Annotated in this window: 43 protein-coding genes (1 of these 43 running past the window's edge); 18 read left to right on the top strand and 25 right to left on the bottom strand. The window is 33.9% G+C overall.

Features of this window, described 5'->3' with window-relative positions:
• The 4 genes from E0I61_RS15000 to holA all read right to left on the bottom strand — a co-directional run.
• On the bottom strand, nt 1–1,189 hold the 5' portion of the coding sequence (locus E0I61_RS15000; protein WP_132072430.1) for a cytochrome-c peroxidase. The gene continues 629 nt to the left of window position 1, outside the view; the window shows 1,189 of its 1,818 coding nt (coding positions 1–1,189); the start codon lies at nt 1,187–1,189; its stop codon lies beyond the left edge, outside the window.
• A 69-nt stretch (nt 1,190–1,258) separates the two neighbouring features.
• On the bottom strand, nt 1,259–2,734 hold the full coding sequence (locus tag E0I61_RS14995; protein ID WP_131997402.1) for an alkaline phosphatase PhoX: 1,476 nt from the start codon (nt 2,732–2,734) through the stop codon (nt 1,259–1,261).
• A gap of 278 nt (nt 2,735–3,012) precedes the next feature.
• A complete protein-coding gene (locus E0I61_RS14990) occupies nt 3,013–3,195 on the bottom strand; it encodes a CAL67264 family membrane protein (protein WP_131917268.1) in 183 nt (60 codons plus the stop codon).
• Nucleotides 3,196–3,270: 75 nt separating this feature from the next.
• On the bottom strand, nt 3,271–4,275 hold the full coding sequence (gene holA, locus E0I61_RS14985) for a DNA polymerase III subunit delta (protein ID WP_131997405.1): 1,005 nt from the start codon (nt 4,273–4,275) through the stop codon (nt 3,271–3,273).
• Between the two features lie 102 nt (nt 4,276–4,377).
• On the opposite strand from holA, the gene E0I61_RS14980 reads away from it, so the two are divergent.
• The 3 genes from E0I61_RS14980 (at nt 4,378) to E0I61_RS14970 (ending at nt 6,775) form a co-directional block, all read left to right on the top strand.
• Nucleotides 4,378–4,824, top strand: a complete 447-nt coding sequence (locus tag E0I61_RS14980; protein WP_132072428.1) for a type I restriction enzyme HsdR N-terminal domain-containing protein — start codon at nt 4,378–4,380, stop codon at nt 4,822–4,824.
• A gap of 65 nt (nt 4,825–4,889) precedes the next feature.
• On the top strand, nt 4,890–5,897 hold the full coding sequence (locus E0I61_RS14975) for a glycosyltransferase family 2 protein (RefSeq protein ID WP_132072426.1): 1,008 nt from the start codon (nt 4,890–4,892) through the stop codon (nt 5,895–5,897).
• A gap of 44 nt (nt 5,898–5,941) precedes the next feature.
• Nucleotides 5,942–6,775, top strand: coding sequence for an OmpA/MotB family protein (locus E0I61_RS14970; protein WP_131997411.1), 834 nt, complete (start codon nt 5,942–5,944; stop codon nt 6,773–6,775).
• Nucleotides 6,776–6,883: 108 nt separating this feature from the next.
• Here E0I61_RS14970 and E0I61_RS14965 read toward each other — a convergent pair whose 3' ends face one another.
• The 3 genes from E0I61_RS14965 to E0I61_RS14955 all read right to left on the bottom strand — a co-directional run bounded on the left by E0I61_RS14965 (nt 6,884) and on the right by E0I61_RS14955 (nt 10,891).
• Nucleotides 6,884–7,504 (bottom strand): L-threonylcarbamoyladenylate synthase, encoded by a 621-nt coding sequence (locus E0I61_RS14965; RefSeq protein ID WP_131997414.1) that lies wholly within the window; start codon nt 7,502–7,504, stop codon nt 6,884–6,886.
• A gap of 114 nt (nt 7,505–7,618) precedes the next feature.
• Nucleotides 7,619–9,958 carry an ATP-dependent helicase gene (locus E0I61_RS14960; protein WP_132072424.1) on the bottom strand — a complete coding sequence of 780 codons (2,340 nt, stop codon included), beginning with the start codon at nt 9,956–9,958 and terminating at the stop codon, nt 7,619–7,621.
• 165 nt (nt 9,959–10,123) lie between these two features.
• Entirely contained in the window at nt 10,124–10,891 is a 768-nt protein-coding gene (locus tag E0I61_RS14955; protein ID WP_132072422.1) for a sulfite exporter TauE/SafE family protein, read from the bottom strand.
• A 130-nt stretch (nt 10,892–11,021) separates the two neighbouring features.
• Between E0I61_RS14955 and E0I61_RS14950 the strand changes: the two genes are divergently transcribed.
• Complete coding sequence (locus E0I61_RS14950; RefSeq protein WP_132072420.1) at nt 11,022–11,543, top strand: DUF7935 family protein; 522 nt, start codon at nt 11,022–11,024, stop codon at nt 11,541–11,543.
• An 87-nt stretch (nt 11,544–11,630) separates the two neighbouring features.
• Here the strand turns inward: E0I61_RS14950 and E0I61_RS14945 are convergent, their stop codons facing one another.
• On the bottom strand, nt 11,631–13,694 hold the full coding sequence (locus tag E0I61_RS14945; protein ID WP_132072418.1) for a M1 family metallopeptidase: 2,064 nt from the start codon (nt 13,692–13,694) through the stop codon (nt 11,631–11,633).
• Between the two features lie 103 nt (nt 13,695–13,797).
• Between E0I61_RS14945 and E0I61_RS14940 the strand changes: the two genes are divergently transcribed.
• Complete coding sequence (locus E0I61_RS14940; protein WP_132072416.1) at nt 13,798–14,535, top strand: Dph6-related ATP pyrophosphatase; 738 nt, start codon at nt 13,798–13,800, stop codon at nt 14,533–14,535.
• Nucleotides 14,536–14,602: 67 nt separating this feature from the next.
• Here E0I61_RS14940 and E0I61_RS14935 read toward each other — a convergent pair whose 3' ends face one another.
• The 4 genes from E0I61_RS14935 to E0I61_RS14920 all read right to left on the bottom strand — a co-directional run bounded on the left by E0I61_RS14935 (nt 14,603) and on the right by E0I61_RS14920 (nt 19,128).
• Complete coding sequence (locus E0I61_RS14935; protein ID WP_132072414.1) at nt 14,603–16,087, bottom strand: aminopeptidase P N-terminal domain-containing protein; 1,485 nt, start codon at nt 16,085–16,087, stop codon at nt 14,603–14,605.
• Nucleotides 16,088–16,338: 251 nt separating this feature from the next.
• Nucleotides 16,339–16,692 (bottom strand): hypothetical protein, encoded by a 354-nt coding sequence (locus E0I61_RS14930; RefSeq protein WP_235832137.1) that lies wholly within the window; start codon nt 16,690–16,692, stop codon nt 16,339–16,341.
• A 291-nt stretch (nt 16,693–16,983) separates the two neighbouring features.
• Nucleotides 16,984–17,529 (bottom strand): DUF1697 domain-containing protein, encoded by a 546-nt coding sequence (locus tag E0I61_RS14925; protein WP_132072410.1) that lies wholly within the window; start codon nt 17,527–17,529, stop codon nt 16,984–16,986.
• A gap of 54 nt (nt 17,530–17,583) precedes the next feature.
• On the bottom strand, nt 17,584–19,128 hold the full coding sequence (locus E0I61_RS14920; protein ID WP_132072408.1) for an HNH endonuclease family protein: 1,545 nt from the start codon (nt 19,126–19,128) through the stop codon (nt 17,584–17,586).
• A 349-nt stretch (nt 19,129–19,477) separates the two neighbouring features.
• Between E0I61_RS14920 and recG the strand changes: the two genes are divergently transcribed.
• From recG to pheT, 6 genes are all read left to right on the top strand, one after another.
• The gene (recG, locus tag E0I61_RS14915) at nt 19,478–21,583 is read left to right on the top strand and encodes an ATP-dependent DNA helicase RecG (protein ID WP_132072406.1); all 2,106 of its coding nucleotides are present in this window, start codon (nt 19,478–19,480) and stop codon (nt 21,581–21,583) included.
• A gap of 465 nt (nt 21,584–22,048) precedes the next feature.
• The gene (locus E0I61_RS14910) at nt 22,049–23,107 is read left to right on the top strand and encodes an efflux RND transporter periplasmic adaptor subunit (protein WP_132072404.1); all 1,059 of its coding nucleotides are present in this window, start codon (nt 22,049–22,051) and stop codon (nt 23,105–23,107) included.
• A 68-nt stretch (nt 23,108–23,175) separates the two neighbouring features.
• Complete coding sequence (locus E0I61_RS14905; RefSeq protein ID WP_132072402.1) at nt 23,176–26,271, top strand: efflux RND transporter permease subunit; 3,096 nt, start codon at nt 23,176–23,178, stop codon at nt 26,269–26,271.
• An 87-nt stretch (nt 26,272–26,358) separates the two neighbouring features.
• A complete protein-coding gene (locus E0I61_RS14900) occupies nt 26,359–27,672 on the top strand; it encodes a TolC family protein (protein ID WP_132072400.1) in 1,314 nt (437 codons plus the stop codon).
• Between the two features lie 28 nt (nt 27,673–27,700).
• Nucleotides 27,701–28,564 (top strand): bestrophin family protein, encoded by an 864-nt coding sequence (locus E0I61_RS14895; RefSeq protein WP_132072398.1) that lies wholly within the window; start codon nt 27,701–27,703, stop codon nt 28,562–28,564.
• A gap of 102 nt (nt 28,565–28,666) precedes the next feature.
• Nucleotides 28,667–31,087, top strand: a complete 2,421-nt coding sequence (gene pheT / locus E0I61_RS14890) for a phenylalanine--tRNA ligase subunit beta (RefSeq protein WP_132072396.1) — start codon at nt 28,667–28,669, stop codon at nt 31,085–31,087.
• 122 nt (nt 31,088–31,209) lie between these two features.
• Here the strand turns inward: pheT and E0I61_RS14885 are convergent, their stop codons facing one another.
• From E0I61_RS14885 to lon, 6 genes are all read right to left on the bottom strand, one after another.
• A complete protein-coding gene (locus E0I61_RS14885; RefSeq protein WP_132072394.1) occupies nt 31,210–31,764 on the bottom strand; it encodes a fasciclin domain-containing protein in 555 nt (184 codons plus the stop codon).
• 322 nt (nt 31,765–32,086) lie between these two features.
• A complete protein-coding gene (gene rpsA, locus E0I61_RS14880) occupies nt 32,087–33,868 on the bottom strand; it encodes a 30S ribosomal protein S1 (protein ID WP_132072392.1) in 1,782 nt (593 codons plus the stop codon).
• A gap of 406 nt (nt 33,869–34,274) precedes the next feature.
• Nucleotides 34,275–35,531, bottom strand: a complete 1,257-nt coding sequence (locus E0I61_RS14875; protein WP_132072390.1) for a nucleoside permease — start codon at nt 35,529–35,531, stop codon at nt 34,275–34,277.
• A 75-nt stretch (nt 35,532–35,606) separates the two neighbouring features.
• On the bottom strand, nt 35,607–36,299 hold the full coding sequence (gene cmk / locus E0I61_RS14870; RefSeq protein ID WP_131997473.1) for a (d)CMP kinase: 693 nt from the start codon (nt 36,297–36,299) through the stop codon (nt 35,607–35,609).
• Between the two features lie 63 nt (nt 36,300–36,362).
• Complete coding sequence (gene porQ, locus E0I61_RS14865) at nt 36,363–37,385, bottom strand: type IX secretion system protein PorQ (protein WP_132072388.1); 1,023 nt, start codon at nt 37,383–37,385, stop codon at nt 36,363–36,365.
• A 176-nt stretch (nt 37,386–37,561) separates the two neighbouring features.
• Nucleotides 37,562–40,015 carry an endopeptidase La gene (lon, locus tag E0I61_RS14860; protein ID WP_132072386.1) on the bottom strand — a complete coding sequence of 818 codons (2,454 nt, stop codon included), beginning with the start codon at nt 40,013–40,015 and terminating at the stop codon, nt 37,562–37,564.
• Between the two features lie 308 nt (nt 40,016–40,323).
• Here lon and E0I61_RS14855 point away from each other — a divergent pair, with 308 nt between their 5' ends.
• The 4 genes from E0I61_RS14855 to E0I61_RS14840 are packed head-to-tail and all read left to right on the top strand — an operon-like array spanning nt 40,324 to nt 43,210.
• Nucleotides 40,324–40,878 carry an RNA polymerase sigma factor gene (locus tag E0I61_RS14855; RefSeq protein WP_132072385.1) on the top strand — a complete coding sequence of 185 codons (555 nt, stop codon included), beginning with the start codon at nt 40,324–40,326 and terminating at the stop codon, nt 40,876–40,878.
• Complete coding sequence (locus tag E0I61_RS14850) at nt 40,875–41,411, top strand: anti-sigma factor (protein WP_131997485.1); 537 nt, start codon at nt 40,875–40,877, stop codon at nt 41,409–41,411. Before E0I61_RS14855 ends, E0I61_RS14850 begins: the two co-directional genes overlap by 4 nt.
• Nucleotides 41,395–42,459, top strand: coding sequence for a hypothetical protein (locus E0I61_RS14845; RefSeq protein WP_132072383.1), 1,065 nt, complete (start codon nt 41,395–41,397; stop codon nt 42,457–42,459). Before E0I61_RS14850 ends, E0I61_RS14845 begins: the two co-directional genes overlap by 17 nt.
• A 16-nt stretch (nt 42,460–42,475) precedes the next feature.
• Nucleotides 42,476–43,210: a head GIN domain-containing protein gene (locus E0I61_RS14840; protein WP_132072381.1), complete on the top strand. Its 735-nt coding sequence runs from the start codon at nt 42,476–42,478 to the stop codon at nt 43,208–43,210.
• Between the two features lie 35 nt (nt 43,211–43,245).
• On the opposite strand, the gene E0I61_RS14835 is transcribed toward E0I61_RS14840, so the two are convergent.
• The 6 genes from E0I61_RS14835 to E0I61_RS14810 all read right to left on the bottom strand — a co-directional run bounded on the left by E0I61_RS14835 (nt 43,246) and on the right by E0I61_RS14810 (nt 52,930).
• Complete coding sequence (locus E0I61_RS14835) at nt 43,246–44,571, bottom strand: MFS transporter (protein ID WP_132072378.1); 1,326 nt, start codon at nt 44,569–44,571, stop codon at nt 43,246–43,248.
• A gap of 186 nt (nt 44,572–44,757) precedes the next feature.
• Nucleotides 44,758–45,573, bottom strand: a complete 816-nt coding sequence (locus E0I61_RS14830) for a M48 family metallopeptidase (protein ID WP_132072376.1) — start codon at nt 45,571–45,573, stop codon at nt 44,758–44,760.
• 86 nt (nt 45,574–45,659) lie between these two features.
• Nucleotides 45,660–48,059 carry a glycoside hydrolase family 31 protein gene (locus E0I61_RS14825; RefSeq protein WP_132072374.1) on the bottom strand — a complete coding sequence of 800 codons (2,400 nt, stop codon included), beginning with the start codon at nt 48,057–48,059 and terminating at the stop codon, nt 45,660–45,662.
• A 194-nt stretch (nt 48,060–48,253) separates the two neighbouring features.
• Nucleotides 48,254–50,161 (bottom strand): 1,4-alpha-glucan branching protein GlgB, encoded by a 1,908-nt coding sequence (gene glgB / locus E0I61_RS14820; protein ID WP_132072372.1) that lies wholly within the window; start codon nt 50,159–50,161, stop codon nt 48,254–48,256.
• A gap of 70 nt (nt 50,162–50,231) precedes the next feature.
• Nucleotides 50,232–51,512 (bottom strand): glucose-1-phosphate adenylyltransferase, encoded by a 1,281-nt coding sequence (locus E0I61_RS14815; protein WP_132072370.1) that lies wholly within the window; start codon nt 51,510–51,512, stop codon nt 50,232–50,234.
• The gene (locus tag E0I61_RS14810; RefSeq protein ID WP_132072368.1) at nt 51,509–52,930 is read right to left on the bottom strand and encodes a glycogen synthase; all 1,422 of its coding nucleotides are present in this window, start codon (nt 52,928–52,930) and stop codon (nt 51,509–51,511) included. The genes E0I61_RS14815 and E0I61_RS14810 overlap by 4 nt, the downstream gene beginning before the upstream one ends.
• A gap of 160 nt (nt 52,931–53,090) precedes the next feature.
• Here E0I61_RS14810 and E0I61_RS14805 point away from each other — a divergent pair, with 160 nt between their 5' ends.
• The 3 genes from E0I61_RS14805 to E0I61_RS14795 all read left to right on the top strand — a co-directional run bounded on the left by E0I61_RS14805 (nt 53,091) and on the right by E0I61_RS14795 (nt 55,095).
• Complete coding sequence (locus E0I61_RS14805; protein ID WP_132072366.1) at nt 53,091–53,957, top strand: alpha/beta hydrolase; 867 nt, start codon at nt 53,091–53,093, stop codon at nt 53,955–53,957.
• A 99-nt stretch (nt 53,958–54,056) separates the two neighbouring features.
• A complete protein-coding gene (msrB, locus tag E0I61_RS14800) occupies nt 54,057–54,446 on the top strand; it encodes a peptide-methionine (R)-S-oxide reductase MsrB (RefSeq protein ID WP_131997513.1) in 390 nt (129 codons plus the stop codon).
• 4 nt (nt 54,447–54,450) lie between these two features.
• Nucleotides 54,451–55,095 (top strand): endonuclease III domain-containing protein, encoded by a 645-nt coding sequence (locus tag E0I61_RS14795; protein ID WP_132072364.1) that lies wholly within the window; start codon nt 54,451–54,453, stop codon nt 55,093–55,095.
• A 45-nt stretch (nt 55,096–55,140) separates the two neighbouring features.
• Here the strand turns inward: E0I61_RS14795 and E0I61_RS14790 are convergent, their stop codons facing one another.
• Complete coding sequence (locus E0I61_RS14790) at nt 55,141–56,763, bottom strand: amidase (protein WP_132072362.1); 1,623 nt, start codon at nt 56,761–56,763, stop codon at nt 55,141–55,143.
• Nucleotides 56,764–57,671: the final 908 nt, after the last annotated feature.

Below are 57,671 nucleotides of genomic sequence, written 5' to 3'. Positions count from 1 at the left end.
CATTCCCGTGCATTTCATCTTTATTTTGAATAACATCTAAACTTTGTTTTTCTAAATCCAATTGTCGCATGTCCCAAAATTGGGCGTTCTGCAATGAGGCGTAAGTTAAAGTTGGCGTATTTCTACTTAAATGACCGCCATTTAAAGATTGATTTGTTTTTAAACTATCGGTAAATGCTTTTTCAGGATTATGACAAGAAGAACAACTTCGGGTTTTACTATCAGAAAAAGAATTTTCGTAAAATAATTGCTGCCCCAATGCAGCTTTTTCTTCAGTATATCTATATTCTTCAGAAGGAATAAACGCATTTACATTAAACGCCTCTTTTTCAAAAATAGTGGCTGTGTTTGGATTAATCACGCTATTTCTATTCGTGTTTTTTATGGCGTTAATTTTTTGAAAAGCAACTAATTTTTTACTAATTGTATTTAGAAAATTTTTAATAAAATAAGTTCTGTCAAAAGTATTAAAATCAGTATTCGATTGACAATAGTTTTCAGCCTGATTAATTATAGTTGCTATTTCCTTTTCGCAATTTTTAGATTCAGGAGAATTGAAGTTCATTTTTGGAAGCAATTTTTTTAAAGAACCTAAACTACTTTTTGTTTCTGGTATGGATTGCAAAGCTATTGGCGAATCAAATCCCGTTATTCCAAGGGCGAGAATTCGGTTTATTTCCATTTTAGAGGCATCTAAAACATGAGAATTTGAAATCGTGATAGCGCTTAAATGTTGTTTAATTTGTTTTAAATTTCCATTTAATATTTTAATTTCCCGAATCAAATCGGTTTTATTTTCAATGCTATAATGAGGAAAAATGAGTTCTTCCATCACTTGAAAACCATTAGGAGAAAAGAATGTATTTTCGGCAACTTCTAATTCATCCAAAGCAGGACCATTGATGAATCGTGCAGGATCTGGAGTGAAATATTCAACAGCCCATTCAATTTTTTTATAAGATAATCGTGTTGAATTAAAGGCCTGCTGTATCTTTTTTTCATCATTAGTATTGGCTACTATTTTTTGAAAATCAGTTACTTTTTGATTTAATTTTTCAATATCTGAAAGTAGTTCTTGTTGAATCGTTAGCTCACTGTATTTTTTTTCGCATCCAAAAAACACAAGTACAAGCGCTAAATTCAAAGCAAGGATTAATATTTTAGTGCAATTACTTTTAAACAATTTCATTTTTTTAGGTAAATAAAAACAAAAAACAACCCTATAAAAGGGTTGTTCTTTATTTATTAATATCAAAAATTATTTTTGAACATTTCTTATTATAACGGTTTGTCCGCCTTCATTGTTGGTATTTACACCGCTTCCATCCGCATTTTTGAAAGCGTCTTTTTGCCAAGTATGAGGGTGAACATTCACAATAAATGTATTTGGAACCCCAATAACATCTGAAATATCTTCCATAGCACCATACTCCCAACTTCCAAATTTCATTACGCCACTTTGGTTATAAGTTGCATTCCAAGCTGCGTCATCACGTTTGTGATTCATTGTCAACCATGGTTTATTACTTTTTGTAGCGATGTTGTATTGCCAAATATAGGAATCATGTTTTGCAGCGGTATAATAAGAATCACCATCTTCTTGTATGTAAACATAATTTTCGGTCACACAAAGGTTGTCTGGATTTATAATACCAGTTCCCGGAGTAGAATCGCCTTCAACTACTAACTCTAATTTACCCAGTAATGGGTTGCTATCGTTTAAAACTAATTTATAAACTCTTCCCCACATAGTATATCCATCAACTGGAGCGTTATTACTTGCTTGACCCGTTGCTGTAAAATAAATTTCACGATTATTTTTAGCAGAACCTTTTCTGTAGTCTATATCTTCTACTCTTGAAAAACGAATAGCTCCTAGTTTATTTACAGTTGTATTAATTTCTGCACCTGTTATGTTTTTAGCATTCGGAATTTCTACAAAAGACACGTCAAAAGAACTTCCAACATTCATAGATGTTTCAACTTGCACGCCATCATTTCTTTTTAAAGCATATAGTTTACCATTCGTAAGATCTCCAACAGTATTGCTTACATACATAATCACCTGACCAGCACTGATGTGAGAAGTTGCATACGATTGATCTTCACCAATAATAATAACCGTTTTACCAGAATAAGCCTCTTTTGTAAGTGGAACTGCATTTTCCATACTTGCTTTTCCTAATGCTGGTAAAACTCTGTCTGTTCTGCTTTTTTGACTAGATAAACTAAAAGGATCTATTCCGTGAACCATACTTTCTTCACCGCTTTCTCCGGCGGTTAAAAACATTGGACCAAATCCATGAATACTTGCAGTCGCTAATGTAGCAGAGCATAATCTGGTCATACCTCCAATTCCATCAACAATATATTCTCCTTTTACAGCTTTTAGTGTTTTATCAAAATAGACTCTGGAAACTGATTTCAATATTTCATGATTAGTTATCATCATATAACCATCACTGTTTGGGTCTTTCATAAACCCGGCACCATCCGGTTGAGCTCCATAAACAAAACCAGGGGATTGTGACAATACATCCGGACTACTAATTAATGAAGTAATCATCAAATTTTCGAAACCTTCTTTAGCCACAACCAAAGCTGGAACTGAAGAAGTTTTTGTGAAATCAATTTCAGAATTTATTTTTGTCTCATTTTCATCATTTTGACAGCTTAAAACTGCTAAGCTCAATAAAGACAGGAATCCTACTTGTTTTAGGGAATTAAATTTCATGATTTTTTTTTAAGATTATTATTCACAAAACTATGCTGTAAAACTTTCGGAGAGGTTAATTGATTTTATTGAAATGATGACTATTAGGTTAAGACAGCTTAATCAAAAGATTAACAAGTTAATTTTGAGTAAAGTTTAATGAAACAGTTTTGAAATTGAAATTTTAAATAGTATTCTATGAACAATCTTGTTAAAATTGCATAAAAAAAGCCATTGCAAAATACAATGACTTTTATATAAATTAGCTAATTACAACTAAAGTTTTTTATTTAAAACAATTATAACCTTCCTTTAAGTGAGCTAAAAACCCATGCGTTAGCCAAAAAACCAACACCTACAGCTCCAAACCCCCAGCCCGCTACATCATCATATCTAAAAGCGCCTAATGCAATAAGCAATAACCCCATTACAATCATTATCAAGGTAGCCCAACCTAAAATAGTATTTTTATTCATTCCCATAATTGTGGTATTTAATTTTAATATCCCGATTCCGAAGCCTCGGAATGGAAGTACAAATATCGGAATTTTTGTCCTTTAATTAAATATTTTATAAAGCATTTCTCGTAACAAATCGGATTGTGACATCGCATTAGCTCCAACACCCTTGCTCTTTACATCAATATCTCTTAAAGCACCAACAATTTGACTCACTTTTTTCATGGGATAATTTTTCAAAGCCACATCATATTCTTTCAAAAAGAATGGGTTTACGCCTAATATTGCCGACACATTTTTTGGATTTCGGTCTTTTAAACCGTGGTATTTCAGCAATTGAATAAAAAATCCAAAAACCAAACTTGTAGTTACCACCATTGGATTGTCTTTTGGATTTTGGGCAAAGTTTTCAGCAATTGTGTAAGCCTTTAACTGGTTGCGTTCGCCAAGTGCTTTTCGTAATTCAAACACATTAAAATCTTTGCTGAAACCTATATTTTCCTCAATATGCTTAGGAGTTATAGTGCTTCCAACAGGAAGAATAATTTGCAGTTTTTCCAGTTCATTGTTTATTTTACTCAAATCTGTCCCAAGAAATTCTACCAACATGGCATTTGCTTTAGGCTCAATCGAATATTTTTTACCTGACAAAACACGTTTAATCCACTCTCCTACCTGGTTTTCATATAGTTTTTTACTTTCGTAAACGATACCGTTTTTCGCTAATAACTTAGTTACTTTTTTACGTTTATCCAACGTTTTGTATTTATAACAAAAAACCAAAACCGTTGTTGCCATTGGATTTTCAGCATAACTTTCCAGTTTATCTATAGTTCTGATTAAATCTTGGGCTTCTTTTACGATAACCACTTGACGCTCTGCCATCATTGGATAGCGTTTTGCAGTCGAAATAATGTCTTCTATAGAAACATCTCTTCCATATAAAACGGTTTGATTGAATCCTTTTTCCTCTTCGGATAAGACTTTTTCCTCAATATAATCCGATAGTTTGTCAATATAATACGGTTCTTCACCCATCAAAAAATAGATGGGTTTGATGTTGCCGCTTTTTATATCATTTACAATTTTTATAACCTCGTCCATTTTTCTAGTGTTCAGTGTTCAGTTCCAATGTTCAGTCTCGATGTTCTAAATAACTCGAAATTTTAAACCTCAAACTTTAAACTTATTTTATATTTTTGCTTTATGCAAAAGCTCAATTTTCAACTTTATAATTTTCGTTTCAAAAATAGCGAAAATAAAGTCTCCATTTTTGATGAAATTAGGAAAAAATTTATCATTCTCACTCCCGAAGAATGGGTTCGTCAGCATGTAGTCCAGTTTTTATTGGAAGAAAAAAAATACCCGAAATCGTTGATAAATGTAGAGAAAGTTTTAAAAGTCAATGGCTTGCGAAAAAGATACGATGTTGTGGTTTTCAATTCTGATGGTTCCATTTTCATTTTAATCGAATGCAAAGCGCCTGAAGTAAAAATTGCACAAGCGACTTTTGACCAAATTGCAAGATACAATATGACAATGAAGTCCGAGTTTTTGATGGTAACCAATGGATTGAATCATTACTTTTGCCAAATGGATTTTGAAAATGAAAAATATGTTTTTCTAGAGAATCTGCCAAATTATAATAGTTAGATTATTAGACTTCTTAGATTGTTAGAATCTAAAATGTCGAAAAATCTAAAAACCTAAAAATCTAAATGAAAATAGCTGTTGTCATCCTGAATTGGAATGGAATTTTATTGTTAGAAAAATTTTTGCCTTCGGTGCTGAAATGTTCTCCGGAAGCCACAGTGTATGTTGCTGATAATGCTTCTACAGATGATTCCATTTCCTACGTGAAATCTTTTTTTCCTTCGGTTAAGATTGTAAAAAACGACACAAATTTAGGATTTGCAGATGGATATAATGAAGCTTTGAAGCATATTGACGCAGAACTGTATGCCTTAATCAACTCCGATATTGAAGTGACAGAAAATTGGTTGCAACCCATTCTTAAAACTTTCGAAAATGAACCAAGTACTGCCATAATTCAGCCTAAAATACTCGACTTTAAAAACAAAGAATACTTTGAATATGCTGGTGCCGCCGGTGGTTTTATAGATCAATATGGATATCCGTATTGTCGCGGTCGTATTTTTGATACTTTAGAAAAAGACAACGGACAGTACGATGATAACTGCGAAATATTCTGGGCAACCGGAGCTTGTTTTTTTATTAGAAGTGCCGTTTATAGAGAATTAAATGGTTTTGATGATGTTTTTTTTGCGCATCAAGAAGAAATTGATTTATGCTGGCGTGCCTTTAATAAAGGATATAAAATAAAATACATTTCAGAATCAGTTGTGTATCACGTTGGTGGAGCAACTTTACAACAAGGAAACCCGAAGAAAACATTTTTGAATTTCAGAAATTCATTATTGATGCTCACTAAAAACCTTCCTAAAGATAAGCTGTATAAAATTCTTTTAGGAAGAATGGTTTTGGATGGAATCGCTGGAATACAATTTCTTATGAAAGGAAAATTCAATCATTTTGTAGCAATATTGAAAGCACATTTTTCTTTTTACAGACTTTTTATAGATCATTATAAAAAAAGGACTAAATTTCAAGAACAAAAATACTACAATACAAAAAGTATCGTTTACATCTATTTTATTAAGAAAATCGTTGTTTTTAACGATTTATTTAGAACAAAACAAATATAAAAAAGTAAATTTGCCTTTAACATTTAATTAAATTAATACCATTTATGAAAAAAATAGTTATTGCCTTATCTGTATTAGCACTATTGACTTCATGTGTTTCAAAAAAGAAATACACTGATTTAGAAGCTAGAAATAAAGAAACTCAAGACTTATTAAATACTGCAACAGTAAAATTAAATTCTTGTTTAGAAGAAAAAGCAGCACTTTCTGCTACTGCGTCTCTATTAAAAGAGCAAAATCAAGGATTAATAAGTACTTCTAAAGACATGACTATCTTGTCTACAAAAGGAGCTGAGAATATTGAAAAAGCTTTAGAATCTATCAAAGAAAAAGATTTAAAAATCAGCAGAATGCAAGATGCTTTAACTAAGAAAGACAGTGTAACACTTGCTGTAGTTACTAGTTTGAAAAGCGCTGTAGGAATCTCTGATCCAGATATCGAAATAAATGTTGAAAAAGGAGTTGTATTTATATCTATTGCTGACAAATTATTGTTTAAAACAGGAAGTTACGATGTAACTGATAAAGCAAAAGGTGTTTTAGCTAAAGTGGCTAAAGTAGTAAATGACAAACCGGATTTTGAATGTATGGTTGAAGGTCATACTGATAATGTTCCTTATAACGGTTCAGGTATTTTATTGGACAACTGGGATTTAAGTGTAAAACGTTCTACTTCTATCATTCGTGTCTTAACAACTCAATTAGGTGTTAAACCAGAACAATTGATTGCAGCAGGAAGAAGTTCATATATTCCTTTAGTAGGAAATGATTCTGCTGAAAACAGAGCACGTAACAGAAGAACACGTATTGTTGTTTTACCTAAAATCGATCAGTTTTACGACATGATTGAAAAAGAGATGAAAAAACAAAGACCATAATTCAAATATAATTTGAACTAAAAAACGTCTTGAGAAATCAAGACGTTTTTTTTATGGTTTTTACTGAACACTAATCCCGAATCGTTGGTACTGAACATTGAATACTAATTAAAGAATATCCAAACTTCCCTTCCCTTCCCTAACAACTATTGGCTCGTCGCCGGATAAATCAATAATTGTTGATCCAATATTATCACCATAACCGCCATCAATAACCATATCGACAAGGTTTTGCCATTTCTCAAAAATGAGTTCCGGATCAGTCGTATATTCAATCACATCATCATCATCGTGAATGGAAGTAGAAACAATTGGATTCCCTAGCAACTTTACAATTTCTAATGCTATCGAATTATCAGGAACCCTGATTCCGACAGTAGTTTTCTTTTTGAATTCCTTAGGTAAATTATTATTTCCGGGTAAAATAAAAGTATAAGGTCCAGGCAAAGCTCTTTTTAATAGCTTAAAAGTCGCCGTATCAATTTGCCTCACATAATCGGATAAATTACTCAAATCGTGACAAATAAAAGAAAAATTAGCTTTTTCCAGCTTTATCCCTTTAATCTTCGCAATACGTTCCAAAGCTTTGGTATTGGTAATATCACAACCCAAACCATAAACGGTATCTGTCGGATAAATAACCAACCCGCCGTCTTTTAAAACCTTAACAACTTTAGCAATTGCCGCTTCATTAGGTTTGTCTTCGTATATTTTTATAAATTGAGCCATCGGATTTAAGATTTTTGATTAACGATTTTTGATTTCCTGATTTAAAACTTCAGTCATCTGATTGTAGATTTACTCAAACTGTCACTGAACACTGAAAAACTGACCACTTAGGTACTATCCAATAATATCCAGTTTCGCAAAGCGCAACAATAATTTCTTTATTCCACCAACCTCAAATTTTATTTCGGCTTTTTTATCAGCGCCAACACCTTCAAGGTTTAATACTTCGCCTTTACCAAAACGTTCGTGCATTACAATATTTCCGGCAACTAATTTATTATCAAACAAATTCGCACTACCGCTTGTAGCAGCATTACTGCTAACAGGCTTCAATTTACGAATATTTATATCCGATTTGGGTTCATTATCATTATTATATTTGGTCGGTGGAGTTCCGTTGGCTGGTTTTGCCAAACGCAATTTGGATTTATCCACATCTCCAAAAATATCACTATCAATCATTGGTTTATACCTATAATTTGATTCAGCCGGAGTTAGATATTCTAAATACTGTGCGTCAATTTCCTCAATAAATCGAGAAGGTTCGCTATCAGTCAATTTTCCCCAACGATAACGAGATTGTGCATACGTCAAATATGCTTGATGCTCCGCACGAGTCAAGGCCACATAGAACAAACGGCGCTCTTCTTCGAGCTCACTTCTCGTACTCATACTCATTGCACTCGGAAACAAATCTTCTTCCATTCCTACTACGAAAACATGAGGGAATTCCAATCCTTTTGCCAAGTGAATCGTCATCAATGCCACACGATCTTCATCGCTGGTATCTTTGTCTAAATCTGTTGCCAAAGCCACATCTTCCATAAACTCAGATAAGGCGCCACGAGCCCCATCAATTTCTTTTTGTCCTTCGGTAAAATCCTTGATACCGTTTAATAATTCCTCAATATTTTGGATTTTAGCCATTCCTTCCGGAGTAGCATCTTTCTTTAATTCTTGTACTAATCCTGTTTTTTTAGCAACGTGATCGGTGATGTAAAATGCATCTTGGTTTTGATCAATAACTTGAAAACTCTGAATCATCGTTACAAAATCTTGTAATTTTTGTTTGGTTCCCGAATTCAATTTCAAGTCAATTTTATCAATATTCTGCATCACTTCCCAGATGGAACGTTTGTAGTGATTGGCGGCAATCGTAAGTTTTTCGACTGTTGTATCTCCAATTCCTCGAGCCGGATAATTGATTACACGAACCAAAGCTTCTTCATCTTTTGGATTGATAACCAATCGCAAGTAACACAATACATCCTTGATTTCTTTCCTTTGATAAAAAGATAAACCACCATAAATTCGATACGGAATATCTCTTTTTCTAAGCGCATCTTCCATCGCACGGGATTGCGCATTGGTGCGGTACAAAATTGCAAAAGAGCCGTTGCTAAGCTGGTTTTGCATTTTTTGTTCGAAAATAGTACTGGCCACAAACCGCCCTTCTTCAGCATCAGTCATGCTGCGGTGCACTTTTATTTTTGGACCAAAATCATTGGCAGTCCAAACTATTTTATCCAGCTTTACTTTATTCTTATCGATAATAGTATTTGCGGCTTCCACTATATTTTTTGTCGAACGGTAATTTTGTTCCAGTCTAAAGGTTTTCACTCCTTCATAATCTTTCTGGAAATTCAAAATGTTATTAATATTCGCACCACGAAATGCGTAGATACTTTGCGCATCATCTCCCACCACACAGATATTCTGGAATTTATCCGATAATGCACGAACAATCAAATATTGTGAATGGTTTGTATCTTGGTACTCATCTACCAATATATAACGAAAACGATTTTGATATTTGGCTAAAACTTCCGGAAAACGAGTCAATAATTCATTGGTTTTCAATAATAAATCATCAAAATCCATTGCTCCAGATTTGAAACATTTATCAACATAATTTTGATAAATTTCTCCTAATCTTGGCTTTTTAGCCATTGCATCTGCTTCTTGCAATTCAGGATTGTTGAAATAGGCTTTTACCGTAATCAAGCTATTTTTATAACTGGAAATTCTGCTTAAAACCTGTTTTGGTTTATACACATCTCTGTCCAATTGCATTTCTTTGATAATCCCGGAAATACAACGCAATGAATCTTGGGAATCATAAATCGTAAAATTCGAAGGATAACCCAAATGATCCGCTTCGGAACGTAAAATTCTGGCAAAAACCGAGTGAAATGTTCCCATCCAAAGATTTTTGGCCTCACTTGCACCTACAATTTGAGAGATTCGGGTTTTCATTTCCCGTGCCGCTTTATTGGTAAACGTAAGCGATAAAATATTGAAAGCATCAACACCCTGATTCATCAAATAAGCAATTCTAATAGTCAACACACGTGTTTTCCCTGAGCCCGCACCAGCAATGATTATCATTGGCCCGTCTTTTTGAAGAACAGGTTCACGTTGGGCTTCGTTGAGTTGATCGATATATTTATGCATGGAGATTTTTCTGTTTATGCAAAAATAAGAATTTCTTAGTAGTATTCAGTGGTCAGTGATCAGTATTCAGTATTAAGATTCCAGAAAAATTTGAAAATACAATTAATATTCTCCAAAAGGTTTAAATCTCAACATTAAACTTTAAACCTGAAACTTTAAACTTTTTTATTTAAAAAAGACATCGTACGCAAAACGGATTAAAGTACCGACAACCACAACCAAAAAGAAAATCCGAATAAAACTGTTTCCTTTATTGATGGCTAATTTAGCACCAATCCAACCCCCAAGCGCATTACTGGCAGCCATAGGCAATGCAACTGCCCAAATTATTTTACCTTTTAAAATAAAAAGACAAATAGAACCAAAATTAGTCGCCAGATTCACCATTTTGGCATTTGCGGAAGCATGCAAAAAATCGAATCCCATAATGGCAATAAAAGCGACTACCAAAAAACTTCCGGTTCCCGGGCCAATAAATCCATCGTACAACCCAACGACAAAACTGATTCCAATCGCATTCCAAATTTGGGTTCTCGAAGAATGATTTTTCTCGATATGTTGCCCAAAATTTTTCTTGGCATACGTGTAAATCACTAAAAAAGAAAGAACAACCAGCAATAACGGTTTCATGAAATCATTGCTCACATACGTCAACAAAGTAGAACCTAAAAATGCCGAAGGAAATGCCAAAAGCATCATAATAGCCAGCAATTTCCAGTTCATATCCACTTTTTTAAGATACTGATAGGCCGCAAAGGATGTCCCACTGAAAGCAGGAACTTTTAAGGTACCAATTACGGTTGAAACAGGAAGATTAGGCAATAAAATTAACCCCATGGGAGTTTGTATCAGTCCTCCACCGCCAACAATAGCGTCTATAAATCCTGCGGCAAAAGCAGCCAAACAAAGTAAAACTAATATATAGGTTTCCATTTAAACTCTTATTTTTAATATTCCCGTAGTGATTGGCAAAAATACTATTCATATTGATGTATTGCTATTAAAATGGAATTGATTTATAGTCAAAAAAGTATATTTTTGCTTTTATAAATTTTATCAAAGCATGGATACTACAAAAATTATAGAATTACTAAGTTATACGTTACCGGCAATTGTCACGGGTCTTGTTGCCTATTATTTTTTTGATTTACATACCAAAAACGAAGAAGGAAGACGTCGCTATTTGCTAAACAAAGAAGCACAAAAAAATGCTTTGCCTTTGCGTTTACAAGCGTATGAGCGTATGTCATTGTACATGGAACGCATCAATCCAACTAAATTATTAATTCGGATTGCTCCAATTTCTAATGATAAAAACGATTACGAGAATCTGATAATTACACAAATCGAACAAGAATTTGAACACAATTTAACCCAGCAAATCTATATGTCAGACGAATGTTGGACGATTATTGTCACCGCAAAAAATGCTACAATCCAAATGATTCGAAAAGCGAATATGAGTGATCGTGTGGACAATGCCGATAAATTACGTGAAGTAGTTTTAAGTGATTTGATGGAAAAGCAATCCCCTAGCAATGCTGCTTTGGCTTATATCAAAAACGAAGTGGGGCAATTGTGGTAGATAATTAATTCTAAATTACGAATTACGAAATGCTTCGTCAGTTGCTTTGCTCGGATCAAAATCGTAATTCAGAATTCGTAATTAAATTTATTCTTTCAACAATCGATTCAATTGAAACTGTTCGGCTTCATTTAAATCAAGCAAAATCCTTCCGAAAGAAACTCTCATTTCTGGATTTTTTAATAATTTTCGAATGTTATCTCTACCAAATTTCGAGAACTGCCACATGTGATGGGTAGTTGCATTTACCAAGTTCCCCAAAACATCATCATTTATTATTTTGAAAGCAAGCAATTTCTCCAAAGCATTTTGTCTTGTATTCGCTTCGTAATTAATCGATGAATACTGTATTAATTCGTTTGCCAATACTACTTTATCTACCGTATAATTGGGCGTCGATAAGGCGAGTGTCAACCACAATGTCCTCAAATTATAATCATTGAAACCCATCCAAGTTTTTGATTTATCTAAATATTGAATGCGTTGCTCCGGAAAATTATTCCATAAATTATACAACGTAATTTCTTGTGTTTGATACGATTTATCTCCCAATAAAGTTTCATATTGTATTCTGAAACTTTCTAAAATTTCATTTAATGCAGCCGCAACTGTTTGACGTAATTGTATATTTTTAGTTTCTAAAGCTAAAATATAAAGGCTCGCTACATCTTCCAATTTTTCATTTTTAAATTGATTTACTATTGCTTCTTTTACCGTAAAATGCACCTCAGAGTGCAGTGTTTTTTCAAAAAAATCTTTTTTCTCTGATAACGGCTTACTCTTTAATTTATCGACTTCAAACAAAACCTGAATTGATTTATTTTTAAGTAATAAACTATTGGCTTGTTGCGTATTAAAATCAGTTTTTTCAAGCCATACTTTACTAAAATTACTTAAATCATAGTCCGAAAATTTTCTGATTTCAGCAAAGAAATCTTGTGTATTCACACTCTGAAACGCATGTTTTTTCAAATAGTTTTTTACCGCTTTTTTAAACGCTTTATCACCTATTTCTTCGTGTAAAACAAAAAGTGCCCAAGCGCCTTTTTGATAGAAAGTTAACGAACTGGCTTTGGTATTCAAAACGGGAATGGTATCCGTTCGGGAAGCAAATTTCAGTTGTTGCGCCGATTCATATAATTTCGAATAAAAATAATCTTCTCCAAAGATTTCTTTTTCAGCTAACAACGCATAATAAGTCGCAAAACCTTCCTGCAACCAATGGTGTTTTCCGCTTTCGGCAGTGACTAAATTTCCAAACCACTGATGGGCTAATTCATGGGCATTGACATTTGTGTAACTCCTGTCCTCAAAACCTGTAGAATCGACCACAAAACGCGTATTGAAAAGCGTTGCCGATGTATTCTCCATTCCGGCATAAAAGAAATCCCGAACAGGAACTTGTTTGTAAATCCCCCAAGGAAACTTCACTCCTATTTCCTTTTCTAAAAAATCAAACATTCTTTTTGAATTGCGATACGTTGGTTCAAATTTGGAAACTTCTTTTGGTTCCAAATACATTTCTAAAGGAATTCCGGACTTTGATTTTTGGATGTTTTTTTCAAATTTACCGATGGCAAGCATCAATAAATATGAACTCATCGGTTTTTGCATTTGGTATTGCCAAACCGAAAGTCCATCAAGCCCTGACTTAAATTTCAATGCTCCATTTGAAATTACCTGATAGTCTTTATTACATACAATATTCAAACTGAAAATCACCTTTTCATTCACATCATCAAAACTCGGAAACCAATGACTGGTATACTTTCCTTGTCCCTGCGTCCAAATTTGTATATTATTATTTGCTTCTGAGCCAATGAAATACATAGTTTGCTTTGGCTTAGCCGAATACTGAAAAGTCAGGTTATTTTTCCCTTTTTTAAACGGAAAAATGATTTGCAATTGTTTCTGTGTATTGTGAAATTTAATGGATTTTCCGTTGAGTTTTAAATCCGAAAATTCCATATTTTGAGCATCAATTTTAATGGTATCAATGGATTTCAATACGTCAAAATCATAATCGACATCTCCAGAAACTGTTTTTTCAATTGAATTCACGGCAATTTTTCCCTGAACCGATTTAAAATCAATAAATTGGGTTTGTTGGGCAAATGTGAACGTGGAAACAAAAAAGAATAGGTATTTCATTATTTGGGTATTTAATGCTGCGATTTCCAAAGTTACAAAGGTTTCACAAACTAATCCGACTAATTTTGTAAGTTTACCTCCAGAAAATCACAAGAAAATTACATTGAAAAAGAAAGCCTTATTTAATTGGAGCAGTGGAAAAGATTCTGCGCTGGCCTTATATAAAACCCTACAAAATCCAGAAATTGAAATTGCCTGTTTACTCACCAGTATAAACCAACAGTATCAACGTGTCTCGATGCATGGTATACGAGTGGAATTATTGGAACAACAAGCCGAAAGTATTGGACTACCGCTTGAAATTATGCAAATTCCTGAAATGCCCACCATGGAAGTCTACGAAAATGTGATGCGTGAAACATTGGCTAAACTAAAAAACCAAGGCGTAACCCATTCTATTTTTGGCGATATCTTTCTGGAAGATTTGCGTAAATACCGTGAAGATAAATTAGCCGAAATAGATTTCGAAGGCGTTTTCCCACTTTGGAAAATCCCAACTCAAGACTTGATTCAAGAATTTATGGATTTAGGCTTTAAAACGATTGTTGTTTGTGTAAACGAACGATTCTTGGATAAAAGCTTTGTTGGTCGCGTTATCGACCAAGATTTCATCAATGATTTACCTGAAAATGTAGACGTTTGTGGCGAAAACGGTGAATTCCACACCTTCACATTTGACGGTCCAATTTTTTCTAAACCCATAGATTTTAAAATTGGAGAAATCGTGTACCGAAAATACGAAAAACCAGAAAAAGAAGATTCCTCAGATACCGCTTGCGATACGAGTGCTCCTGATGCATTTGATTTTGGATTTTGGTATTGTGATCTGGTTCAAAAATAATTTAAATAAAAAACTCCGAAGTCATAAGACAACGGAGTTTCATTTTTATAGAATCTGAACGAAATTACTAATCTAAACTTGGCACAGAAAAAGTATCCAAAACACTTTTTTCATTCATAAGTGCTTCAATTTCATTTGATTTTCTTGGTGCTTCCCCAGATAAATTTACCGGCCCATTTGTGGTAATCAAAATATCATCTTCAATTCGTACCGCAATTCCCCACCATTTTTTATCACAATCACTACCGTTAGGAATGTAAATTCCGGGTTCAACTGTAATAACCATATCGGCTTCAAAAGCATTATACAAACCTGGATCGTGAACATCTAACCCAATGTGATGCGAAGTTCCGTGCGGAAAATATTTTCTGGATTCTTGCTCCGTTTTAACAATTCCTAGTTTCACTAAACCGGCACTGATTATTTTACGAGCCGCAGCATCAGGCGCATTAAAATTATTTCCCACTTTTGCAGCAGCAATTCCCGCTTCTTGAGCTTCATACACTAAATCATAAATTAGCTTTTGCTCTGTAGAGAATTTTCCGTTAGCAGGAATGGTTCGGGTCACATCAGCAGTATAGCCATGATATTCTGCACCTAAATCCATCAAAACCAAATCATTTTCGACTTTCATTTTGCTGTTTTCAATATAATGCAACACACAACCGTTGTTCCCTGCGCCCACGATTGACGGATAACCTTCAAACTCGCTGCCGTACTTTTTATAGACAAATTCGTGAATTCCCTGTATTTCCGTTTCAGACATTCCGGGATGCATCGCTTTCATGATTTCACGTTGTCCCATTGCCGAAATCCGAACGGCTTTTGTCAACAAAACCAACTCTTCTTTGGATTTTTTCTCACGCAAACTCGCCATATACGTCAAAATCGATTTGGTATTAACTGTGGCCTTTTTTGAAGTGAAGCTTTTTTTAGCATTAATTTCGTTTTGCACATTTGAATCCGGTTGTGGACTTACTTTCTCGTTATAACCAATTTGGGATTTAAAGGCTCCAATTAATTTGTATAAATCGGCTTTTTCATTTTTCGAATTTCGGGTATCTTCTTCAAATTCCTTAAAGAAAACAGTATCAAAATTTACATAATCAATCCCCGAATTTAAAAACGCTGCTCCATTCAAAGCATTTTCAAAACCTAACTCTTTTTTAGCGCCTTCCGTTCCTAAACGCACACCTGTCCACTGTTCCGCTCTTGGATTTTTTTCCTGAACATACAGCAATTCATGGAATGATTTTCCGTCTTTATTGGTTTGATTATTCGAAAAAATAACCAAAACACAATTGGGTTCTTTGTATCCTGTTAAATAATAAAAATCCGGATCTTGATGATAGATAAAATCCACATCATTGGCTCGGTTCCGAATGGGATTTCCAAAAAACACCGCCACACTATTCTCAGGCATTTTAGCACGTAAGGCTTCTCTGCGTTCTTTATGAAATTGAGCCGACAAATAATCGTTTGGATTTCCGTTTTGTGCCATTGAAACACAAACAAAAAACACAGTAAAAACAAAAGAAAGTTTTAAATTCATAGAACTTGATATTAGAGATTTACATCCTCAACGTGAGGTTACAGTTGTATTAATCAGTAAGTAAATATAATTTTTTTTGTGCTTATCCTCCAACTTTTTATTAGTGGAACATTTATTTTCAGTCTATAAATAGAAAAAGAGCACCAAAAGTTTTTCAACTTCTGAGTACTCTTTAGCAAAAGTGCTTCATCATTCTAAAATTAACCAAAACTAAATTTTATGAAAAATGTTTTTTAATAAGCACTTATAATTTACTTTTTATATACTAATCCGGGACCATCGCAATAACTCCAAGTGCTGGACAAGGAATTATTGGCAGTTAAATACAATTGTTCTTTTTGATTTCCATAACAACTTCCTATAATTTCGTTGTCATTGGTATATGTTAACTCAAAAAATATTCCGTCTGATTGAGTTGCTGTTGTGTAGGTTCCCGAAATGGAAGTTTTAACCGAATTTCTTTCTCTGGATTTTGTAAATGTTCCGTTAGTGTTGAATATATAAAATTCTTGCCATTCCATTGCTGCGCCCGTAGTTTCAGAATTAGGAATAGAACCCGACATCGAGACCAAAGTCCATTTTCCATAATAACCAGTGCTATCCATTGTTACAGCATCATCCTTTGAACAAGAACTAAAAACAGAAAGAAAAGCAACAAGAATAACAAGATTTTTCAGATATCACTTTTTTCAGATAGTATGTAGATGATACATCATACAAAAGGTTGCGTCAAATTATAATTATTTTTTTCTAAAGTGAAAAAAGTTAAAAATAGTATTCTGAAACATCTTTGTTTTGGCTCTAAAAAAATACCGCTAATTCACTAATTTTAAATGAATTATAGCATTTAAAATAAGCGAATTAGCGGTTAAAACAGACTTAAAGTCTTTATTATCTTATCTTTCCTCGTAGAGATTCAGCAATTGTGTCACCGTATTCCAATTGCGGATTGTTGCGGTAACATTCAGTTTTTTCTCGATGTATTTTTGGTCAAATCGTGTTTTTCCTGCTCCAACAGCGTATTTAATAAAAATTCTGCTGCCATCAATACTGGCTTCATCCGGCTTGAACTGACTAATTCTCAAATCATTCATGCTGGTACTTTGCAATGTGGTCGAAATAAACGCAACATATAACTTCTTAGTATCAATATCTTTTTCCTTCAAAAAAGGATTGTTCTTGAAACACGCTTCCAGGTCTTCTTTGGCAATAACCACAATAGGCACTTCATGACCAAAAACCTTGAAAATTTCCTGTTTGATTAGAAAACCAACTTTCGCAGGGCTTTCTTCCTCTGTATCAACAAAAACATTCCCGGATTGAATGTAGGTTTGCACATTTTGAAAACCAATGGCTTCCAAAGTTGTTTTGAGTGCCTCCATTTTTATCATACTGTGACCGGAAACATTGATGCCACGAAGCAATGCGAGATGAGTTATCATTTTTTAAGCTTTTTTATTTTTGCGAAGATAAGGTGTTTAGACTGCTTAATTTTTTTAATTTTTAATAGCACTGTTACAATAAGGATGAGCAAGTTGAGCGTTTTCAAAATTCCCAATACCACCTTCTTCTTTTCTTTGAATATGGTCAATTGAAATAGAATTAGTATGCATTCTAGCATTACAAATTTTACACTTTAATGAATTTGAAAGAGCTTCTGTAATAAATGCAGCAGACTTTGTTTCGTCTGAAAAATCCTTCGTTGTAATTAAACTATCGTCAAAATCAGTTCCTTTGATAAAATTATAATTTGAAGATTTTAATACATTTTGAATTGCAATAGTTTTTTCACTAATTTTAAGCTCATTCATTAAGTCCAGAAAAAAGTTTTTTATATGTGGAATCGCTTTTGATGAACTACGATAATGCCTAAGAATTTGTTGAACAACAAAGTCGTAATCAATTAATAAATCCTCAAAATCTGCTCTTATTTTAGTAAATTCTTTAAATCTCTTAGTTCTTTCCAGTTCCATTAAAAATTCTGTTACTGCGAAGAAAGATGCTGTTTTATGTCTCCCGCCTTTTGAGTAAAAATACACTGCAGGATGTAAACCCAAGGAAGAAGGATGGGTGCTGTTTATAAGATTTGATATTTTCTTACTTTTTTTTAGAAAGTCAATTGTTTTATCTCCTAATGCATCATCATCAATTTCATCAGTATCAATCACTCGATTAACCATATTTACATATTCAAAAATTAGAAGAGGACTTTGGCTTGAATAGCCTTTTCCTCCAATTGGTAAATCCAATGTTTTTACTGGATTTTGAAGTTTTGGAAGAAAAAAAGATTTATTAATTTCTTCAGCTAATTTCTCAATTTGTTCAACTTTATCCTTTTCAAATTTGGCCCAATATTGATGCCCTTTACCTCCTTTTATAATAGCTCTTGAAGCAATTCCACTTGGCTTTTTTCTAGATTTAATAAGTTTTAATTCCGTGGGGTCAATTTTAGCAGCTTGTTGATTAATTTTAAAAAATGAAGCTTCAGCAACTTCAGCGTCTCCTTCAACCCATTGAAGTTGGACCGCGATTGACCCTAAATTTTTTGCCTTTTTCTGAATATCTCCTGTAACTCTTTCCGGAAATTTTAATGCTAATTGATAATCCTTATATTTACCAATCTCTTTTTCAATCATTTTTCGCGTTTGTTCGCCAATTATAATTTGTTCTTCTGGAATCGTACCATTAAAACTTTGCTTCGAAATTGTCCCATCTCCATAATCATCATTTATCCATGAAACTAAAGAACTTACCCTATGGGAGCCATCAATAACAAAATTATATCCACCTTTACTTCTCCATAAAATAACTGCTGGAATTAGTTCTCCATTTAAAAAACTTTTGATTAATTCAACAATTTTAGAAGGAGTCCATTCACTAGTTTCTCTTTGAAAATCAGGCTTACGAAGCGTTAAATAGAAAAAATCGTCTTCTCTTAAATCTGAAATTGAGAAAGATTCTTTCTTTTTTGCTGAATTTTGACTTTCTTCAATATCAAAATCTTCTCGAGGAAGTAGTGCGTCTAAGGATACTTTTGCCATGTTTAATTTTTTAAATTTTATCTAACTTACTTTAGGATGTTTGGTTTTTATAATCAAAAATTGCTGCATATAAATGCTTAAATTATTACTCTAGTTTCCAAATATACTTTCAACTTATTTAAGCATTTCATTAGTAATTCTATCCTTATAAAGAATATATCTGGTAGAATAAATGTTAAATAAAGTAATTTATTTTCTCAAATATACAAATTTTCCTACTTGATTTCCAAACATTCCCATTTCCAAATTTCCAAACAAAAAACTATCTTCGCTCCATCAAATTAAAAATCCGTTTTAATCTGCGTTTTTGCTTTTGCAAATCCGTTTTATCCGTGTCCAAAAAATCTAAATGCAAAACCTCTTACTCACTCCTATCGAATACTTGAAAGGCGTTGGTCCCAATCGGGGCGAATTGCTTCGTAAGGAATTGGGAATTTATAAGTATGTAGATTTGGTTAATTTTTTTCCAAACAGATACATTGACAGAACGCGCTATTACAAGATTAACGAACTACAAAACAATAGTGCCGAGGTTCAGATTATCGGTAAAATCATCAATATCAAAACCGTTGAATTTGGCAGAAACCAAAAACGATTGGTCGCTACTTTTGTGGATGATACGGGCCAAATGGAACTCGTTTGGTTTCAAGGCCACAAATGGATTCGGGAAAGTTTAAAGCTCAATGAAATATGTGTGATTTTCGGAAAATGCACCTCTTTCGGGAATGCGTTCAATATGGCACATCCGGAAATTGAATTGATGAGCGAACATGAACAAAGTCTGCGTTCGGCTATGCAACCCGTGTATCCTTCGACAGAAACCTTGACCAATCGCGGGATTTCGAATCGGGTGATTAATAAACTGATGCAGCAATTGTTTCTGGAAACACAAGCGTTGTTCACGGAAACTTTACCAGATTATTTAATCAACGAACTCGAACTGATTCCTAGAAAAGCGGCTTTATTCAACATTCATTTCCCAAAAAGTACTGATGTTTTGGCGAAAGCCAAATTCCGATTAATCTTTGAAGAATTGTTCTTTATTCAGTTGCAATTAATCACGAAGAACCTGATTCGGAAACATAAAATAAAAGGACATCCGTTTGCAACCGTAGGCGAATATTTCAATGATTTTTATCAGAATCATTTGCCTTTTCAATTGACCAATGCCCAAAAAAGAGTCATCAAGGAAATCCGAACTGACATGGGCAGCAACGCCCAAATGAACCGATTGCTGCAAGGCGATGTAGGTTCCGGAAAAACAATTGTGGCTTTTATGAGCATGCTTTTGGCGCTTGATAATGGTTTTCAAGCCTGCTTGATGGCGCCTACGGAAATCTTGGCGAATCAGCATTTTATTGGTTTATCCGAATTAGCACAAACATCAAATATCAACATCAGAATCTTAACGGGTTCCACCAAAATAGCGCAACGCAGAATTATCCATGAAGAACTGGAAAACGGTACGTTACACATTCTCATCGGAACACATGCTTTACTGGAAGACAAAGTAAAATTTAAAAATTTAGGACTGGCAGTAATTGATGAGCAACACCGTTTTGGTGTTGAACAACGCTCTAAATTGTGGAAAAAAAATGTGATTCCGCCACACGTTTTGGTAATGACCGCCACGCCTATTCCCCGAACTTTGGCGATGAGTTTGTACGGGGATTTAGATATTTCGGTGATTGATGAACTGCCTCCGGGACGAAAACCGATTCAGACTGTTCATCGTTTTGACAGCAACAGATTAAAGGTTTGGAAATTCCTTCGGGATGAAATCGCTTTAGGAAGACAAATCTATATTGTGTATCCGTTAATTCAGGAATCCGAAAAAATGGATTTCAAGGATTTAATGGATGGTTACGAAAGTATTTCCAGAGATTTTCCGTTGCCACATTATTCGATTTCCATACTTCACGGAAAGATGAAACCGGCGGATAAAGATGCTGAAATGAAACGCTTTTCGGAAGGGAAAACCAATATTATGGTCGCCACAACGGTAATTGAAGTTGGTGTCAATGTTCCGAACGCCAGTGTGATGATTATCGAAAGTGCGGAACGTTTTGGATTATCGCAACTGCATCAGCTTCGCGGTCGCGTGGGTCGTGGTGCAGAGCAAAGTTATTGCATCCTGATGACGAGCCATAAATTGAGTTCCGACAGTAAAACCCGAATGGAAACCATGGTCCAAACGAACGATGGTTTCGAAATTGCTGAAGTCGATTTGAAGCTTCGTGGTCCGGGAGATTTAATGGGAACGCAACAAAGCGGAGTTTTAAATCTTCAAATTGCCGATTTGGTTCGAGACAGAGATACTTTGGCATTAGCCAGAAATTATGCTTTAAAATTACTTAAGGAAGATGCGAGCATGCAAAAACCGGAGCACGCTGCTTTGAGAGCTGTTTTTATCGAAATGACCAAAAAGAAAAACATCTGGAATTATATTAGTTAAGTCTTTTTGCGTGTAATAATTTTTCTATTCTCGATACGATTTTTTTCAAAAACCGAACGGACAAACACAAGATACCTTGATTAACGTCTCTTCGAGTGTTTTTGGCTAGAAAGAATTAGGTTTGAAAACGGAATTTGATAAGCCAAAAATGTATCGAGAAGTTTTCTCGACATAATGGTTCTCGATACATTTTTATAAAAATGCTGTAGCTATTTTATAGAATCACTCGAACTGACGAAAAAAAATATCCGGAATTATATTAATTAAACTTTTTTTTCAATTAAACCATTTCAATTTTTGATAGTCTTAACCTTTTCTATTAACGGCTTTCATTCATTACTTGAGTTTAATACTTGTATGTACAAACGTTAAATAAAAATTAACAAGATCACAATTCCCATTTCTAAAACCTAAATTTGTTTTTAACTAAAATTACGGAAACCTAATCCTACTTTACTCTATACTATGAAAATTAAATACCTAGTTTATGCCTTGTTAACTATCGGAATCATTGGATTTATTGGCTACCGAATCACAGAAAATAAAAATAAAAATGCCGATTCAAAAGATCAAAAAGGTAAAGGCAAGTCCATGAGCGTAAACGGAATTGTGGCAACACCACAAACTTTTGACAATAATTTATCACTCTCAGGTTCTATTGAAGCCAATGAACAAGTAGAAATTCGCAGTGAAGTTTCTGGAATTGTTGAGGCAATTTATTTTCAGGAAGGAAGCAATGTGAGTAAAGGACAGGTACTTTTTAAAGTAAATGATTTAGAGTTAAGAGCGCAATTGAGACAAACTTCCACCAGAGAAGGATTGGCGTCGGAAAACGAAAGAAGAGCTAAATTGTTATTACAAAAAGAAGCCATCAGTCAGGAAGAATATGATTTGGCCAGAGCCGATTTAAAATCGGCACAAGCACAAAGTCAGTTGATAAAAGCACAAATTGCGAAAACATCCGTTAGAGCGCCATTCTCAGGAAGAATCGGATTGCGTTCAATTTCGCCGGGAACCTATATTACGCCTGCCATTTTGGTCGCGAAATTAGTAAATACAGGAAAACTAAAAATCACTTTTTCAATCCCTGAAAAATATGCCAGTCAAGTAAAAACAAATACCAACATTAGTTTCACCGTTTCGGGTTCTACTGAAAAGTATACCGCTAAAGTATATGCCATTGAGCCTGAAGTTGCAGTAGCTACCAGAACATTACAAGTTCGTGCGATTGCCGACAACAAAAACGGAAAATTATTACCCGGAACATTTGCTGATGTCGAATTGCCTTTGGATATCATAAAAGATGCTATTGTAGTGCCAACAGAAGCAATTATTCCAGTACAAAACGGTAAAAAAGTCTTCATCTCCAGTAATGGTCAAGCCAAAGAAGTAATGATAGAAACTGCTACAAGAACGGATGCCTCAATTTTAGTACTTTCAGGTTTGAAAGCTGGTGATACCATTATTACCAGTGGTGTTATGTCTCTAAAAAATGAAACTCCTGTGACTGTTAAAATTAAATAGATTGATATATTAGATTCCTTCAGAGCCATCAAAAATCTAAAATCAGCAATCAAAAATCTAAAATCTAAATGAGTTTATCCACAACAAGTATTAGAAGACCCGTATTTACTATAGTAATCAATTTAGCCATCGTACTTTTTGGAATAATTGGTTATACTTTTCTAGGAGTTCGAGAATTTCCATCGATTGATCCGGCGCAAGTTTCCATTCGTACGAATTATGCTGGTGCAAATGCTGATATTATCGAATCCCAAATTACGGAACCGCTTGAAAAAGCAATCAATTCCATTGATGGGATTAGAAACGTAACATCTTCGAGTGCGCAAGGAAGCAGTAACATTACCATCGAGTTTAATTTGGATAAAGATCTGGAAGAAGCGGCAAATGACGTTAGAGATAAAGTTTCTCAGGCCGTTAGAAATCTTCCGCAAGATATCGATTCCCCTCCTGTGGTTTCTAAGGCTGATGCCAATGGTGATGCGATAATTTCAATGACCGTTCAAAGTGATACCAGAAACGCATTGGAATTAAGTGATTATGCCGAAAATGTAATTTCACAACGATTAGAAACGATTCCTGGCGTGAGCGGTGTCCAAATTTGGGGACAAAAAAGATATGCAATGCGTTTGTGGATAGATCCCGTGAAACTGGCTTCTTATGGTTGCACCGTATCAGAAGTGAGAGATGCCTTGAACAAACAAAATGTAGAATTACCTTCCGGAAAACTTACCGGAAACAATACCGAATTAACGGTAAAAACAGTGGGAAATCTTTCTACTGCTGAAGAATTCAACAATATCATTATTCGTTCCGAAGGGGAAAAAGTAGTTCGCTTTAGCGATGTAGGAACAGCGAGTCTTGGACCAGAAAATACGGAAACTAAAATGACCCAATCAGGAACACCTTTGGTTGGTGTTGCAATTGTACCGCTTCCCGGAGCCAATTATTTAGATATTTCAGCTGCTTTTTATAAGGAATTCGAAAAATTAAAAAAGGATTTACCAAAAGATATCCAACTAAATATAGCCATTGACAATACTATTTTTGTAAAAAAATCAGTTATTGAAGTTGCCGAAACGTTAGGGATTTCTATTGTTTTGGTGATTTTGATTATCTATTTATTCTTCAGGGATTGGGCGATTGCCTTTAGACCATTGATTGACATTCCTGTTTCCTTGATTGCTACTTTCTTTATCATGTGGCTTTTCGGGTTTTCTATAAATGTATTGACTTTATTGGCTATCGTTTTGGCAACAGGATTGGTGGTCGATGATGGAATTGTAGTCACCGAGAATATTTTCAAAAAAGTAGAAGAAGGCATGACACCTATCGAGGCAGCCATCAAAGGATCAAACGAAATATTTTTTGCGGTAATTTCGATTTCGATAACCTTAGCAGCGGTATTTCTTCCGGTGATTTTCCTTGAAGGATTTGTCGGGCGATTGTTTAGGGAATTTGGTGTCGTCATAGGTGCTGCGGTATTAATTTCGGCTTTTGTATCGTTGACATTAACACCTATGTTAAACGCCTATTTGATGAAAGGCGGAGAACAAAAAAAATCAAAATTCTACATTCGTACAGAACCTTATTTTCAAAAACTAAATAGTGGTTATGCCAGTGCATTAGACCGTTTTATGAAGAAAAAATGGTTGAGCTTCCCTATTTTGATTGCTTGTTTTGGATTAATTTATTTGTTTTTCAACCTTTTGCAAAAAGAAACCGCACCGTATGACGACCGTAGTGGTTTTGTCTTGCGAATGTCTACTCCCGAAGGTTCTTCTTATGAATACACGGATCGCTTCATGCAAGAAGTGTCTAAATTGGTAGATGACTCAATTCCCGGTAAAAAAGTAGCCTTGGTTATCACCTCTCCCGGTTTTGGATCTTCCTCCGTAAACAGTGGTTTTATTCGGGTATCATTGGTTCAACCAGATGAAAGAACCGATTCTCAAAAAGAAATTGCTGAGAAATTAACCAAATGGACCAAACAATATCCAGACGCAAAAACCTCCGTAATTGAGCAACCTACAATCGCGGTGAACAGACGCGGTGGATTGCCGATTCAATACATTATACAAGCTCCAAACTTTAAAAAACTGGAAGAAAAAATTCCTGTTTTTATGGATGAAGTATCTAAAAACCCAACTTTTGCGGTTAGTGATGTGAATTTAAAATTCAATAAACCAGAAGTTAATGTTACCATTGACAGAGAAAAAGCCGAAAGTCTAGGAATTTCAGTTATTGATATTGCACAAACGCTACAACTTTCACTGAGTGGACAACGTTTTGGTTATTTCATGAGAAACGGAAAACAGTATCAGGTTATTGGACAATTTGACCAAAAAGACCGTTCTAAACCATTGGATTTAACGTCGATGTATGTCAAAAACAATTTGGGACAATTAATTCAAATGGACAATGTGGTAACCATTGAAGAAAAAAGTAATCCGCCACAATTATACCACAACAATCGCTATATGGCAGCAACTGTTTCTGCAGGTCTTGCTCCAGGCAAAAGTATCAGCGATGGAATTGATGCGATGAATGAAATTAAAGCTAAAGTCCTTGACGACACGTTTACCACTGATTTAGGTGGAGAATCAAGGGATTTTGTCGAAAGCAGTTCAAATACTGCTTTTGCATTCGGATTGGCTTTGCTATTGATATTTTTAATTTTAGCGGCACAATTCGAAAGCTTTATTGATCCTTTTATCATTATTTTGACCGTTCCGATGGCCGTTGCAGGAGCTTTATTCTCATTATGGTTATTTGGCCAGACTTGGAATATTTTCAGCCAAATTGGTACGGTAATGCTTATTGGTTTGGTAACCAAGAATGGAATTCTGATCGTCGAATTTGCGAATCAGCTCCGAGAACAGGGAAAATCGAAAATCGATGCGATATTAGAAGCCTCGGAAGCGAGATTACGACCAATTTTAATGACGAGTTTGGCCATTTCATTAGGGGCATTACCGATCGCTTTGTCTCTTGGAGCTGCTTCTACCAGTAGAATTGGAATGGGAGTTGTGATTGTAGGGGGTACTATTTTCTCTTTGGTTTTAACGTTGTTTGTTATTCCAGCAATGTACTTAATGTGGTCTAAAGCCAGAAAACATTATCCAGAATTTGATCATATTGAAGAATATGAAAAAGAAGTTAAATAATTTGAATGGAACGCTCATGACGCGGATTAAATAGATTTACACGAATTTTTATATGAAATTCGTTGATTCGTGGCTAAAAATATAATTATGACACATACTAAAATACTATTTCAAAGCTTTATACTACTCTTTTTTTGTGTAGTAAAAACAAATGCACAAGAAGTTTTGACATTGGAAAGCGCAGTAAAAATTGCATTGGAAAACAATTACGAAATAAAAATTGCTACCAATAATTTAACCATTGAAAAAACAAACGTAGCTATTGGAAATGCAGGAATGTTGCCTAAAGTTACTGCTACCGTTGTAGATAACAATAGCATTCAGAATAGTTCACAAACACGTCAGGACGGAACAGAAACCGAATTAGACAATGCCAAAAACAATAGTTTGACGTATGGCGTTGGATTGGATTGGACTGTTTTTGATGGTCTGCGAATGTTTGCCAGACTGGATCAGTTGAAAGAATTACAAAAATTAGGGGAAGCACAATTAAAGCTAACCGTAATCACAAGAATCAGTGATGTGAATGCTGCATATTACGATTTGGTACAACAACAACAACAATTAGCTGCTTTGGATACGACAATTGTCATTTCGAATCAGCGATTGACTTTGGCACAAAACAGATTTACCATTGGAAAAGCATCTAAATTAGAAGTTTTGAATGCCCAAGTAGATTTGAATACGGATCAGGTTGCATTGTTAAGACAAAAAGAATTGTATGCTAACAGTAAGATTTTATTAAATCAATTGTTGGCCAGAGATGTTACCACTGATTTCAAAGTAATTGATCAGCTTGAAGTGGATGGATTATTGTTGCTACCGGAACTAAGGGCCTTAGCTGAAAAGCAAAACCCACAATTAGAAGCCCAGATTATCAATAAAAGAGTGGCTGAATTAGAATTAAAACAAATTAAAGCGGCACGTTATCCCACCGTTCGAGTAACTACCGCCTATAATTTTTCAGAAAGTCAATCCAGTCTTGGCTTTGTGGCGCAATCCCAATCCAGAGGTTTAAACTATGGTTTTAGCGCTTCTTTAAATATATTTGATGGTTTTTCACAAAAAAGAAATGAGAAAATCGCCAAGATTCAAATTGAAAATTCTAAAATTACAATCGAACAACACAATTTGGCTTTAAACTCACAGTTGGCCACTTCCTATCAAACCTATTTGACTAATTTAGAATTGATTGCTTTAGAAGAAAAAAATGAATCGATTGCGAAACAAAATTTGAATATTACTTTAGATAAATTCCGTATTGGAACTATTACTACTTTAGAATTCAGAACTGCACAATTGAATTATGTAAATGCGAAAGTGCGTTACAGCAATGCTCAATTTCAAGGTAAATTATCTGAAATTGCGCTCCGAGAATTGGCTGGAAATCTTAATTTTTAATTTACTTTTGTTAAAAATAGTATCTTAAATGGTTTCATATAATACAAAAGACTGGTTCACCTTTATTTTTCGTTTTCATAAAGCGGATACCTTTAGAACATTAATGCCAATAATGCTTGCCATCGGTGCTTATTCAGGGATTGTAGGCTATTTGGAAGTTGAATATTGGGAATTAGCTGACAACAGTTATGTAAAAAACATTACGATCATGCACGGGATGTTAGGTTTCGTGATTTCATTACTACTTGTTTTCAGGACTAATACTGCCTATGACCGTTGGTGGGAAGGAAGAAAATTGTGGGGTTCTTTAGTGAATAACAGCCGTAATTTTTCGATAAAATTATCCGCTATGTTGCATGAAGAAAAAGACCGTAAATATTTCCGGAAAATGATTCCTGGTTATGCTTCTATTTTACATAAACACTTAAATGATACTGATACCGGCAAACAATTGTTTGAAGATGTAGATTTAGAAATCGACCATCACAAGCACAAACCCAATCAGGTGGCAAAAATGTTGTTTCAGAAGATTAATGATTTGTACGATTCCAAAAAAATAACCGGAGATCAACTGATTATTTTAAACGAAGAAGTGAAATCGTTTACTGATATTTGCGGTGCTTGTGAACGAATCAAAAACACACCTATTCCCTACTCCTACAGTGCTTTTCTAAAAAAATTCATCTTCTTTTATGTGATGACTTTACCTTTTGGATATTCTTTTAGTTTGGGTTACTATGTTGTCCCGGTTGTGGTATTTATTTTTTATGTTTTGGCGAGTTTAGAATTAATTGCCGAGGAAATTGAAGACCCTTTTGGAAACGATGCAAATGATTTGCCGACTCAAAAAATTGCTGAAAACATCAAAAAACATGTCGAAGAATTAATTTAAAAGAACGCAGAAAAATAGAATAAGGTTTTAAAACTTTGTTCCCTACTAACTTTGAACCTCAAGAAACATTGATTATATTTGCAATCTCATTAAAATTGACAGATGAAAATATCTTACAACTGGTTAAAACAATTCATTAAAATAGACTGGAAATCCGAAGAAACGGCAGCTTTACTAACTAATTTAGGTCTGGAAGTAGAAATCGTTGACAAATACCAATCGGTAAAAGGCGGATTAGAAGGCATTGTTGTAGGACATGTTCTTACGTGTATCCAACATCCGGATGCCGACAGACTAAAAATAACTACCGTAGACTTAGGTAATGGCATTCCTGTTCAGATTGTTTGCGGCGCCAGCAATGTTGCTGCGGGACAAAAAGTACCAGTTGCAACAATCGGAACTATATTATATGATGCAACAGGAGTTGCTTTTTCGATCAAAAAAGGAAAAATACGCGGACAGGAAAGTCACGGAATGATTTGTGCCGAAGATGAATTGGGTCTTGGTGAAAGCCACGACGGAATTATGATACTCGACGATGCATTACTACCCGGAACTCCTGCTGCAACCGTTTTCAAAATTGAAAATGACGAAGTTTTCGAAATTGGATTAACACCCAATCGTGCTGATGCGATGAGCCATTTAGGAACTGCCCGAGATTTGAGAGCCGGAATGTTGCAAAGCGGTGTAAACGTAGAACTGATTACGCCTTCAGTGAGTAATTTCAGAGTGGATAAAAGAACTTTGAAAATTGATATTGACGTAAAAGAACCTAAACTTGCTCCCAGATATTGCGGAGTAACGATTTCTGGTATCGAAGTAAAACCTTCTCCAGATTGGTTACAGAACAGATTGAAAGCCATTGGATTAAATCCAAAAAACAATATTGTCGATGTCACCAATTACGTTTTACACGAATTAGGTCAGCCTCTTCACGCTTTTGACGCTTCAAAAATTAACGGTAAAATTGTAGTTCAAACACTTCCTAGCGGAACAAAATTTACTACACTTGACGATATAGAAAGAACCTTACACGAAGAAGATTTAATGATTTGTGACGAAAAAGGACCTTTATGTATTGCAGGGGTTTTTGGTGGAAAAAAATCAGGAGTGTCTGAAAATACCAATTCTATATTTCTAGAAAGTGCTTATTTCAATCCCGTTAGTATTCGTAAAACTGCCAAAAGGCATCAATTAAATACTGATGCTTCTTTCCGTTTTGAAAGAGGAATTGACCCAACTATTACGGAATATGCATTGAAACGTGCTGCTTTATTGATTCAAGAAGTAGCTGGCGGAGAAATAACATCGGATGTTGTTAATGTATACCCAAAGAAAATAGAAGACTTTTCTGTGTTTTTAAACTTTAGCAAAGTGGCTAAAATTATAGGTCAGGAAATACCAAAAGATACTATTAAAAAAATATTAGTTTCATTAGATATCAAAGTAAACAGCGTTTCAGATGCAGGGTTGGGATTGACTATTCCTTCTTACCGTGTTGACGTTCAGAGGGAAATAGATGTTATCGAGGAAATATTGAGAGTGTATGGATACAACAATATTAATTTCTCTAAAAAACTGAATGCTACGGTTTCTAATTCTCCAAGAAACGAAGATTATAAAATACAAAATGTGATTGCCACACAATTAAATTCTCAAGGATTTAATGAAATGATGGCGAATTCATTGACGACTGCATCTTATGTTGCCCTTTCAGAAGAATTGAATCCGGCATACAACGTGACAATGTTAAATCCGTTAAGCGCTGATTTAGCTACCATGCGCCAATCTTTATTGTTTTCCGGACTGGAAGCAATCTCTTATAATATCAATCGTAAAAATGCCGATTTGAAATTATTTGAATTTGGAAAAACGTACCATAACTATCTTGCCGGTTACGAAGAGAAAAAGCATCTGACTTTATTCCTTTCTGGGAATAGAAATCAAGAAAATTGGACCAGCGCTCAGAGACCAACTGATTTCTTTTTGTTTAAAGGATATATAAATGGGATTCTTTCTCGATTAGGCATTCAGAAAATACAAAATATACCAGTAACTTCGGATGTATTTTCTGAAGGGATTGCTATTAGTGTTGGAACCGAAATACTGGTAGAATTAGGAGTCGTTAAAAAATCAATATTGAAACATTTTGGAATCAAACAAGAAGTGTTTTTTGCTGATTTTAATTGGGCTTTAATTTTAAAATTGATTTCAACCAAAATAAAATACACTGAAATTCCTAAATATCCTGAAGTTCGCAGGGATTTAGCTTTGCTAATTGACCAAAACGTAACCTACGATAGTATTTACAATATTGCACGCCAAACAGAGAAATCACTATTGAAGGACATTAATTTATTTGATGTTTACGAAGGTAATAATCTTCCTGAAGGTAAAAAATCATACGCCTTAGGCTTTACCATTCAAGACAATTCAAAAACGTTAACTGATGCTCAAATTGATAAAATAATGAGCAAACTGCAAAATAATTTTGAAACTGAGCTTGGAGCAAGTTTAAGATAAATTTTGTTTTTATAAATTATAAAATCCAGATTCTGAAATTAGAATCTGGATTTTTTTTACAAAAGAGCCCCGCAAATTGCAGGGCTCTTTCAATCAACAAAATATCAACCTCTAATCAAAAATTATTTTTTTGGCAATACTACTGCATCAATCACGTGAATCACACCATTTGATTGGTTCACATCAGCAATTGTTACTTTAGCTTTGTTCATGTTCTCATCCGTGATATACAAATCTTTTCCTTGCATCCAAGCTGTTAAAGTTCCACCACTAACTGTTTTTAAAGTAGCTTTTCCTTTTCCCATTTTAATAGCTTTTGCTATATCAGAAGCATTCATTTTCCCAGCAACTACATGATAGGTAAGGATTGTTTGCAATGTTTTTAAGTTTTCTGGTTTTAATAATGTGGTTACAGTTCCGGCTGGCAATTTATCAAACGCTGCATTTGTAGGGGCAAAAACGGTGAATGGACCTTTGCTTTGTAAAGTTTCTACTAATCCTGCGGCTTTAACTGCTGCAACTAGCGTCGTGTGATCTTTAGAGTTAACTGCATTCTCAATAATGTTTTTAGAAGGATACATCGCTGCTCCTCCAACCATAACACTTTTTTGAGCAAAAGATGTAGCTCCAAATACTAATGCAAAAAATGCAATCGATAAAAATTTTCTAGTTTTCATAAAATCTATTTTTTAAGTTATATAAAGCATTTACGGTGTTTAATTGGGTTTGGTTTTAAAAAATGAAATTATTTTTAAATTTTAAATTTTTTGAATGCGATGAGATAGATGTAAGTTCTAACTTAGCCCCGATGGCAGCAAGTATCCTTTTTATTGTGCTATGCAAAAGTTGGTTTTGAAAATGGTTTTTCTGCACAATAACAAGATACTGCGCACAGCGGGAGGATTATGGATGGTAAATTCAACTGCTCTGCTCCTAAAAATAAAGCACAAAAAAAAGCCCCGCAAATTGCGGGGCTTTCTATATTCAAAAATCAAGAAATTATTTTTTCTCTGACTTTTCCATTTTTGCTTTTAATGCTGCTAATACATCATTGTTATCACCTAAAGTTGCAGCTGGTGCATTTGTAGATGTTGAAGCTGATGAAGTATTTTCAGTAGCTGTTTTTACATTTTTCTCTTCTTCTTCACGGAAGATAGCAGTGTGAGATGCAACTACTCTTTTGAATTCTTTGTTGAATTCGATTACTTTGAAATCAGCAGATTCTCCTTTTTTCAATTTCTTACCGTCTTCTTTTTCAAGGTGACGTGTAGGAATGAAAGCAACGATATCATCTCCGAATTCTACAGTAGCTCCTTTGTCAACGATTTCAGAAATTTCACCTGTGTGGACAGTTCCAACTGCGAAAGAATCTTCATATTGATCCCAAGGATTAGCAGTAGTTTGTTTGTGACCTAAAGATAATTTACGTCCTTCAACATCTAATTCTAATACTACTACGTCAAGTTTTTCACCAACGTTTACAAATTCAGATGGATGTTTGATTTTCTTAGTCCAAGATAAGTCAGAGATGTAAATTAATCCATCAATTCCTTCTTCTAATTCTACGAAAATTCCAAAGTTTGTAAAGTTTCTAACGATACCTGTATGTTTAGAACCTACTGGGTATTTAGCAGTGATATCAGTCCAAGGATCTTGAGACAATTGTTTGATACCTAATGACATTTTACGGTCATCTCTATCTAATGTTAAGATAACAGCTTCAACAACATCACCTACTTTTACGAAATCTTGAGCAGAACGTAAATGAGTAGACCAAGACATTTCAGAAACGTGGATTAAACCTTCAACACCTTCAGCAACTTCGATGAAAGCACCGTAATCAGCGATTACAACTACTTTACCTTTTACTTTGTCTCCAATTGCTAATTTAGCATCAAGAGCATCCCAAGGGTGAGCGTTTAATTGTTTCAATCCTAATTGTATTCTTGTTTTTTCGTCATCGAAATCAAGGATTACAACATTTAATTTTTGATCTAATTCAAGAACTTCACTTGGGTGGTTAATACGACTCCAAGAAAGGTCAGTAATGTGAATTAATCCATCAACACCACCTAAGTCAATAAACACACCATAAGAAGTAATGTTTTTAACAACACCTTCTAATACTTGTCCTTTTTGTAATTGACCGATGATTTCTTTTTTCTGGATTTCAATATCCGCTTCAATAAGCGCTTTATGAGAAACAACAACATTTTTGAATTCGTGGTTAATTTTTACCACTTTGAATTCCATCATTTTGTTTACATATACATCGTAGTCTCTAATTGGTTTAACATCAATTTGAGATCCTGGCAAGAAAGCTTCAATTCCGAAAACGTCAACGATCATACCACCTTTAGTTCTGCATTTTACAAAACCATTAACGATTTCTCCTGTTTCGTTAGCCGAAATAACTCTATCCCATGATTTGATAGTACGTGCTTTTCTGTGAGACAATACTAATTGACCTGTTTTGTCCTCACGGATGTCAATTAATACTTCAACAGTATCACCTACTTTTAATGCTGGGTTGTAACGGAATTCGTTCAATGAAATAACACCTTCCGATTTTGCGTTGATATCAACGATAACGTCTCTATCTGTAATTCTAACAACTGTACCATCAACCACTTCTTCTTGATCCGTAGCGATAAATGTTTTTGAAACTAGTTCTTCGAATTCTAATAAGTTTTTCTCATCAACAGCATCAATACCTTCTTCGAAATTGTGCCAGTTAAAATTTGCTAAAAACTCTTCTTGTGATTTTACTTGTTCAGACATGCTGATTAAAAATTTGTATTCTGTATTTTCTCGAGTTTCTTATTGTGCTAGAAAACAACAGAAGTTGTTTGTATAATTAATTGAACCCTAAAGGAAACTCTTACTCACCAAAAGGTTTGCAAAGGTAATACATCTTTATTTAACTGTCAAGTTTTTTTGTCATGAAAATCAGTAATCAAAAAATAGTAATAAATTGATAATCAGCAGCGAAGCATTTTTGCTTTTCTGTGGGTAACGTACCCGCTCTCGCCTTTATCTCTCCGTCCCGTCCCGAGGCTTCGGGATCGGGACTACGAGGATATCGACTCCATCAGGGCTAGTTAGGTTTTATAGTGATTTTTCAGCATTAAAAAACCCGATAACTCTTAAATAAAGCTATCGGGTTAAATTTATAAGAAAAAGGGTTTTAGTGATTAATTTCTCCCAAAACTTTTGGTCCAAATTTATCTTTAAAAACGAAAGGAAAAATTATAGCAAGTACTAAAGCATACGATGCAAAAGTGATCCAGATATGAAACCAGTCTTTACTTCCATCAGCCATAGTAAAATATTTTTGAATAACATAACCACTCGCAAAACTACCAATCAAGGCGCCAAAACCATTCACCATCATCATAAACATACCTTGCGCACTTCCTCTGATTTTCGAATCTGTTTGTGTTTCCACAAATAAAGAACCCGAAATATTAAAAAAGTCAAAGGCCATTCCGTACACGATACATGACATGATTATCATCCAAAGACCATCAGATGGATTTCCAAAGGCAAACAATCCAAAACGCAATACCCAAGCCAACATACTAAATAACATTACATATTTGATACCAAATTTTCTCAGGAAAAACGGAATTGCCAATATAAATAGTGTTTCTGAAACTTGAGATATCGACATTATTATAGCAGGATATCGAACCGCAATAGTATTTTTATAAGCATCAACAGTAGCAAAATCATGGATATAAGTATCTCCATACGCATTAGTCAATTGCAAAGCAGCGCCTAACAACATAGAAAAGATAAAGAAAACAGCAAATTTTCGTTGCTTAAACAATTCAAAAGCATTCAATCCTAAAGCTTGCGTAAAAGAAGCGCTTTTTTCTCCTTTACACATTGGAGGACATTTAGGAAGTGTAAAAGCATAAGCACCTAATAGTAAAGAAACTACACCTGCAATATAAAACTGGTTTGAAGAAGTTTCATTATGCGTCAAACTTACCACCCAAAGCGCCGCTATAAAACCTATTGTTCCCCATATTCTAATAGGTGGATAATCCTTTACCACATCCATTTCTTTTGCAATTAATGCATTATAAGCCACCGTTATTGATAAGGAAATTGTAGGCATATAAAAAAACATATTGACTAACATTACCCAAAAAAATGTAGTAGGATTATCAACTTGTGGCAAGCAAAACAAGGCGGCAGCACCAAAAAAATGAAGCAAACCATATAATTTTTCAGCATTTATAAATCGATCTGAAATAATTCCTGTTAAAGCTGGCATAAAAACAGAAGAAATACCCATTGTTGAAAAAATGATTCCAAACTCGGTTCCAGACCAGTGCTTATTATTAAACCAATATGCACCAATCGTAAGTAACCATGATCCCCAAATAAAAAATTGAAGGAAGTTCATCAATACCAATCTATTTTTAATTCCCATACGATGAGTTGTTTTTTATTTTTTTTAAAATTAACAGGGCGTAAATCTACTATTAAAAATGAGATCTGCAAATAATTATATCGTTTTAGCAATTTCACTTACCAATTCCAATACCAGCTCGAATTGTTCTTTACGGTTCAAATGAGAATTGTCAATTTCTATAGCATCTTCAGCCATTACCAATGGGGAATCCTTACGGTGTGTGTCGATATAATCTCGTTCTTCTACGTTTGCCAGCACTTCTTCAAACGTTACAGCATCTCCTTTTGCAACCAACTCATCGTAACGTCTTTGCGCTCTTGTGGTCGCACTGGCGGTCATGAAAATTTTAAGTTCGGCATCAGGAAAAACTACAGTTCCAATATCTCTTCCGTCCATTACAATAGCTTTGTCTTTTCCCATTTCTTTTTGCTGTTCGACTAATTTGGTACGAACTTCAGAAACTTCAGCTACTTTACTCACAAAACTGGAAACTTCAATCGTTCTGATTTCTGTTTCCACATTTGCTTCATTCAAATACATTTCGGCAAAACCCAAATCAGTATTAAATTTGAACTGCAATTTTATATTTGGCAGACTGTTAATTAATGTTTGTTTATCAAAAGAATCAGCATTTATGCAACCGTTTTGCATAGCAAATAAAGCTACGGCACGATACATCGCCCCCGTATCAACATAAATATATCCTAGATGATTCGCAAGCTGTTTGGCCAACGTACTTTTACCTGTAGATGAAAATCCGTCAATTGCGATGGTAATTTTTTTCAAAATAATGTATTTAAATTTTAATAATTAATCAAATGGTACTGCCATCAATTTAAAAGGAGAACATCATTCTTGAAAGTTGATGGTTAACCCAAAAAGGCTTGTATTTCCTGCCAATGTGTATCTGGAATATGAATAATTAAATTTCAGTTTATTCAACTTAAGTCCGAAACCTAATGAAACTCCCGAAAAATTACGCTGTTCCTGAAGACGTAATTCCTCTGCTCTTCTAAAATTATATCCCACACGCAAATTAAATGCTTTTTTTGGAAAAAGCTCTACTCCTACAATCACATGTCGCAACGCATTATTCACAAATGAAATTTTTTCCTCGGTCTCCGTTCCGTCAAATGATGATTCTGCTCGGACCGGATTCGAAAACGCAATATTCCATTGTTGCAAATTTTCTAAAGTAAGATGCCAACGAATAGGCACATTTTCTAATTCTTGTGAAACACCTGCAATGATTTCAAGTGACAGCTTTTCGTTTGTACCATTATACGTAGAAAACTGAGTTCCAATATTTCGAATAGCCAAACCCCAATTTACATCATTTTTTTCATCTATAAAAAGTGCTCCAATATCAATTGCACCGCCTAAAGAATTATAACTTTCTAAGGTAGAAGAAATCAATTTGGCACTGGCACCTAAATGAATCGTAGTATTAGGGATATTATAGGCATATCCAAAAGACAGGGCAATTTCACTTCCGGTAAATTCTGAGGTTGGCTGACCATTTTCGTCATAGCCTTCAAAATTGCCATAGTTCACATAATTTACTCCAGCCTGAAAAGTTTGCAAATGACGATCATACGTGTAGGCGTAAGAAGCCGTTCCGTAGGTTACTTCCTTAAAATAACTTCCATAATTTAAAGCCAAATGATTGTCCATTTCGGCATTTATAGTCGCTGGATTAAAATGGGCTTGATTGACGTCATCATCATAAATCGTAATCACTTTTCCTCCCAGTGCGGCTTGTCTTGGTGAAGTGACCAAGTTCAAAAACTGATAGGTATACTTACCTCCTATTTGACTGTAAGACACAGAACAAATGAAAAATAAGGAGTATAATAAAAGTTTTTTTAACATGCTTTAAATTGCAACTTATGTAAGGTAAAACGCAACTGCGAAGATAAAATTATAAATACAATAAATGACAACTTTAAAACTCCTAATTGCAAATAAAAATTCCAAATTCCAAGCACTGAAAATCAGGTTTTAGAATTTGGAATTTTATCCCGAAGCTATGGGTATGAAATTAATTTTTATTTTAAATCCTTGGCATTTTTAACTTTCTGATCGGTTAAAGCATATTTCAACACTTCGCTCATTTCCTTCACATAATGAAAAGAAAGTCCTTCCAGATATTCTGGTTTTATTTCATCAATATCGCTTTTGTTTTCGTGACACAGAATAATTTCTTTGATATTGGCTCTTTTGGCAGCCAAAATCTTTTCTTTGATTCCACCTACTGGTAAAACTTTTCCACGCAAGGTGATTTCTCCTGTCATAGCCAAGTTTTTCTTCACTCGTTTTTGTGTAAACAAGGAAACTAATGACGTCAACATAGCAATTCCTGCACTTGGACCGTCTTTTGGAGTAGCTCCTTCCGGAACGTGCAAGTGAATATTATATTTAGAAAGTATCTCTGAATCCAATCCTAAAAGTTTCGCATTGGCCTTGATGTACTCTAAAGCAATGGTTGCAGATTCTTTCATTACCGTACCTAAGTTTCCGGTAATGGTCATGGTCCCTTTTCCTGGTGAAAGTAACGATTCTATAAACAGAATGTCACCACCAACAGAAGTCCAAGCCAAACCAGTTACCACACCGGCAACATCATTGTTCTCGTATTTATCTCTTTCTAATCTTGGAACACCCAGCGTTTTTATGATATCGCCGTCAGTTACTTTTTTGTTATACTCTTCTTCCATTGCAACTGATTTAGCTGCGTTACGAATTACTTGAGCAATTTTAGCTTCTAAACCACGAACTCCCGATTCGCGAGTGTATCCCTCGACAATTTTCTCTAATTGTTTTTTTCCAATGGTCAAATCTTTAGTCGTCAAACCGTGTTCTTTCAATTGTCTTGGAAACAAATGCTGACGGGCAATTTCTACCTTTTCTTCAATCGTATAGCCTGACATTTTGATGATTTCCATTCTGTCTTTCAACGCAGGTTGAATTGCAGCCATATTATTAGATGTGGCTATAAACATGACTTTAGACAAATCATATCCCATTTCAAGGAAATTATCATAAAAAGAATTATTTTGTTCCGGATCTAAAACTTCCAGTAATGCTGATGATGGATCGCCTTGATTGCTATTTGACAACTTATCAATTTCATCTAAAACAAAAACAGGATTTGAAGTTCCGGCTTTTTTCAAACTTTGGATAATTCTTCCCGGCATGGCGCCAATGTAGGTTTTTCTATGGCCGCGAATCTCCGCTTCATCGCGTAAACCACCAAGAGAAATCCTAACATATTTTCTACCCAATGCTTCTGCTATCGATCTACCAATGGACGTTTTTCCAACTCCTGGAGGTCCTGTCAAACAAATAATTGGAGACTTCATGTCATTTCGCAATTTTAAAACTGCCAAATGCTCAATCATTCTTTTCTTAACATCTTCAAGACCAAAATGATCTCTATCCAATATTTTTTGTGCTCTTTTTAAATCGAAATTATCTTTAGAATATTCTTCCCAAGGCAATTCCAAAAACAACTCTAAATAGTTTCTTTGAATTCCAAAATCAGGCGCTTGTGGGTTCATGCGTCGCATTTTAGACAATTCTTTATCGAAATGTTTTTTTGTTTTTTCATCCCATTTCTTGGTCAAAGACTTCTGCAACATTTCCTCCATTTCCTCTTCCTGAGAAACGCCACCCAATTCCTCCTGAATGGTTTTCATTTGTTGGTGAAGAAAATATTCGCGTTGTTGTTGGTCTAAATCAAAACGAACTTTAGATTGGATATCGTTTTTCAATTCGAGTTTTTGCAACTCAATATTCATGTAACGCAATGTCTCTAAAGCTCTATCTTTCAATTCATTAATGGCCAACAAATCTTGTTTTTCTTTAACAGACAAATTCATATTAGAAGTAACAAAATTGATCAAGAAAGATTGGCTCTCAATATTTTTGATGGCAAAGGTTGCTTCGCTTGGAATATTTGGACTTTCTTTAATAATCTGAATCGCTAATTCTTTGATTGAATCCAAAATTGCTACAAATTCAGTATCGTTTTTTTTAGGTCTTTTTTCAGGAACTTCTTTAATTTTTGCTGTTATATATGGAGACTCATCAACAACAGAGTCAATTTCGAAACGTTTTTTACCTTGAAGAATTACAGTGATATTGCCATCAGGCATTTTTAGCACACGCAAAATGCGGGCTACAGTTCCAATTTTATGAATATCATCTTTGGTAGGATCTTCATCTTCTTCATTGATTTGGGCAACAACTCCAATAGTTTTACCAGCTGCATTAGCGTCATTGATCAATTTAATTGATTTATCACGACCTGCAGTAATTGGTATTACAACTCCTGGAAATAAAACCATATTTCGCAAAGGTAAAATAGCCAACAATTCAGGTAATGCCTCATTATTCATTTCCTCCTCGTCCTCGGGAGTCAAAAGTGGAATTAAATCTGCTTCCGAATCAAATTCTTGAAGTGACAGATTGTCAATAGTAAGTATTTTATGATTTGACATATATTATTTAAGTCTTTTTGTCATTAAAAATTTCATTATTTAAGCAAATATAAGGTTTCAAAGTAGTCTTTTTATATAAAATCTATCTTTAGTCCTCATTATTCGAATAACGTTAAAAGAGTCAATCTCTGTGCCAAAATATAATATTTTTATCCCATTTTTCTTTAGAAAGAGATATTTTAGACACAACAAACAATAGCCAAATAAAACAATTCAGAACACATCCAAAGAAAAAATATAGTTTAATTTTATAAAAGTGTAACAAACGTAAAAAGACCGAGTCCTTATAATAAACTAAAATCAGCTGTTTGAGTTTAACCAACTATAATATCGAAGAATTAATCTTGCTTTGCAGGCAAAAAAATCAAAAAGCACAGTATGAGGTTTACAATCGCTATGCAAAAGCGATGTATAACGTGTCCTTTCGGATTGTCAAAGATGCCCATTTTGCTGAAGATGTAATGCAGGAAGGTTTTTTAAAGGCATTCACTAAGATAAACGACTATAAACAAGAAGTGGCTTTTGGCGCTTGGTTAAAAAGAATTATCGTGAACTGTAGTATTGATTTTTACAAAAAGAACTATCAATTCAAACCGGAAGATTTTGATACAACGCTTTATAAAATTGAAGAAAATGAATCGGTTTTAACTGAAAGCTCAAATTTCAACGAATTAAAAGTAAAACAAATTTTAGAGGTCATCAACTCCCTGAAATATAATTACAGAATGGTTTTGACTCTTTTTTTTATTGAAGGCTATGACCAAGAGGAAATCAGCGAAATTCTAAATATCAGTTATGCCAATTGCAGAACTACACTGAGTAGAGCCAAAGACTGTTTAAGAAAAAAACTAGAGGAAATATGAAAAAGGAAAATAAAAAACTGGACAAATTATTTGACAAATTTGAAAATCAATGGGACATCGAGACTCTTGAAAGCAATCATGAGGAACGATTTATAAAAAAATTAAAATCTAAGAAACCGAATTGGAAACGTTTCGTTTCTATTGGTATCGCTGCTTCTATCTTAGTTATGTTAGGACTTTCAATATTCAATAATACTCCTAAAAAAACAGAAGAACTGCGATTTGCATCAAGAGAGACCAAACAAACAGATTCCATTTTTACAATTTTAATTGAAAATGAATTAGAAAAAATAAAAGAAAAAAAATCACCTGAAAATGAAAAAATAATTTCCGATGCACTCAAACAAATGAGAACATTAGATAGTGATTATGAAAAAATAATTAAGGAATTAGAAACAAATGGAGAAAGTAAGCAAATTATTTATGCGATGATCAGCAATCTTCAAACACGGATTTCTTTTTTGCAAAATGTACTGCTACACATTGAAAATAATGAAAAATTAAAAAATATCTCTGATGAAAAAACAATTTAAACTACTCCTATTATTCGTTTTAATTCCAATTTTAGGATTTCCCAATGATCCTGATTATATCCATACTAAACAAAAAACCATTAAAAAAGCCTATTTCGTAAATTCGGATGCGGGACTTTATATCGATAATTCATACGGCAATATTTCGGTAACCACTTGGGACGAAGATAAAACTGAATTGGATATTGTTATAAAAGTGAGCGGCGATAATGAAAACTGGGTGAACCAACGCATTGACGATATTGATGTTGATATAATTGCACTGAAAGGGATGATTACTGCAAAAACCATTTTGGGAAACTCCAGTTATAAGAGTAATGGCAAAAACAATAGTTTTCAAATTAATTATACGCTCAAAATTCCAAAAAATGGCAGTGTAAAACTTCATAATAAATACGGAAATATCACTACATCGGACTTATTCTCTGACGCTGAAATTAAATGCAAATACGGTAAAATAGCATTAGGAAGATTATCCGGTAACATGAGTAATATTCTAGTAGAATACTGCTCTAACTCGAGTATTTCATTTTTAAAAAATGCAACTATTACGGCAAAGTATTCGAATTTGAAAATTGGAGAAGCAACAAAACTCAATTTAGCTTCTGATTATACTGATGTAGATATTCAAGAAAGTGATGTCGTTAAATACATCAGTAAATACGGAAATATTAAAATTCAAAATGTAAAATCATTAGATGCAACCGGGAATTATTTAACCCTCAAAGTTGGTGAATTATCTAATAATTTGAAACTGTCCACAAAATACAGCAATGTAAACATTGGGACTATTAATGCTAAAGCCAATACTATTACTATTGCAGGTGCTTACACCGGATTAAACATTGGATTTGATGCTAATTATGCTTTTGATTTTAATGTAAGTGTAAAATATGCTAATTTTAAATATGACAATGAATTAGAAATAAATTCTAAAGAAGACTTACACAACTTGAAAAAATACAGTGGTTTTTACAAGAAAAAAGGAGTCAATAACGTATCTATAATTTCAGATTACGGAAATGTAGTATTAGTAAAAAAACAATAATCTTAAAGCTTTATTTATGAAAAATTCAATCAAATTATTTGTTAGTTGCACCTTATTACTAACTACAATGACTTATGCTCAATGGTCATCCAATCAAAAATTAAAAGGAAATGGTAAAGTAACTTCCGAAAAAAGAAGTACAGGTTCTTATGATGGAATTGCAATAACAGGATTTTTTGATGTCGAATTAGTTTCGGGGAAAGAAGGAAATATTACTATAAAAGGCGAAGAAAATTTATTGCCTTACATCAAAGTCGAAGTTATCGATCAAGTATTGAAAATTTCTACCGAAAAGAACAAATCTATCAGTACCAGCCAAGGAAAAAAAATTATCATAATTGTCCCTTTCGAAAGTATCAGTCAAGTTTCTTTGATAGGCTCAGGTGATGTGATAACTAAAAACAGTATAAAATCGAAATCATTTTCAGCTAAACTAACGGGCTCAGGCGATATGAATTTAAATGTTGAAGCTAATGACTTTGATGTAAACTTAAGTGGTTCAGGAGATATTGTTCTAGCTGGAAAATCTGAAAATTTCAATAGTAATTTAAATGGTTCCGGTGATATTGATGCGGGTGATTTGAAAGCTAAAAACGCAAAGATTACCGTTTCTGGTTCGGGTGACAGTAAAGTTTTCTGCAGTGAAAGCCTTCATGCCAGAGTTTCTGGTTCAGGTGATATTGAATACACTGGAGATCCAAAGAAAAAAGATACGAAAGTGAATGGCTCAGGAGCTATATCGAGAGCCTAATTTTCAAAAAAATAAATTATATGAAAGGTGTTTTATTAATTTAAAACGCCTTTTTTTGGAACTCTTTTTAATAAAATAGCACCAGCTATAAAAAGCAACCCAAAGAAAACAATTGCAAGTCTAGGACTTCCTGTAATTTGATCTATGATTCCGTAGACGCACATCCCAATAACAATTCCCACTTTTTCGGCAACATCATAAAAACTAAAAAACGAAGCAGTATCCTCTGTTTCCGGTAATAATTTCGAATACGTAGAACGAGACAATGCTTGGATTCCTCCCATAACAAGTCCTACTAAACCTGCAATTATATAAAACTGCATAGGCGTAACAATAAAATAAGTCACAATACATAAAATAACCCAAAAACAGTTAATTACAATTAGTGTAGGGATATTTCCAAATTTCTCAGAAGCTTTGGAGGTTAGAACAGCACCTAGAATTGCTACCACCTGGATTACTAATATGCAAATAATTAACCCTGTTGTACTTTCACTTTTAGATTCCCAAGCAATTTCTTGTGTCCCAAAATAAGTAGCAATAAGCATTACTGTTTGTACAGCCATACTGTAAACAAAGAAACTAAGCAGGTATTTCTTCAAAATAATATTTTCACCAAGTAGCCCCCATACTTTTTTTAATTCTCTAAAACCATTAAAAACTACGTGATGTGTCACTTTACGGTCTGCATTTTTATTCCCCTTTGGTAAAAAATAATAGGTGTATTGACTGAAAAGAATCCACCAGATTCCAACCATGACAAAAGAATAACGCATGGCTTTCATAGCGGCTTCTCCTTTGGTTCCCGATATCCCAAAAAGGTCTGGCATCATTACCATAGACAGATTAATAATCAACAGAATAATGCTTCCCACATAACCAAAAGAATATCCTTTGGCACTCGCATCATCTTGCTGCTCTACAAATGCAATATCTGGCAAATAGGAATTATAAAACACTAAACTTCCCCAAAAACCTATTAAACCTAAAAAATAAAAGAGCAAACTGATGTAAATATTTCCTAAACTAAACCAATATAAACCTATACATGATAAAGCTCCTAAATAGCAAAAAAACTTCATGAACGACTTTTTATTACCAACATAATCTGCAACGCCCGATAAGAATGGCGAAATTACAGCTACCAGTAAAAATGCCGCAGCAGTAACAAAACTAATCAAAGCTGAATTTTTGAAACTGATGCCAAACACAGAAATGTAATGCTCTCCGTCGGAAAATAAAGCTTGGTAAAATATTGGAAATATAGCTGTAGAAATCACTAATGGATAAACTGAATTTGCCCAATCATAAAAAGCCCAAGCGTTTAATAATTTTTTACTCCCTTTTGGTAAATCTGCCATATTGTTGTTGTTTGCGATGCGAATTTATTTATTTTTTGTTAAGAATGATCTAAAAAGCAAGTAATTTATGCATTAACAAATCATTAAAGAATGATAACAGCCGTAATGCTTTATGACTTAAATTAAAAAAAACAGGCTATCCCTTTCAAGGACAGCCTGTTTAACTGTTTTTATAATAACAGGTTGCTATCTGTAAATAATTCCAACTTTAGCAGCTAAAGCTTTTGCTTCTGGGATTAATGCTTTTAGATTTGCAATTCTTGTAGCATCAGATGGGTGTGTGCTTAAAAATTCCGGTGGAGATTGTCCCGCAGATTGTGAAGCCATTCTTTGCCAAAAAACAATAGATTCATCCGGGTTATACCCTGCAATGGCCATTAAAGTAAGACCAATTTTATCGGCTTCCGTTTCATGATTTCTACTAAATGGAAGCATTACTCCTACTTGAGATCCTAATCCATAATATTGTTGCCACATTTGTTGCTTTTCGGCACTTTGGCTACCAGTTGCAACCGCAACACCTACAGCTCCTAATTGTTGTAATTGAGCAGCACTCATTCTTTGTGCCCCATGATTTGCTAATGCATGAGAAACTTCATGTCCCATTACGGTTGCTAGACCTGAATCATCCTTCGTTATTGGCAATATCCCTGAGTAAACAACAATTTTTCCACCAGGCATACACCAGGCATTCACTTCTTTGCTATCTATTAATTTATATTCCCAACGATACTCATTCAAATATTGTGATTGCCCTAAATAGGTTAAATATTTTTCTGCAGCAGCCCTAATCCTCATTCCAACTGTTTCAACTCTTCTTGCATCCGCGGTTCCTACAATAACTTTATTTTCTTTTAAAAAAGTCCCATATTGTTGAAAAGAAGAGGGAAACAACTCACTGTTAGAAACCAAATTCAGGTTTTTTTTCCCTGTAAGGGGATTGGTAGCGCAAGAATAGATTAATCCTATTGCGAAAATTCCTAGTAATAAGTTCTTTTTCATAATTTTAGATTTAAATTTCTATACAAAAATACAACTATTATGAATTCTTTATTTATATAATTAAATTTAAATGTATCATTTTTTTGTTATTCACCAGTTATATGAAATGCCGTAAACTCCTTATCAACAATCAAGTAACCTTCATTTTCTAAAGTATTTTTATCAAACGATACTTCCACATTATCAATTTCGATCATTTTAACTTTAAATGGTAATCCAATAAGATTTATTTTATATTTAGAATAATTAGTATTGTATTTTCCTTCTTTATGCAGCTGAATAATCAGTTCTTTCTCTTTACCGGTTGTTTGAAATGACAAAAAGCTATATCTCCCTTTTTTATAATCATACCCATCTTGAGCATCTTCATAAACTACTGATTTTTCTTTTCCTTCTTTGTAGTAAATGTCTAATGTTAATTCATCAAATTCTAACTCTCCTACATATTGTTGCACCGGATATTTAGGAATTACAGCACCCGCTTTTACAAAAATTGGAATTTCATCGAATTTAGTATCTACCCAAATTTCTTTTCCACCTTTAACTTCTTCATTGGTCCAATAATTATACCACTGCCCTCTAGGAATATACATTCTTCTTCCTAAAGAATTTGGTTCTAAAATTGGACATACTAAAATTTGGTTTCCAAAAACAAATTCGTCATTTCTGTAATGGGTTTGAATATCTTCCTGATCATAATAAACTAATGGTTTCAACATTGGAATTCCCTCTTCAATATACTGCCAAAACATAGTATATAAATAAGGTAATAATTGATATCTCAAATTTACGAATTTTCTGGTGACGTCTATTACTTCCTCGTCAAATGCCCATGGTTCCTGGTTGCCATGATCACCAGATGAGTGGGTTCTGCAAAAAGGATGAAAAACCCCTAATTGAATCCAACGGGCATACAATTCTCCTGATGGCTGTTCTGCAAATCCTCCGATGTCAGAACCTGTGAAACCCATTCCGGAAATGGACATACGTTGCACTTGAATATTGGCAATCCACAAATGTTCCCAAGTGGCAACATTATCTCCTGTCCAAGAAGAAGTATAGCGTTGCGCTCCTGCGTATGCTGATCTTGTTATAACAAAAGGCCTTTTTGGATAAGCAAATCGTTTTACACCATGATACGTGGCTCTCGCCATTTGTGTACCATAAATATTGTGTGCTTTTCTATGGCTGCAAGGATTTCCATCGTAATCGTGACGCACATCCATAGGAAATGTTTTATTGGGAACTTCCATAACCGCAGGTTCGTTCATATCATTCCACACTCCTTTTACTCCAATATCTGAAATTAATTCTTTAAATAATCCAGCCCACCATTCTCTTACTGCAGGATTTGTATAATCTGGAAAATTACATTCTCCCGGCCATACTTTTCCTTTCATATATGGACCATCAGCTCTTTTGCAGAAATAATCTTTTTCTAAGGCTTCTTTATATACAGCGTATTCTTTGTCAATTTTTATTCCTGGATCAATGATTACAACTGTTTTGAAACCATCCTCAGCTAATTCAGCTACCATTCTTTTTGGATCTGGAAAATATTCTTTGTTCCAAGTGAAACAGCGAAAACCCTCCATATAATCAATATCCAAATACAACGCATCGCAAGGGATTTTTAATTCCCTGAATTTAGCTGCAACTTCTTTCAAATTGCTTTCGGGATAATAACTCCATTTACATTGGTGGTATCCAAGTGCCCAAAGCGGTGGCAATTCAGGCTTTCCGGTCAAATCAGTATAAGTAGTGACAACATCTTGCATTTGTGGTCCGTAAATGAAATAGTAATTCATTTCTCCACCTTCGGCCCAATAACTGGTTACATTTCTTCTTTCATGACAAAAATCAAAATAGGTTCTAAACGTATTATCAAAGAAAATACCGTACGATTGTTTGTTTTGTAATCCAATATAAAACGGAACTACTTTGTATAATGGTTCTTGGTCTTTTTGAAAAGCATATTGATCAGTCGCAAAATTTTCCAGTCTCTTTCCTTTCAAATTCATTTGAGTTGCCTTATCACCAAGTCCATAAAAGCATTCTCCATCTTTGGAAGCCTTACTCATTTTTACGATATTTCCACCATATTCATAGCTTTCTTCCCAATGAAAACCCAACTCATCCTCTAAAATAATATTATCCTCCAAATCAAAAATAGACAATCTCATATCTATTTTTTGAATTCTACATTTTACTTTACTGGTTTTTATCTGATAATAATCTTCTACTTCAGAAACCTCAAGAAAGTTATATCCATGAGAATGACTTTTATCAATTGCATAAGAAAAATCATTGCTGAAATACCCTTTTGTTGTAAATCTAAACCGGATTAAGCTATCTCTTAATACTGTCACTTTTAATATGACACTATTACCGGTATGAAAATATATTGAATCCACTTCATGCTCAAAAGAAACTATTTTTGTAGGATATAAATCTCCTTTATATTCTAATTCTGTATTTGTAATCATTTTATATGGTATTAATTTTAATCTTTTCTAGAACTCAAACTTACAAAATTACTTTGCAAACACTTACATATGTGGGTTTTATTCGCGAAAACGTTATAGTTTATTTCAATGTAACAATCAACAATATAAAATAATGGTTTCCATTATATGAAAACCATTAGCTATGTTTATTTTAAAAATGTGTCATTTTATATTTATGAAATTTTAAAAACGGTAACACTTAAAGGAGGCAAAAGCAACTCAGCAGAATAATCTCTTCCATCATAAGGCATGGCTTCAATTACTGTTTTTTTAGCGTTAGAAACTCCGCTTCCTCCATAATTTGAAGCATCACTATTAAAAATTTCTGTCAATTTACCTTTTTTTGGTAAACCAATTCGATAATTAGGACGAACAACTTGAGTGAAATTGCAAACTACAATTACATCGTTTTTTGGGTTATTTCCTTTTCGAATGAAAGACATTACAGCATTTTGATGATCGGAGTAATTAATCCATTCAAAACCTTCCGGGCTGAATTGTTTTTCATGCAACGCAGGTTGCGTTTTATACAACTTATTCAAATCAGTAATCAATTTTTTTACACCTTCATGATACGGATATTGCAATAAATGCCAATCTAAACTTCCTTCAAAATTCCACTCTCTACTTTGTCCAAATTCACTTCCCATAAACAACAATTTAGTTCCGGGATGCATAAACATATAGCCGTATAGTAATCTTAAATTCGCAAATTTCTGCCATTCATCTCCTGGCATTCTTCCCGCTATCGATTTTTTTCCATAAACAACTTCATCATGCGAAAGCGGCAACATGAAATTTTCCGAAAAAGTGTAGGTCATTGAAAAAGTCAAATCATTTTGATGGTACTTTCTATACACAGTATCTTTTTGAAAATATTCTAAAGTATCGTGCATCCAACCCATCATCCATTTCATTCCAAAGCCTAAACCACCAACAGAGGTTGGTCTTGAAACCATAGGAAACGAAGTGCTTTCCTCTGCAATCGTTTGTACTCCTTCATAATTTAGATAAACGGCTTCATTGAATTCCTTCAAGAAACTAATCGTGTCCAGGTTTTCTCGCCCGCCATAAATATTAGGCTCCCATTCTCCATCGTTTCTGGAATAATCCAAATACAACATCGAAGCAACGGCATCAACACGCAAAGCATCGGCATGATAATGGTGTAACCAAAATAACGCATTACTAATCAAAAAGGAACGAACTTCATTTCGCCCATAATTAAAAACTAAACTTTTCCAATCCGGATGATAGCCTTTTCTGCGATCAGGATGTTCAAAAAGATTTGATCCGTCAAAAAATCCTAAACCATGTGCGTCATCTGGAAAATGAGATGGCACCCAGTCCAGAATTACTCCAATTCCGGCTTCGTGCAATTTGTCAACCAAATGCATGAATTCTTGCGGATTCCCAAAACGGGAGGTTGGTGCAAAATATCCCACTAATTGATACCCCCAAGAAGGATTGTAAGGGTATTCCATTATTGGCATAAACTCAACGTGGGTGAATCCTGTCTCTTTTACATAATTTACTAAATCTTCAGCAAATTCGAGATAAGTCAAAAAACGGTTTTCTTCCGCATGACGTTTCCATGAACCTAAATGTACTTCATATACGGAATAAGGCTTGTCTAAACCATTATGATTTTGACGCGTTTCCATCCAGTTTTTGTCTTTCCATTTATAATCTAAATCCCAAACTACAGAAGCGGTATGTGGTGGTTTTTCACAGTAAAAAGCAAAAGGATCTGCTTTTTCAGTGATGATTCCACCATTATTGGATTGTATTTTATATTTATAGGTTGTTCCTTTTTTAACGTTTGGAATAAATCCTTCCCAAATACCGGAAGAATCCCAACGAACTGCTAATTGATGTTCGCCTTGTGTCCAAAAATTGAAATCCCCAACCACAGAAACCGAATGAGCTGTAGGAGCCCAAACAGCAAAATAAACACCATCTACTCCGTCAACCGTTATAAGATGTGCGCCTAGTTTTTCGTATAGCCGGAAATGTTTCCCTGATTTGAATAAATCGATATCAAAATCGGTAAAAAGGGAATGCGAGATAACTTTGCTCATATAACAATTGTATAATTCTATTTTTAGAAAAAGAATAGAATATTATTTTAAGAAAAAACAGTTTATAAATTTACTTTATGATGTAATTATCCGGTATAACTGCTCCTTTTTTGATAACAACAATTCCGTCTTTAATGGCATATAGTTCATTAGAAAAATCTTCTAAATGGCTTCCTCCATTGATGTAAACATCATTACCAATTCTGCAATTTTTATCCACAAGAGCATTATTTATAAAACATCTTTCCCCAATGCCTATTAATTGTTTATTGTTTTTAAGATCGTCATTCATATCACAAATATTCTGATAGAAATCATTACCCATTACATAACAATTTTGAATTACAGTTCCTTCACCTATTCTGGATCGAATACCAATCACGGAATGATTTATCTCTTTAGCATTCAAGATACAACCTTCAGAAATCAACGATTTGTCGACCATTGTTCTTTGAAATTTCGATGGGGGCAATAATCTTGGTCTGGTAAAAATTTTATTGTCGTTATCGAATAAGTTAAACTTAGGTATATCTTCAGTCAGTCCAATATTAGCTTCAAAAAAGGAATCTATATTACCAATATCAGTCCAATATCCTTCATATTGGTAGCTTAATATCTTTTTATGTCCAACAGCTTGTGGGATAATTTCTTTACCAAAGTCCTTGGTTTCTTTATTTGACATAATCTCTACCAACAATTTTTTGTTGAATATGTAGATTCCCATCGAAGCCAAGTAATGTTTTCCTTCGCTTTTCATTTGTTCACTTACATCCGATTCCCAATTTGGCAATAATTCTTTTGCAGGTTTTTCAATAAAAGATTCTATAAAATTTTCAGAATTTGTTTTTAATATTCCAAATTCAGGAGCGTCTTTAGCATTTACAGGTAAAGTGGCGATAGAAATATCAGCTTCATTGTCTATATGCGCCTCAAGCATTTCGTTGAAATCCATCTGGTACAATTGATCTCCGGAAAGAATCAAAGCATAATCAAAATCATGATTTAAAAAATGAGGCATACATTGTCTTACAGCATCCGCAGTACCTTGAAACCAAGTTGGATTATCAGGCGTTTGTTCTGCAGCAAGAATATCAACAAAGGCATGACTAAAAATACTAAAGTTATATGTATTTTTAATGTGTGCATTTAAAGAAGCTGAATTGAATTGTGTTAATACAAACATTCTATAAATATCTGAATTCATACAATTTGATATAGGAATATCGACCAATCTATACTTACCTCCTATTGGTACTGCAGGCTTAGATCTTGTTTCTGTCAATGGATATAATCTGGATCCTTGCCCTCCCCCTAAAATAATTGCAATAACATTTTTCTTTTTAACTTTCATTTTTTGTTACTTATTAAATTGTACATTTCTATGTATTCCAGACAAACTCTTTCCCAAGAATGATCAGTACTCATCCCTTTTTTTATAATTTTATTTAAATTATTTTTATCGTTATATAGATTTGCTGCCCTTTGAATCGAATAACAAACATCTCCAACAGTAGCTTGATCATGACAAATTCCATTTCCATCATCTCCAAAATCAATGACTGTATCTCTCAATCCACCCGTTCGTCTCACAATAGGTATTGTTCCATATCGTAACGAATACATTTGGTTCAAACCACAAGGTTCCACTCTTGAAGGCATTAATAAAAAATCAGAACCTGCATAAATCAAATGAGCTAATTCTTCATTATATCCAATAAAGGTATTGTAGTTGCCCTTATAATCCGACAATAAACTGTTTAATTGATTTTCAATAATTGGATTTCCAGAACCTAAAATTAAAATATTAATTTGTTGATAATTTTCCGATAAGGCTAACGCTGCTGCATGTGGCAATAAATCGCCTCCTTTTTCTTCTAATAATCTACCGATAAAACTAAAAAGTGGTTTTGTTGGGTCCAGATTAAAGAGATTACATAACTTTTCTTTATTTTCTTGTTTCCCTTTTTCAAAATTTTTAATTGAATAATTCTTTTCCAGCATCGCGTCTTTAGCCGGATCCCATACTTCGATATCAATTCCGTTTAAAATCCCTCTAGATTTATAACGTACCAGATTAAACAAGGATTCTAATCCATTAGCCGAATAATTGATTTCGTTTAGATAATTGGGTGAAACTGTAGTTACAGCCCAAGCGCACTTAATCCCTACTGCGAGTGAATTAATACACTTATCCCATTCTAAAACATTCACATGAGCCAAATCGAACTCCGGTATATAATGTAATTTATCAAAACCAAACTGTCCTTGATACAAACCATTATGAATGGTAATCATAGATGGGGTATTTCGCAATTTTTCGTATTTATGACAATACAACATCATAAATGGAATCAAACCAGTATGATGATCATGACAGTTAATTACGTCCGGAACTTTATTTCTACCTATAATCCAATCTAAAGTGGCAATTTGAAAAGACAAAAAACGTTCAATATCGTCTTGATATCCATAAACATCTTTCCTGTCAAATAATTCCTGAATTTCTACCAAATACAATTCAAAACCTAACTTATCCGTTTTTTCTTTGAGAACACTAAAAGGAAAATTAAAATTCCCAAACTTCACATTACCCCAATGTACGCATTCAAAATCATTTTCTTTTTTGAATTTTGTGTCATAACAAGGCATCACTACCCGTACTTGATGTCCAGCATTATTTTGATATTTTGGCAATGCGCCCACAACATCAGCTAAACCTCCTACTTTAGCTACTGGGTAACATTCTGCACTAATATGAAATATTTCCATTTATGAAATTTTGATGTTTTAGTTAATACTATTCAATTATTTAATATTTCCGTCTTTTATGTTAATACCAATAAAAACTTTATAAAAAATATTACTTTTATGTTTTTCTAAATTTACTAAAAAAATTATAATATAATAACGCACTTGAAAATTTATTGAAATGACAAAGAAAACTTCCATTGATACACAATTATTAAAAATTCCTAAGATTATTTTATTAACCAGTAAATTAATCTCTTTTATTTCTCCAAAACTAATTACATCATTTGCTGCTAAACTCTTTACAACACCCATAAAACATAAAATTCCAAAAAGAGAATTAGAGATGGATCGAAATAGCATTCAAAAATTAATCAAAATTCCTGCAATTAATAAGGAGGTCGTTTTATATCAATATGGTAAAAGTGAGAAGAAAATTTTATTGGTTCACGGTTGGTCAGGGCGCGGGACACAATTATTCAAAATAGCCGATGAACTCGTAAAAGCAGGATATTCCACTATTAGTTTTGATGCGCCAGCTCATGGAAAATCACCCGGAAAAACTACCATTATGGTCGACTTTATCGCTACAATTTTAGAAATAGATAAGCAATTTGGTCAATTTGAAGCAACAATTGGCCATTCATTAGGAGGAATGTCAGTTTTGAATGCTATAAAAAAAGGCTTAAAAGTAAATCATGCCGTAATTATCGGCAGTGGAGATATTGTAGAAGATATTATGGATGATTTTGTAGCTAAATTAGAATTAAAACCAAAAATAAGCACTCTTTTGCGTTTGCATTTCGAGAAAAAATACGGAGAAAAAATGAATAGTTATTCTGCTTTTTTAGCAGCTAAAGAAACTACTATTCCAGTTTTAGTAATACATGACAATAATGACCCTGAAGTACCTGTAAAGGCAGGAATTCACATTCATGAATATCTAAAAAACGGAGAGTTACTTTTAACAGATGGATTAGGACATCGAAAAATTCTAGGAAACCATAAAGTAATTGAAAAAATAGTTCAGTTTATTCAAATCAAATAACTGAATTACAATAGTATACAGTAAATAAAAATTTTAATTTTCAAAGTCTCCACGAGATAAATAAAGAATCCTAATTTTTTAATAAAAAACAATAAAATTATGAAATATCCTGTAGAAAAAACCGAACAAGAATGGAAAGAACAATTAGGCGAAGAACGCTATCGTATTCTTCGTCTAAAAGGAACCGAATATCCTCACACGGGAAAATACAACTTGAATTTCGAAAAAGGAACGTATTGCTGTGGTGCCTGCGGAGAGCCTTTGTTTGAAAGTAACTCTAAGTTTGATGCGCATTGCGGTTGGCCGTCATTTGATGAATCCATTCCCGGAAAAGTACAATACATTTCGGATGTTACACACGGCATGAAACGTACTGAAATCTTGTGTGCAAATTGTGGCAGCCACTTAGGCCATGTATTTGATGATGGACCTACAAAAACCGGACAACGCTATTGTGTGAACTCTTTATCTGTTGATTTTAAAGAATAATCCTATGGATTTATTTGAAAATTCTACTGATTGGGCTAAAAATTTAGAACCCATTCTAACGAAATATAAAGGAAAAAAACATCCGCTGGAGTATCATAATTTATACCAACTTATGGTGATGGTCGTTTTATCAGCACAGGATTCCGATACCAATATTAATAAAATTGCTCCTATCCTATTTGAAGCGTATCCTAACATGGAAAGTTTAGCTATCTCTAATATTGAAGCATTAATTCCGTACATCTCTAAAGTCAGGAATTTTGGAACCAAAGCCAACTGGCTTTTGGAAATAGCGCAAACCATCCAAAAAGATGAAAATATTCCGCTTACGATGGAAGGTTTGTTTGCTTTAAAAGGCATTGGAAGAAAATCAGCTAACGTAATTCTTCGCGAAGCAAAAATTCCAGCAGAAGGAATAATCGCTGATTTACATGTTATTAGAGTGGCTCCAAGAATTGGAATTATTACAGAAACCAAAGACGGAATTAAATCCGAAAAACAGCTCATGCAAGTGCTGCCAAAAGAAATTTGGGGCGAAATCGGGATGGCGATTTCATTTTTGGGAAGAGAAATTTGTCGTCCACAACCCAAATGTCCAGAATGTCCTATTAACTCCATTTGTGAATATTATAAAAAAATAAAAGGGTAAAAGTGAATCACTTTTACCCTTTTAAATGTTTTTGAAATGCATTTATTATAAAAAAGAAGGTTTAAAGCCTGGTTTTAAACGTTTTTTAGATGCTTGTTCATAAGCATAACCCAATCCTATTAATTCTCCTTCAGTATACGGTGTTCCGAAAAAAGATAATCCAACGGGTAAATCATAAACCACCCCATTAGGAACCGTAATATGTGGATATCCACTTGCCGCAGCAGGAGAAGTCAAAGAGTATCCTCCCCAGCGATCGCCGTAAATCATATCAATACTACAAGCTGGTCCCATGGTAATTCCGCAAATAGCATCTAACTTATTTTCTTTAAAAACCGTATCTAAAACACCTTTACTTCCTTCAAAACTTACAGTCAATGCTTCTGCATATTTTTTGTCATTCAATCCTTTTTTAGCATTAGAACTCTCGAGTGTTTCTTGTTTAAAATAAGGCATTACTTTATCTTCATTACTGCTATTAAAATCAATTACCTCTTTTAAAGTTTTTACTTTTGCATTGGCAGTAGCCAAATATTTATTTAATCCGTCTTTAAATTCATATTGCAAAACTTCAAATTCGGCTTGACCCAAAGCATTAATTTTATCAAAATAGTCAATTTCGATAATGATAGCGCCTTGCTTTTTTAGAAGAATGATAGCATCTTCTAAAAGTGCATTAATGTATTTATTATTTCCCTGTGGCTTTTTTTCAATACCAATGCGTTTACCTTTCAAAGCATTTACATCTAAAAACGTAGTATAATCCTTTTGTGTATTAACTTTACTTTCAAGAGTTACAGAATCGTCTTCATCAACAGCTGAAATTGTTCCTAATAAAATAGCTGCATCAGTTACGGTTCTCGCCATTGGACCAGCTGTATCTTGTGTTTTTGAAATTGGAATAATCCCAGATCGGCTAACCAAACCTACTGTTGGTTTAATCCCTACAATTCCGTTTACCGAAGCCGGACAAACAATAGAACCATCAGTTTCTGTTCCAACAGCAACTACACAAAGATTGGCTGACACAGCAACTCCAGAACCCGCACTGGAACCACATGGATTGTGGTCTAAAATGTATGGATTTTTAGTTTGACCGCCTCTGCTGCTCCATCCGGAACACGATTGGTTTGAACGGAAATTAGCCCATTCACTCAAATTTGTTTTCCCTATAATTATTGCTCCTGCCTCTCTAAGTTTTTTAACTACAAAAGCATCTTTTGAAGCAATATTCCCTGTCATTGCAAAAGATCCAGCTGTTGTTTGCATTTTATCCGCTGTGTCTATGTTATCTTTTATTAAAACAGGAATTCCATGTAAAAGACCTCTGTTCTTACCAGCTTTCAATTCTTTATCCATTGCAACTGCTATGGATACTGCTTCCGGATTGATTTCGATAACCGAATTCAATTGAGGTCCATATTTATCAATAGCTTCAATGCGTTTCAAATACAATTGTACTAATTGTTCCGAAGTATATTTTCCAGAAGCCAATTTCTCTCTTAAACTACTGATGGTTTCTTCATCCAGTTCAAACACTTCATTAGAATCTTCAATTGATACTACATTTTTATCCTTTTTGGTACTCGATGTGCAACCTGTAATCAAAAGTGTGGTAAGACCTGCTGACGCTAAAGTTGCAGTAGTTAAAAAAGATCTTCTTTTCATATATTAAATTATTTATTTGGATAAATATTCACAAAAATTAATTTTCTAAATTACTTTTTTTTTATCAAATACTATAAACTATTAATTGGAACAAACGTTAAAGTTTAATGATTTGTCTAGTAACTTCTTAAAAATCAAAAAACAGTCTCATGCAACTACTGCAAACTGTATAACAAAGGTATAATCGAACTCCGAAACATTCTTATAGTGTATGAATACCTGCCAAAGTCATTTCTTACAAAAGAAGGAATTTTCAAAATTAATCACGACAAAATGACTTTCAATAACTTTTTGGTTGCCTATGGTCAATCTGATTTAAAATGAATCGTTATTTACAAAACGTATTCAACTTCATTACTCCTAAAACGGTGTTTTGAGAGGCGCATTTTTACTAAATTCAAAATATATCAATGCCAGCTCTTTGTCTAAAGCCTTTACCTTGTTTAGCTTAATACTCGAAAAACTATGGGCCTTTCATTATTATTAATACATAACCATCTTAGACATTGGTGCTGATAATACCGGAACATGTGTTAATTTATCCAATAACGTAGTTAAAGAATTAAATATTGAACATAAAGTTGCAGTTTATTTTTTTGATGCCATAAATTTAAGTCAATTAGAAAATCATTACGATTTAATCATTACAACTTGGTTTACAGTTGGGAATTTTACTTTTGGGAATTATAATCTATTACCCGAAAAATTTTATTTACCAAAAAATGAAAATTTCACTACTATTTTCTCCAATACATATAAAATATTAGATATTTATGGCGAAATATTAATTGGTGCTTGTTATATCGACAACGAAAATACCAAGAAAAAACGAGAATTATCGTATCATAAAATATCATTTACACAACTTGATCCTTATGATTATGCCATGCAAGTACGAATAAAAAAGC

Source organism: Flavobacterium ranwuense (genome assembly GCF_004349315.1).
Classification (GTDB): Bacteria; Bacteroidota; Bacteroidia; order Flavobacteriales; family Flavobacteriaceae; genus Flavobacterium; species Flavobacterium ranwuense.
Note: the sequence above shows the minus strand (reverse complement) of the source record. Positions and strands in the feature narration are given on the sequence as shown.

Coding starts and splice junctions, on each gene's coding strand:
- E0I61_RS14995 (WP_131997402.1), bottom strand. CDS start 2,734: ATGAAATTTAATTCCCTAAAACAAGTAGGATTCCTGTCTTTATTGAGC.
- E0I61_RS14990 (WP_131917268.1), bottom strand. CDS start 3,195: ATGGGAATGAATAAAAATACTATTTTAGGTTGGGCTACCTTGATAATG.
- holA (WP_131997405.1), bottom strand. CDS start 4,275: ATGGACGAGGTTATAAAAATTGTAAATGATATAAAAAGCGGCAACATC.
- E0I61_RS14980 (WP_132072428.1), top strand. CDS start 4,378: ATGCAAAAGCTCAATTTTCAACTTTATAATTTTCGTTTCAAAAATAGC.
- E0I61_RS14975 (WP_132072426.1), top strand. CDS start 4,890: ATGAAAATAGCTGTTGTCATCCTGAATTGGAATGGAATTTTATTGTTA.
- E0I61_RS14970 (WP_131997411.1), top strand. CDS start 5,942: ATGAAAAAAATAGTTATTGCCTTATCTGTATTAGCACTATTGACTTCA.
- E0I61_RS14965 (WP_131997414.1), bottom strand. CDS start 7,504: ATGGCTCAATTTATAAAAATATACGAAGACAAACCTAATGAAGCGGCA.
- E0I61_RS14960 (WP_132072424.1), bottom strand. CDS start 9,958: ATGCATAAATATATCGATCAACTCAACGAAGCCCAACGTGAACCTGTT.
- E0I61_RS14955 (WP_132072422.1), bottom strand. CDS start 10,891: ATGGAAACCTATATATTAGTTTTACTTTGTTTGGCTGCTTTTGCCGCA.
- E0I61_RS14950 (WP_132072420.1), top strand. CDS start 11,022: ATGGATACTACAAAAATTATAGAATTACTAAGTTATACGTTACCGGCA.
- E0I61_RS14945 (WP_132072418.1), bottom strand. CDS start 13,694: ATGAAATACCTATTCTTTTTTGTTTCCACGTTCACATTTGCCCAACAA.
- E0I61_RS14935 (WP_132072414.1), bottom strand. CDS start 16,087: ATGAATTTAAAACTTTCTTTTGTTTTTACTGTGTTTTTTGTTTGTGTT.
- E0I61_RS14930 (WP_235832137.1), bottom strand. CDS start 16,692: ATGGATAGCACTGGTTATTATGGAAAATGGACTTTGGTCTCGATGTCG.
- E0I61_RS14925 (WP_132072410.1), bottom strand. CDS start 17,529: ATGATAACTCATCTCGCATTGCTTCGTGGCATCAATGTTTCCGGTCAC.
- E0I61_RS14920 (WP_132072408.1), bottom strand. CDS start 19,128: ATGGCAAAAGTATCCTTAGACGCACTACTTCCTCGAGAAGATTTTGAT.
- recG (WP_132072406.1), top strand. CDS start 19,478: ATGCAAAACCTCTTACTCACTCCTATCGAATACTTGAAAGGCGTTGGT.
- E0I61_RS14910 (WP_132072404.1), top strand. CDS start 22,049: ATGAAAATTAAATACCTAGTTTATGCCTTGTTAACTATCGGAATCATT.
- E0I61_RS14905 (WP_132072402.1), top strand. CDS start 23,176: ATGAGTTTATCCACAACAAGTATTAGAAGACCCGTATTTACTATAGTA.
- E0I61_RS14900 (WP_132072400.1), top strand. CDS start 26,359: ATGACACATACTAAAATACTATTTCAAAGCTTTATACTACTCTTTTTT.
- E0I61_RS14895 (WP_132072398.1), top strand. CDS start 27,701: ATGGTTTCATATAATACAAAAGACTGGTTCACCTTTATTTTTCGTTTT.
- pheT (WP_132072396.1), top strand. CDS start 28,667: ATGAAAATATCTTACAACTGGTTAAAACAATTCATTAAAATAGACTGG.
- E0I61_RS14885 (WP_132072394.1), bottom strand. CDS start 31,764: ATGAAAACTAGAAAATTTTTATCGATTGCATTTTTTGCATTAGTATTT.
- rpsA (WP_132072392.1), bottom strand. CDS start 33,868: ATGTCTGAACAAGTAAAATCACAAGAAGAGTTTTTAGCAAATTTTAAC.
- E0I61_RS14875 (WP_132072390.1), bottom strand. CDS start 35,531: ATGGGAATTAAAAATAGATTGGTATTGATGAACTTCCTTCAATTTTTT.
- porQ (WP_132072388.1), bottom strand. CDS start 37,385: ATGTTAAAAAAACTTTTATTATACTCCTTATTTTTCATTTGTTCTGTG.
- lon (WP_132072386.1), bottom strand. CDS start 40,015: ATGTCAAATCATAAAATACTTACTATTGACAATCTGTCACTTCAAGAA.
- E0I61_RS14850 (WP_131997485.1), top strand. CDS start 40,875: ATGAAAAAGGAAAATAAAAAACTGGACAAATTATTTGACAAATTTGAA.
- E0I61_RS14845 (WP_132072383.1), top strand. CDS start 41,395: ATGAAAAAACAATTTAAACTACTCCTATTATTCGTTTTAATTCCAATT.
- E0I61_RS14840 (WP_132072381.1), top strand. CDS start 42,476: ATGAAAAATTCAATCAAATTATTTGTTAGTTGCACCTTATTACTAACT.
- E0I61_RS14835 (WP_132072378.1), bottom strand. CDS start 44,571: ATGGCAGATTTACCAAAAGGGAGTAAAAAATTATTAAACGCTTGGGCT.
- E0I61_RS14830 (WP_132072376.1), bottom strand. CDS start 45,573: ATGAAAAAGAACTTATTACTAGGAATTTTCGCAATAGGATTAATCTAT.
- E0I61_RS14825 (WP_132072374.1), bottom strand. CDS start 48,059: ATGATTACAAATACAGAATTAGAATATAAAGGAGATTTATATCCTACA.
- glgB (WP_132072372.1), bottom strand. CDS start 50,161: ATGAGCAAAGTTATCTCGCATTCCCTTTTTACCGATTTTGATATCGAT.
- E0I61_RS14815 (WP_132072370.1), bottom strand. CDS start 51,512: ATGAAAGTTAAAAAGAAAAATGTTATTGCAATTATTTTAGGGGGAGGG.
- E0I61_RS14810 (WP_132072368.1), bottom strand. CDS start 52,930: ATGGAAATATTTCATATTAGTGCAGAATGTTACCCAGTAGCTAAAGTA.
- E0I61_RS14805 (WP_132072366.1), top strand. CDS start 53,091: ATGACAAAGAAAACTTCCATTGATACACAATTATTAAAAATTCCTAAG.
- msrB (WP_131997513.1), top strand. CDS start 54,057: ATGAAATATCCTGTAGAAAAAACCGAACAAGAATGGAAAGAACAATTA.
- E0I61_RS14795 (WP_132072364.1), top strand. CDS start 54,451: ATGGATTTATTTGAAAATTCTACTGATTGGGCTAAAAATTTAGAACCC.
- E0I61_RS14790 (WP_132072362.1), bottom strand. CDS start 56,763: ATGAAAAGAAGATCTTTTTTAACTACTGCAACTTTAGCGTCAGCAGGT.